This window comes from Chryseobacterium polytrichastri, assembly GCF_900142445.1.
GTDB classification, from domain to species: Bacteria; Bacteroidota; Bacteroidia; order Flavobacteriales; family Weeksellaceae; genus Chryseobacterium; species Chryseobacterium polytrichastri.
This window is the reverse complement of record NZ_FRAV01000017.1, coordinates 57672-105947: the sequence shown is the minus strand read 5'-3', so window position 1 is coordinate 105947 and position 48276 is coordinate 57672. Positions and strand designations below refer to the sequence as shown.

At 33.5% G+C, this 48276-nt stretch carries 45 protein-coding genes and 1 pseudogene (1 of these 46 cut by a window edge); 29 read left to right on the top strand and 17 right to left on the bottom strand.

Features of this window, described 5'->3' with window-relative positions; genetic code table 11:
• From BUB80_RS12110 to BUB80_RS12090, 5 genes and pseudogenes are all read right to left on the bottom strand, one after another.
• Nucleotides 1–275 (bottom strand): annotated as a pseudogene (locus tag BUB80_RS12110) (IS3 family transposase); the annotation flags it as partial.
• A complete protein-coding gene (locus BUB80_RS12105) occupies nt 272–661 on the bottom strand; it encodes a helix-turn-helix domain-containing protein (RefSeq protein ID WP_073293099.1) in 390 nt (129 codons plus the stop codon). The pseudogene BUB80_RS12110 and the gene BUB80_RS12105, both read right to left, overlap by 4 nt.
• A gap of 118 nt (nt 662–779) precedes the next feature.
• Complete coding sequence (locus BUB80_RS12100) at nt 780–1265, bottom strand: cupin domain-containing protein (RefSeq protein ID WP_071254920.1); 486 nt, start codon at nt 1263–1265, stop codon at nt 780–782.
• A 20-nt stretch (nt 1266–1285) separates the two neighbouring features.
• Nucleotides 1286–1705, bottom strand: coding sequence for a Dabb family protein (locus BUB80_RS12095; RefSeq protein ID WP_073293179.1), 420 nt, complete (start codon nt 1703–1705; stop codon nt 1286–1288).
• 11 nt (nt 1706–1716) lie between these two features.
• Nucleotides 1717–3045, bottom strand: a complete 1329-nt coding sequence (locus BUB80_RS12090; protein ID WP_139262665.1) for a hypothetical protein — start codon at nt 3043–3045, stop codon at nt 1717–1719.
• 246 nt (nt 3046–3291) lie between these two features.
• On the opposite strand from BUB80_RS12090, the gene BUB80_RS12085 reads away from it, so the two are divergent.
• Nucleotides 3292–3981 (top strand): response regulator transcription factor, encoded by a 690-nt coding sequence (locus BUB80_RS12085; protein ID WP_073293177.1) that lies wholly within the window; start codon nt 3292–3294, stop codon nt 3979–3981.
• Nucleotides 3978–5357 carry a sensor histidine kinase gene (locus BUB80_RS12080; protein ID WP_073293176.1) on the top strand — a complete coding sequence of 460 codons (1380 nt, stop codon included), beginning with the start codon at nt 3978–3980 and terminating at the stop codon, nt 5355–5357. Before BUB80_RS12085 ends, BUB80_RS12080 begins: the two co-directional genes overlap by 4 nt.
• Nucleotides 5358–5571: 214 nt before the next feature.
• Here the strand turns inward: BUB80_RS12080 and BUB80_RS12075 are convergent, their stop codons facing one another.
• Nucleotides 5572–6324, bottom strand: coding sequence for a murein L,D-transpeptidase catalytic domain family protein (locus BUB80_RS12075; protein ID WP_073293175.1), 753 nt, complete (start codon nt 6322–6324; stop codon nt 5572–5574).
• A gap of 127 nt (nt 6325–6451) precedes the next feature.
• The gene (gene msrB, locus BUB80_RS12070) at nt 6452–6895 is read right to left on the bottom strand and encodes a peptide-methionine (R)-S-oxide reductase MsrB (RefSeq protein WP_073293174.1); all 444 of its coding nucleotides are present in this window, start codon (nt 6893–6895) and stop codon (nt 6452–6454) included.
• A 241-nt stretch (nt 6896–7136) separates the two neighbouring features.
• Here msrB and BUB80_RS12065 point away from each other — a divergent pair, with 241 nt between their 5' ends.
• Together BUB80_RS12065 and BUB80_RS12060 are read left to right on the top strand one after the other, a co-directional pair.
• Nucleotides 7137–8381 carry a DUF445 domain-containing protein gene (locus BUB80_RS12065; protein ID WP_073293173.1) on the top strand — a complete coding sequence of 415 codons (1245 nt, stop codon included), beginning with the start codon at nt 7137–7139 and terminating at the stop codon, nt 8379–8381.
• Nucleotides 8382–8408: 27 nt separating this feature from the next.
• Entirely contained in the window at nt 8409–9293 is an 885-nt protein-coding gene (locus tag BUB80_RS12060) for a hypothetical protein (protein ID WP_073293172.1), read from the top strand.
• 28 nt (nt 9294–9321) lie between these two features.
• Here BUB80_RS12060 and BUB80_RS12055 read toward each other — a convergent pair whose 3' ends face one another.
• The gene (locus BUB80_RS12055) at nt 9322–10359 is read right to left on the bottom strand and encodes a quinone-dependent dihydroorotate dehydrogenase (RefSeq protein WP_073293171.1); all 1038 of its coding nucleotides are present in this window, start codon (nt 10357–10359) and stop codon (nt 9322–9324) included.
• A gap of 295 nt (nt 10360–10654) precedes the next feature.
• Complete coding sequence (locus BUB80_RS12050) at nt 10655–11350, bottom strand: pseudouridine synthase (protein WP_073293170.1); 696 nt, start codon at nt 11348–11350, stop codon at nt 10655–10657.
• Between the two features lie 351 nt (nt 11351–11701).
• On the opposite strand from BUB80_RS12050, the gene BUB80_RS12045 reads away from it, so the two are divergent.
• The 3 genes from BUB80_RS12045 (at nt 11702) to BUB80_RS12035 (ending at nt 15111) form a co-directional block, all read left to right on the top strand.
• Complete coding sequence (locus tag BUB80_RS12045) at nt 11702–11902, top strand: hypothetical protein (protein ID WP_073293169.1); 201 nt, start codon at nt 11702–11704, stop codon at nt 11900–11902.
• Between the two features lie 51 nt (nt 11903–11953).
• Nucleotides 11954–13495, top strand: a complete 1542-nt coding sequence (locus BUB80_RS12040; protein WP_073293168.1) for a glycine--tRNA ligase — start codon at nt 11954–11956, stop codon at nt 13493–13495.
• Between the two features lie 86 nt (nt 13496–13581).
• Nucleotides 13582–15111 (top strand): hypothetical protein, encoded by a 1530-nt coding sequence (locus tag BUB80_RS12035; RefSeq protein ID WP_073293167.1) that lies wholly within the window; start codon nt 13582–13584, stop codon nt 15109–15111.
• A 24-nt stretch (nt 15112–15135) separates the two neighbouring features.
• Here BUB80_RS12035 and BUB80_RS12030 read toward each other — a convergent pair whose 3' ends face one another.
• Entirely contained in the window at nt 15136–16437 is a 1302-nt protein-coding gene (locus BUB80_RS12030; protein WP_073293166.1) for a M48 family metalloprotease, read from the bottom strand.
• An 83-nt stretch (nt 16438–16520) separates the two neighbouring features.
• Between BUB80_RS12030 and BUB80_RS12025 the strand changes: the two genes are divergently transcribed.
• On the top strand, nt 16521–17666 hold the full coding sequence (locus tag BUB80_RS12025) for a serine hydrolase domain-containing protein (protein ID WP_073293165.1): 1146 nt from the start codon (nt 16521–16523) through the stop codon (nt 17664–17666).
• Between the two features lie 19 nt (nt 17667–17685).
• Here BUB80_RS12025 and BUB80_RS12020 read toward each other — a convergent pair whose 3' ends face one another.
• Nucleotides 17686–18978: a Y-family DNA polymerase gene (locus BUB80_RS12020; RefSeq protein WP_228433790.1), complete on the bottom strand. Its 1293-nt coding sequence runs from the start codon at nt 18976–18978 to the stop codon at nt 17686–17688.
• 308 nt (nt 18979–19286) lie between these two features.
• On the opposite strand from BUB80_RS12020, the gene BUB80_RS12015 reads away from it, so the two are divergent.
• The 17 genes from BUB80_RS12015 to BUB80_RS11935 all read left to right on the top strand — a co-directional run bounded on the left by BUB80_RS12015 (nt 19287) and on the right by BUB80_RS11935 (nt 36372).
• Nucleotides 19287–19787: a M15 family metallopeptidase gene (locus tag BUB80_RS12015; protein ID WP_054512271.1), complete on the top strand. Its 501-nt coding sequence runs from the start codon at nt 19287–19289 to the stop codon at nt 19785–19787.
• Between the two features lie 180 nt (nt 19788–19967).
• Nucleotides 19968–21005 carry a patatin-like phospholipase family protein gene (locus tag BUB80_RS12010; RefSeq protein ID WP_073293163.1) on the top strand — a complete coding sequence of 346 codons (1038 nt, stop codon included), beginning with the start codon at nt 19968–19970 and terminating at the stop codon, nt 21003–21005.
• A gap of 231 nt (nt 21006–21236) precedes the next feature.
• Entirely contained in the window at nt 21237–21407 is a 171-nt protein-coding gene (locus BUB80_RS23645; protein WP_175549602.1) for a hypothetical protein, read from the top strand.
• Between the two features lie 284 nt (nt 21408–21691).
• The gene (locus tag BUB80_RS23640) at nt 21692–25777 is read left to right on the top strand and encodes a hypothetical protein (RefSeq protein ID WP_073293161.1); all 4086 of its coding nucleotides are present in this window, start codon (nt 21692–21694) and stop codon (nt 25775–25777) included.
• Between the two features lie 17 nt (nt 25778–25794).
• On the top strand, nt 25795–26157 hold the full coding sequence (locus BUB80_RS11995) for a hypothetical protein (protein WP_073293160.1): 363 nt from the start codon (nt 25795–25797) through the stop codon (nt 26155–26157).
• Nucleotides 26150–28711 carry a hypothetical protein gene (locus BUB80_RS11990; RefSeq protein ID WP_073293159.1) on the top strand — a complete coding sequence of 854 codons (2562 nt, stop codon included), beginning with the start codon at nt 26150–26152 and terminating at the stop codon, nt 28709–28711. Before BUB80_RS11995 ends, BUB80_RS11990 begins: the two co-directional genes overlap by 8 nt.
• A 15-nt stretch (nt 28712–28726) precedes the next feature.
• Nucleotides 28727–29311 (top strand): hypothetical protein, encoded by a 585-nt coding sequence (locus BUB80_RS11985; protein WP_073293158.1) that lies wholly within the window; start codon nt 28727–28729, stop codon nt 29309–29311.
• A 163-nt stretch (nt 29312–29474) separates the two neighbouring features.
• Nucleotides 29475–30008: a hypothetical protein gene (locus BUB80_RS11980; protein ID WP_073293157.1), complete on the top strand. Its 534-nt coding sequence runs from the start codon at nt 29475–29477 to the stop codon at nt 30006–30008.
• 190 nt (nt 30009–30198) lie between these two features.
• Nucleotides 30199–30549 carry a hypothetical protein gene (locus BUB80_RS11975; RefSeq protein ID WP_073293156.1) on the top strand — a complete coding sequence of 117 codons (351 nt, stop codon included), beginning with the start codon at nt 30199–30201 and terminating at the stop codon, nt 30547–30549.
• A 166-nt stretch (nt 30550–30715) separates the two neighbouring features.
• Nucleotides 30716–31282, top strand: coding sequence for an REP-associated tyrosine transposase (locus tag BUB80_RS11970; RefSeq protein ID WP_073293155.1), 567 nt, complete (start codon nt 30716–30718; stop codon nt 31280–31282).
• Between the two features lie 105 nt (nt 31283–31387).
• Nucleotides 31388–32032 carry a hypothetical protein gene (locus BUB80_RS11965; protein WP_073293154.1) on the top strand — a complete coding sequence of 215 codons (645 nt, stop codon included), beginning with the start codon at nt 31388–31390 and terminating at the stop codon, nt 32030–32032.
• Nucleotides 32033–33100: 1068 nt separating this feature from the next.
• A complete protein-coding gene (locus BUB80_RS11960) occupies nt 33101–33589 on the top strand; it encodes a hypothetical protein (protein WP_073293153.1) in 489 nt (162 codons plus the stop codon).
• Between the two features lie 34 nt (nt 33590–33623).
• Nucleotides 33624–33932: a DNA/RNA non-specific endonuclease gene (locus BUB80_RS11955; protein WP_073293152.1), complete on the top strand. Its 309-nt coding sequence runs from the start codon at nt 33624–33626 to the stop codon at nt 33930–33932.
• Between the two features lie 124 nt (nt 33933–34056).
• Nucleotides 34057–34977, top strand: coding sequence for a helix-turn-helix transcriptional regulator (locus BUB80_RS11950; RefSeq protein WP_054512280.1), 921 nt, complete (start codon nt 34057–34059; stop codon nt 34975–34977).
• A gap of 131 nt (nt 34978–35108) precedes the next feature.
• Nucleotides 35109–35654: an energy transducer TonB gene (locus tag BUB80_RS11945; RefSeq protein ID WP_228433788.1), complete on the top strand. Its 546-nt coding sequence runs from the start codon at nt 35109–35111 to the stop codon at nt 35652–35654.
• A gap of 3 nt (nt 35655–35657) precedes the next feature.
• Nucleotides 35658–36089: a nucleoside deaminase gene (locus BUB80_RS11940; protein WP_073293151.1), complete on the top strand. Its 432-nt coding sequence runs from the start codon at nt 35658–35660 to the stop codon at nt 36087–36089.
• Between the two features lie 88 nt (nt 36090–36177).
• The gene (locus tag BUB80_RS11935) at nt 36178–36372 is read left to right on the top strand and encodes a hypothetical protein (RefSeq protein WP_073293150.1); all 195 of its coding nucleotides are present in this window, start codon (nt 36178–36180) and stop codon (nt 36370–36372) included.
• 66 nt (nt 36373–36438) lie between these two features.
• Here the strand turns inward: BUB80_RS11935 and BUB80_RS11930 are convergent, their stop codons facing one another.
• The 6 genes from BUB80_RS11930 to BUB80_RS11905 form a co-directional block, all read right to left on the bottom strand.
• Nucleotides 36439–36972, bottom strand: coding sequence for a GNAT family N-acetyltransferase (locus BUB80_RS11930; protein WP_073293149.1), 534 nt, complete (start codon nt 36970–36972; stop codon nt 36439–36441).
• Entirely contained in the window at nt 36973–37731 is a 759-nt protein-coding gene (locus tag BUB80_RS11925; RefSeq protein ID WP_073293148.1) for a type III pantothenate kinase, read from the bottom strand. It lies immediately after the preceding gene.
• Nucleotides 37732–37983: 252 nt separating this feature from the next.
• Complete coding sequence (locus BUB80_RS11920) at nt 37984–38205, bottom strand: hypothetical protein (RefSeq protein ID WP_073293147.1); 222 nt, start codon at nt 38203–38205, stop codon at nt 37984–37986.
• Nucleotides 38206–38221: 16 nt separating this feature from the next.
• Nucleotides 38222–40060, bottom strand: coding sequence for a M1 family metallopeptidase (locus BUB80_RS11915; RefSeq protein WP_073293146.1), 1839 nt, complete (start codon nt 40058–40060; stop codon nt 38222–38224).
• A gap of 219 nt (nt 40061–40279) precedes the next feature.
• Nucleotides 40280–40750, bottom strand: a complete 471-nt coding sequence (locus BUB80_RS11910; RefSeq protein WP_073293145.1) for a DinB family protein — start codon at nt 40748–40750, stop codon at nt 40280–40282.
• A 184-nt stretch (nt 40751–40934) separates the two neighbouring features.
• On the bottom strand, nt 40935–42623 hold the full coding sequence (locus BUB80_RS11905; RefSeq protein ID WP_073293144.1) for a DUF6909 family protein: 1689 nt from the start codon (nt 42621–42623) through the stop codon (nt 40935–40937).
• Between the two features lie 216 nt (nt 42624–42839).
• Here BUB80_RS11905 and BUB80_RS11900 point away from each other — a divergent pair, with 216 nt between their 5' ends.
• The 4 genes from BUB80_RS11900 to BUB80_RS11885 all read left to right on the top strand — a co-directional run.
• Nucleotides 42840–45035 carry a glutamine synthetase III family protein gene (locus BUB80_RS11900; RefSeq protein WP_073293143.1) on the top strand — a complete coding sequence of 732 codons (2196 nt, stop codon included), beginning with the start codon at nt 42840–42842 and terminating at the stop codon, nt 45033–45035.
• Between the two features lie 170 nt (nt 45036–45205).
• A complete protein-coding gene (locus BUB80_RS11895; RefSeq protein WP_073293142.1) occupies nt 45206–45898 on the top strand; it encodes a response regulator transcription factor in 693 nt (230 codons plus the stop codon).
• Entirely contained in the window at nt 45895–47226 is a 1332-nt protein-coding gene (locus tag BUB80_RS11890) for a sensor histidine kinase (protein WP_073293141.1), read from the top strand. Before BUB80_RS11895 ends, BUB80_RS11890 begins: the two co-directional genes overlap by 4 nt.
• 122 nt (nt 47227–47348) lie before the next feature.
• Nucleotides 47349–48276, top strand: the 5' portion of a protein-coding gene (locus BUB80_RS11885) for a TolC family protein (protein ID WP_073293140.1). Its footprint extends 464 nt past the window's final position; 928 of the gene's 1392 nt are visible here — the first part of the coding sequence; it begins with the start codon at nt 47349–47351; the stop codon falls past the right edge of the window.

The window sequence follows — 48276 nt, the reverse complement described above, 5'->3', positions numbered from 1 at the left end:
CTTGTATATCTTTTTTTAGGATAAATAAGGAGATTTTCTCTTCGCAGATAATCAAACAATGCATCTCTGCCTATTTTTATCTTTTCAAGCGTAAACTTATTTTTAAGCAAATAATACAGTTTTCTTGTTCCTATTCTGGGCTGCTCCAGACGGAATTCTTCAATGAATTGTTTTACTTTCAGTAATTCTTTTTCTCGAACACAAAGTCTTTGGCGCTGTTGATAAATGGCTTGTCTGCTTATCCCAAACAATCTGCAGATTCTTGATAAACTCAATTTTTCTTCTTGGAGTTCTCTGACTGTTTGGGGGTAAACTTTTTTCGGATCTGTGTGCCATATTGCTTGTCAGAGATATCGATCATCATATTGAGAACTCTGGTTTTCAGTTTTTCATCAGCCAATTCCTTCTCTAATCTTTTGATTTTTTCGGCGGGTGTTTCTTTCGATTGTGACATAGTATGAATAATGGGTTTACTCCAATCTAAATTACCATATTTTCTGAGCCAAACCAAAACGGTACTTCTGCCTTGAATACCATAATGTTTCTGTGCCTGTTTGTATGTAAATTCGCCCTTTTCTATGCGACTGACGATACCTAATTTAAAAGACATTGTATAATCTCGTTGTGTACGCTTTTCTCTATTCCTATCTCGTTTTTCCATAATAAGTATATTTTCTGTAAACCTATTTTAGGACGCGACATTTAAATAAAAAAAGCAGTCAAAAATTTGACTGCTTTTCCATTGTACGAAGTATATAAAACTATATTATCTCAAAAAATTAATTTGATGCTTTATCTGCAATAAAGAAATCATCTGCATCTTCAGCAATCGGCACATATAACCTCTCCCACTCTTTGCTGTGAACCATATCCCAACTGTGTCCTTTTCCTTTTAAATCTTCCGCCAAAAGAATCGTTCCTGGAGTGATCATAAAAGTAGAACCGTCTGTTACTTTAAACTTGATATTGCCTTTTAACGTAATCACATATTGCCTTCTTGGAGCAGGATGTGCATTTTTCTCCCACTCTTCTGTCTTATTACTCATCCAGAAAGTTGTGGTATTCATATGTTTTAGCGTAGGAATTTGTCCTTTTTCGAATGTACATGATCCATCAGGATTATTCACCAACCTTATTGCAGGAATAAACTCAGTTGTTTTTTCTGTACTTACGCTAACGTTTTTGTGTTTTTTGTGCTGTGCATTCATAAATCCAAAAGTGCTTAATGCCAGAACAAAGCTAATGCCTTTAACTATATTTTTCATTGTAAATTAAATTCTTTTTTTTAATTGTAAACTGTATCGTGAACCATCATTTTTTCAAAGAATGGTTTGTATTTTTTCACCAAAGCCAAATGCTCAGGGAGCTGACCGTAGGCTTCTAGTTCTTCCAGCGTATCAAATTCCATAGAAGCGTTGTACGTGAATGTGTTATCTAAAACACTTCTCGGACTTGAATTAGCAGGTTTTCCGTAACGGAGATTTTTTTGATAAGGGAGTTTTTTCAGCCCTTCAAAGAAGTTTTCAAACTCTTTTACTTCAGCTTCAGACAAATCTTTTCTGAGCCAGAACAATAAATAATGGAAGTACACTTTTTTAGTTTTTATAGGGTTAAACATAGGTAAAACAGACGCAAACATATTTCCTGAGATCAACAGCAAAGCCGAAGCCTGCATTGAGCGGAATAAAAATTTTCTTCTTTCCATTGTTTCTATTTTTAATTAAAATCAATTCTATATTTTAAAACAAACTGCCATTGTCGGTCAGAAACCACTGCATTATTATTGGCGCCTCCTGTAAAAACAGGTCTGTTTTGTGCATCAAAAGTTAATCGGGAAGACATTCCGTTCATCAATAAAGAAATTCCTGCATCATAGATAATTGCATTATCATGAAGCCCTTTTAAATCAGACAACTGCATCCCAACCGCAGGCTGAAGCTGAAGATTCTTTTTTTCTTTATTTAAATAAGGAAGCGTTCCTCCTAATTGTACATAATACGTATTTCCTGTCCCAATAACAGGCATTGCATTTCCTGCTCCGTTCAAACTCGCTTGCGTAACATCTACAGAAGTCGCAGGATTGTTTGTTCCTACATAACGAACATAATTCGGACCATAATCATTATGCATTGCCATTCCGTAAGCACTAATAGAAGTTCCTTTTTCTTTGTTTAAAGGAGCATCATAAAATAAATCAACCGCAAAACTTTTCATGTCATCATTAATCGTGTTTTTATTAACATCCTGATGCCACATTGCATTATGAATATAATCGAAACCTGCCCCCAGACTCAAAACATTCTTTTTCCCACCATACGTTCCCGAATTAAAAGGTGTTGAAATATTTTCTGTATCCAAAAATGCATATCTGAAATATCCTGAAAAGTCTTTGTGAGGCGCGTTTTTACTGAAAGAAGCTACATTTAATTTAGGATCAGCGGTTGACATTGTATAAGGATCAGCAACCACTAAACGATAGTCAAATTTCCCTAATTGCCCTTTCACATATGCTCCCAATTCTCTCACCGTATAATCTGTCGCGCCTGCATTTGAAGTAGCGTACGCAGGTAAATCATATAACAACGTATTCAATGGTCCTGTCGTAAATCTTGACAATCCTCTCCAAGTAGATCGTCCTGCTCCAAAAGCAATCTTATCACTAAATGAATACTCTGCATAAGCATCCAATAAATCAAAATAGTTGCTGGCTTTTGCGGTAACATTCACATTCGTAGTTCCGCCCTGTAAAACAAACATCAATTTCTCAGTTGGCTTATACGTCATTTTCACTCTCACTCTACGAAGTGACAAATCTGCAACATCTGATTTCGCTTCGTTATTAATCAAACTTCCCGGATTAAGCTGCGCATATCTTGCCCAAAGCTCTGCATATCCGCTAAAAGAAATATAACGTGTATGCTCATCGTTCAGATAATGGGTAAGTCCCGGATTATTAAAATCGTTCTTTTTCTGAGCTTCTACTTTCGAGTACACACTCATCATTGAAAGTAAAATGAGCCCGACTTTAAAAGATTTTTTATTCATAACATTTTCTTTTTATTAATCCTTAGTGTTGATTTCAACGGGACAAAATTACTTTTGAAAATCAAGGAACGTCGTTAGAAAACTGTTAGAAACCTTATAGAAAACTATTAAAAGAATCAATCTCTTCTTTAAAAATAAAAATATAGAATACCTTTGTATAAGATTCACAGGGCAACTGACAGTCAACCTATTGACAATATTTATTTTAATCTAAATTTTGAATAACCGTCCTGAAACAATTTTCACATGAAAGTTTTAATTATAGAAGATAATGCCCGCGTTTCTGCGCTTTTAAAACGAGGACTGGAAAGTCAGGGCTATCAGATTTACATCTCGGAAGATGCAGAAGATGCTTTGGTTATGGTAGATAAAATAATGTTTGACCTGGTGATTACCGACATTATGCTTCCCAATATGAATGGCATAGAATTAAGTAAAATCATTAAACAAAAAAATGCTGACCTTCCGATTATTATGCTGACTGCATTAGGAACCATTGACGAAAAAATTGAAGGTTTCGATGCCGGAGCAGATGATTATATGGTTAAACCCTTTGAAATAAGAGAATTGTATGCCCGAATAAAAGCCATCCTATTAAGAAAATCATCTTCACCAGCAAAAAATGAATCGTCGAATTACATTGAATATCAAAACCTTAAAGTAGATACAAAAATAAACCGTGTTTTCAGAAACGAGAAAGAAATCATTCTTACTCCGAAAGAATTTAAGCTCTTAGTTTTTCTGATGAGCAATACCGAAAGGATTTTAACCCGTGAAGAAATTGCCGAAAACGTTTGGGGCAATCATTTTGATACAGGAACGAATTATATTGATGTGTATATCGCCTATTTACGAAAGAAAATCGACAAAGATTTTGATGAAAAACTCATTCACACCAAACCCGGAGTTGGATTTATTTTTACAAGCCAGTTATGAAGATAGCCACCAGAACAGCGCTCAACTATGCGATATTAACAGCGGGAATTCTTTTCCTTTTCGCGTATGTACTCTATTTTGTTTCTGAAAAAAACAGGGAGGATGAATTCAATGATCGTTTAGGATACAAAATCACCTGGAGATCAGAATTTATTTTTGATGCTAAAATTGATGATTCCAAAATTCGCGAACTTCATGAGCGTAATAAAAAACTATTAAATGAAGCAGATATCAGTGTTTATGATTCAAATAAAAAATTGATATTCACAGATATTCAGCCTTCTTCTAAAAATCAACATTATTTAGATCAGCTCATTAAAACGAAAAAAAACAGAATTACCTGGCAAAGAGATGATCGCCAATATATGGCGTTTAAATATGAATTTAATAATGAAAATTTCTACATCATCGGAAGCGCAACAGATGTTACAGGAAAAGCGCACATTGAGGAATTCAAAAAAGATGTTATTATTATTTACATCATATCCATTGTCATCATTTTTATTATTGGTTTTTTGTTTTCTTATTATACATTAAAACCTTTAAAGGATATTATTCTCCAAATTCGTGATATTTCGGAACATAACCTCAACAAAAGATTGGTAGTTCCCAAGGCGAAAGATGAAATTTATGAGTTGACCGAAACATTTAATTCAACCTTCAATCGATTAGAGAAATCGTTTAATAATCATAAGCAATTTGTTACTACCATTTCTCATGAATTCAGGACTCCGCTTTCAACCTTAATCGCTGAACTTGAGCTTGCTAAAGAATTAAACATCACCTTAGAAGATTATAAAATCTCCATTGATAATGCTTTACAAGACGCCAACCAAGCATCGCAACTCTCATCCGCTTTGTTAGATTTTGCGCGGGCGAGTTATGATGTTTCACAGATCAGTTTTGTAGATCTCCGTTTGGATGAAGTTTTGGCAGATGCAAAAGTAGCTTTGTTGCAAAAAAATTCAGAATATAGAATTGGTATTCATTATATGGATAATCTGGCGGACAAAGATGAAAGCAATTATGATTTTCATGGAAACCCTTATTTACTGCAGATTGCCTTTTTAAATTTAATGGAAAACGCCTGCAAATATTCTTCTGATAAAAACTGTTTGGTAGAAATTGAAGTTCAAAACAACAATCTTGAAATTCGTTTTATAGATCATGGAATTGGTATTTCAGAAGCCGATCAATTAAAAATATTTGATTTATTTTATCGTGGAAATAATAAGAATTACGACAAAGGAAACGGCATCGGATTATCCATTGTTAAAAGAATTATTGAAATGCATCTGGGCAATCTTTCCTTACAATCTGAGCCATCAAAAGGAAGTACTTTTACCATACAATTTGTTTCTCGAAATAGATTATAAATTTTTATTTTAACCGCAAAAGAGGCAAAAGTATTTTTTCTTTAAGCTATTCGAAAGCACACAATATGTACAGATTTTTAAAACTTAAGTGTTCTTCTTTATGCTTTTAGATGAAACTTAAAATATCTTACGTGTCAAAATATTTTGTGACTTTTGTGGTTAAAGCGTAAGCTAGTGTAATAAAAAAGCAGTCTGATGTAGACTGCTTTTGTTCTTATGCTTTTAACCATTCTGATTTGGAAAGATAATTCTGATCGGGATAATAAATGAAAAGGCAATTTCTTCCTTTTATTGTATTAATGATTGGCTGTGTAAGATCTCTTGGAACAGCAGGACATCCCCAACTTCTTCCGATTCTCTTATGCACTGCTGCAAAATCTTCGCTCACATAATCAGCTCCGTGCATGACGATTGCTCTTTTATAAGCGGCATCATTAAAGCCTTTATCCATTCCCAGCAATCTTAAAGAATACCCGTTGTCTCCGTTATAAGTAGCATCCGTGATATAAAATCCTAAGCTGCTTTGAAGCGAACTATTGGTGTTTGAAAAGTTAGTGGCAAATTCTTCACCCGTATTCTTTCCATGTGCTACCAGTGAGTTGAATAATACTTTCTTTTCTTCTGTGTCAATCACCCAAAGTCTTTTCGTGTTAGAAGACATTGAAAAATCGCATACTGTTAATAAGTGAGCATCCTGATTAAGCAAACCAGCTTTCTTTAAATTCTCAAAACCTGTTAAAGCTTTAAAGAAAACTTCTTCGTTAAGTTCGTGCCCTACTTCAAATGTAATTGATTTGTACAATGCTTCTGACGAAGATACCGTAGTAGTCTTCTCAGATGTGGTGGTCTCTATTCTTTCAATTTTTGTGTTGATGTTTTCCTTCTTTATATTTCCTTTTTCGGGAGAAATATAAAATGAAGTAGTAACCATGTATACAACACCTAATACGCTATACAATCCTTTCATTCAATATTATGTTAAATTCAAATTAGAAGGCAAATTTATAAAAACATAATTACCAAGTAGTTAAAAACGAAAGAAGTTTAACTCAATTTAAGAAACTTTAACGTCCTGATTCTGTGAATTAAAAGGCTTATTTTTGCGTATCCGGAACAAATTCCAAGCTTACAGAATTCATGCAATAACGCAGTCCTGTAGGCTTCGGACCATCATCAAAGACGTGCCCCAAATGTGAGTCACATCGTTTGCAAAGTACCTCTACTCTTTCCATTCCATAAGCGGTATCTTTTTTATAATATACGCCTTCTTTATCTGCTTCAAAGAAACTTGGCCATCCGCAACTGCTCGAAAATTTTGAAGTAGAACGGAATAAATGATTTCCACAAACGGCGCAATAATAATCTCCGATTTCGTCGAATTCATTATATTTTCCTGTAAAAGCTCTTTCTGTTGCCGCTTCTCTCGCGATGGCATATAAGTCGGGCGCTAAGATCTTTTTCCATTCTTCATTAGAGATCTCAAGTTTAGTAGTGTCTGTTCTTGAGTAATATGGATTGTTTTTTGCTTCGTTTTCCATAAGAATTATTTAAATATTTAAATTAAACCACAAAAGGCACAAAAATTTTTAATGCTTTAATCTTTGAAGTTTAAAAATTAATAATCAAAAGTTCACAGAAGTAAGAAAATCTTAGATTTTCAAAAAACTAATGTGCTCTTAAAAGACTTTTTTAATACAGCAAAAACTTTTGTGCCTTTTGTGGTTAAAGCTTTTACTTAATATTAAATAGTTTCATACCAAATTTAGTAAATTTGAGAATATGAATGATGAAGCGAAAAGAAAACAGTTAAGAAAATATAAAGCATTTGCCACGGGACTCTTTGTGTTGATGGCCATTGTATTTATTATTACCACGATACTCCAAAAATCAAATGATTCTCATTGGATCGGTTATGTTCGTGCTTTTTCTGAAGCAGCAATGGTGGGTGCATTGGCCGATTGGTTTGCAGTAACAGCTCTTTTTAGTCATCCTCTTGGATTGCCCATTCCACATACCAATTTAATTGAAAACAGCAAAGAAAGGCTTGGAGACAACCTAGGAAGCTTTGTCGTATCTAATTTTCTTTCCCCTCAAAATATCCGTCCTTATATTCAGAAACTTAAGGTCTCAAATTTTGTTGGAGAATGGCTCACCAAAGAAAAAAACCAGGAAATTCTAATTAAAAACCTTTCCGATATTGTCTTGGATATTCTGAATAAGCTGGATGATTCTACGGTAAGCAGTTTCATCAGTAAAAAGGTTTCGGAAATGACAGATGATATTAAATTAAATAAGATCATCGGAAACGGAATTAATTATCTTTTAGACAAAAACGATCATCAAAGAATTATCACCAACCTCTCCAAACAGATCAAAGATTATATCATTGAAAATGATGAAATGATTCAAAATCGTGTAAAAGAAGGAAGCTATTCTTTTATTCCGTCTTTTGTTGACAATAAAATTGCAGATAAGATTGCCAGCGGTCTTGCAGATTTTTTCAAAGAAGTTGAAGAAGATCCTGAACATGATATCAGAGCTTTAATCACAAAAAAGATTTATGAATTTTCAACTGACTTAAAAGAAGATCCAAAATGGGAAGATGAATTTAAAGACATTAAAAACAACTTCCTGAAAAATGATAAACTAGACGAATATTCTAATGACATCTGGTTTTCCATAAAAAAAACATTGGTGAAAGAATTACAGGATAATGGATCTTCACTAAAAAATTATTTATCTAAAAACCTGAATGAGTTTTCACAAAACCTTAAAACTGACGAAAAGCTTCAAAATAAAATAGATCATTGGGTTCGTGTCACTGCTTACAAATACATTCTTAAAAACACCCATCAATTTGGAAACCTCATCAGTTCAACTGTTGGAAACTGGAAAGGTAAAGAATTGAGTGAGAAGCTGGAACTAGAGGTCGGAAAAGACCTTCAGTTTATTCGTGTCAACGGAACCTTGGTTGGCGGATTGGTTGGTTTGATTATCTACACAATTTCAAACTTCTTCCTCTAATTAACTAAGAACTATGCTCACCCAACCATGAAAAAACTTTTAACCTTCTTATTTTCTTTAAGCTTATCTTTTTTTCTCTGTCAGAAGGTTGAATTAAAGAAAGTAACAGATTCATCTCAGACTTTCAAAGGAGAAATTGCGGGAGTTCCTGTCACCATGCAACTTCATTTTGCAGGAATTCCCGACTGCAGTCTTTATCAATATTTTGTAGACGGATGGTATTATTATGATAAATACCAAAAGAAAATCCCATTGACAGGCATTTACGATTATGGAAAATTGTCTTTGTATAATTTTGGAACCAAGCAAAAGCAGCATTCTAAAAGTTTCAGAGACAGCATTACTTCCCCTCAAAAAGTAGAGAAAACTGCAGAAATCGCAGAAGCTTTACATCCTAATGAATCTATTGTTTTTGAGCAAAACGATAAAGAAAATCCTATTTTGGGTAACTTTTATTTGAATGGAAAAACTCAGCCAGCAAAATTATTCACCGGCAATGATATGATTTACCGTTATAATAATTACCTGATTTTACCCAACAATAAAAAGATCAACACTTTTGATTTTATTAATAAACATGGAGGCAATCAATTAATTTCTTACGCTTCCGGAGAAAATGGAAATCGTGTTTTGCTGTATTTTGAAGAATCATCAAATTTCAATGCGTGCGGAAGATGCGGGGCAAGTGAAGGCGAAAAAGGATATCGGGTTTTGTACTTTACCAAAGACTGGAATTACAAGAACTATGAAGAATTTCTCACAGAAAGCTGTCTTGAAAATATTTACGATACTAAAGAAACAAAATCCAAAGACAGAAAAATGTTAACTTTTAAAGTAAACAAAACAGAATCTACATCAGCTTATACTTTTATGGTTGATGTAAAAAATGCGTCTGTTAGAAAGTCAAAATAAAAAAGAGAGTGTAAAACTCTCTTTTAATTTATCTCGGTAATCTGCTTGCTCTTTTTAAAAGTTCCTTATTAATTTCGTTAATCAATTCAGGGCCTTCATAAATAAATCCTGTGTACAACTGAATTAAAGTCGCTCCTGCATCTAATTTTTCAATCGCATCTTTAGCAGAGTGAATTCCACCAACTCCGATGATTGGGAAAGCTCTGTTACTTTTATCCGAAAGATATTTGATCATTTTTGTACTTCTCTCACGAATCGGTTTTCCGCTTAAACCGCCATTTCCTATTTGTTCTAAAAATTCAGGCGAAGTTTTTAAGCCTTCTCTATTTACTGATGTGTTGGAAACTACAATTCCGTCGATTTTTGTTTCTGCAATCAATTCAATAATTTCGTCCAATTGCTGATTGTTCAAATCCGGAGCAATTTTTAGCAAGATTGGTTTTTGACTTGGTTTAGTTTGATTGATTTTCTTTACCGCTGTAATCAGCTCTCGTAAATATTCTACATCTTCCAATTTAGCATGACTTCCCACATTTGGGCAGCTTACATTCAGTACAAAATAATCTACATGAGGATGAAGACCTTCAAAACAATCCAGATAATCCTGCGTGTAATTTTCCGGGCTTGTATCTGTATTTTTTCCGATGTTTCCACCGATGATTATTTTTCCTTTATTGCCTTTCAGTTTTTCGATTGCTGCTTCCAAACCATCGTTGTTGAAACCCATTCTGTTGATGATTCCTCCGTCTTCTATCAGACGAAATAATCTTTTCTTAGGGTTTCCGGCTTGTGCTCTTGGTGTTACCGTCCCGATTTCTACAAATCCGAAACCCAAATCTCCCAGTTCGTTAAACAACACCGCATTTTTATCAAAACCGGCCGCCAACCCTACAGGATTTTTAAATTTCAATCCGAAAACTTCTCTTTCCAGACGTTTATCTTCAATAGGTTTAGGGAAAAATAATTTGGTAAGAAACCCAAAATTCTTTAGCATCGAAAAAGTAAAGTGGTGTACTTCTTCAGGATCAAATTTGAAAAGAATCGGGCGAATAAGCGATTTGTACATTGAAAAAAAGTTTTACAAAAATACTCATTTTAAAATTAATGGTTGATTAACGTATGATATTTTATGTAAAAATGTTTTATAAGTATCATCTATAAAACACAAACATCTGGTTAATCTGCAAAATCAACGAGAGATTTTTAACACAATGGTTTTATTTAACAAAGCACAGTTAAGACAATTAATATTATGAACATAGTTTTTATCCTTGTCAAGGTTTAAAACCTTGACAAGGATATTTCCTAGAGACTTTCCCCTCTAGCATAGACATTTATTAATAAATAAATGTGCGTTTAAATTAAGAATAAGAACTCAAATCGAACTTCAAAATATCTCCTATTCTTTTGAACTCATCATCTATAGTAGCATTTACTGTAATTTTTTCGTTAGAAATAGGATGATTAAAAATCAATTGATGGGCATGAAGTGTCATCTTGTTTATTTCAAATGTTTGAAGCCATAACTTATTCTGTTTGTTACAACCGTGTTTTCGACAACCTAAAATAGGATGTAAAATATGCTTAAAATGTTTTCTCAGCTGATGAAATCTTCCTGTTTCAGGAATGGCTTCAACTAAACAATATCTTGAAGTTTGATGTTTTAAAAAAGGTAAATCTATTTCTGAAGTCTGTAAACGTCGATAATAAGTAATCGCGTTTTGCTTGACTTCATTTTCATTAATCAAATCATAATCGATGGTTTCTTCTTCTTTCGCCCAACCCCGAAGAATGGCTATGTATTTCTTTTCGACTTCTCGTGATGCAAACTGATCGCTCATGAGTCTCAAGGTTTCTTTATCTAAAGTGAACAACAAGACCCCCGAAGTTTTTCGGTCAAGACGATGCACAGGATACACTTTTTGTCCAATCTGGTTTCTTAATTCCTGAATAGCATAGGTATCTGCCTCTCCGGAATAAAAAGATTTATGAACCAATAATCCGCTCGGTTTATTGATGGCAATAAGATGTTCGTCTCGATAAAGAATTTCTAACATGTGGCAAAAGTAGAAATTTCAAATCTATTCGATAAAAACCTTCGTTAAAAATTACTCTTTTGATTTTCGCAAACTTGTGTTGTTGAATAAAAACCTAACGGGTTTTGGAAACCCGTTAGGTTTGATTTTTGCGGTAAAATAGAACCTTTCGCTGATTTAGCCCTGATTGAACGGCATGTTTGAGCTCATTTTCTGAGTTTCTGCGCGGCGGCTCCGCAGCCGCGCAGAAACTCAAAAAATAGCGAGTAGAGAAAGCAGGTTCCCGGCTCCTGAAAATTTTAATTCTCATATTTTCGATTAGATCTCAATTAAATTACTTTACATTCGTAGAAACAGAAAAGTCTAAAAATTATGGTAGACTATATTAATTTTTTCAAATCACTGATAATCATCTCAATCATTACAGGTGCCCTTACCTTGGCTGCTACGGATCCTAAAAAACACAGAACAATAAGAATATTATTATTGATTATTGCAGGTATTTTATTCATTATCGGTTTAGGCGGATACTTTTTAATGTCTGTCTCGAATGTAGGTTCTTACCGATATTAATATTTTCCCAATAAAAAACATTATTTTTGTGCTTCAGACGTTAAAAATATTATGGCAAAGCAAGAAGATGTTTTCAAGAAAGTGATTTCTCACGCTAAAGAGTATGGTTTTATTTTCCCTTCAAGTGAGATCTATGACGGTTTATCCGCTGTTTATGATTATGGACAGAATGGGGCCGAACTAAAAAATAATATCAAACAATATTGGTGGAAAGCGATGGTACAGCTTAACGAAAATATTGTGGGTATTGATTCTGCAATCCTTATGCACCCAACAACTTGGAAGGCATCTGGCCACGTAGACGCTTTCAACGATCCATTGATTGACAATAAAGATTCTAAAAAACGTTTCAGAGCAGATGTTTTGGTAGAAGATTACTGTTTGAAAATTGAAGATAAAGAGAACAAAGAAATTGAAAAAGCAGCGAAAAGATTCGGTGAATCTTTTGATAAAGCTCAATTTGAAGCGACGAATCCTAAAATTTTAGAATACAGAGCAAAAAGAGAAGCTATTCTTTCAAGATTAGCAAAATCATTGGAAAATGAAGATCTTGCTGATGTAAAATCTTTAATTGAAGAATTAGAAATTGCTGATCCTGACACCGGTTCTAAAAACTGGACGGAAGTAAGACAGTTTAACCTAATGTTTGGAACTAAGTTAGGAGCTTCCGCAGATTCTGCGATGGATCTTTACTTAAGACCTGAAACTGCTCAGGGTATCTTTGTTAATTTCTTAAACGTACAGAAAACTTCACGTCACAGACTTCCTTTCGGTATTGCTCAAATTGGAAAAGCATTCAGAAATGAAATCGTTGCAAGACAGTTTATCTTCAGAATGCGTGAATTCGAACAAATGGAAATGCAATTTTTTGTAGCTCCAGGAACTGAACTTGAATTCTACGAACAATGGAAAACAAAACGTCTCAACTGGCACTTAGCGTTAGGATTAGGAAATGATAATTACAGATTCCATGATCATGAGAAATTAGCGCACTACGCAAACGCTGCAGCTGATATTGAATTTAATTTCCCATTCGGATTTAAAGAATTGGAAGGAGTTCACTCAAGAACAGATTTCGACTTAAAAGCTCACGAGAAGCATTCAGGAAGAAAACTTCAATTCTTCGATCCTGAAAGAAATGAAAACTATGTTCCTTATGTAGTAGAAACTTCTGTAGGATTAGACAGATTATTCCTTTCCATATTCTCTACTTGTTTAAAAGACGAAGTATTGGAAGACGGTTCAGAAAGAACAGTTTTATCTCTTCCACCAGCCTTAGCTCCTGTAAAAGCAGCTATTCTTCCATTAATGAAGAAAGACGGTTTAGCAGAATACGCCGAAAATATCTTCAACGATCTTAAATATGATTTCAACTTATTCTACGAAGAAAAAGATGCAATCGGAAAACGTTACAGAAGACAGGATGCGATTGGTACTCCTTACTGTATTACCATCGATCACGATTCTTTAACAGATCACACCGTAACAATAAGAGACAGAGACACGATGCAGCAGGAAAGAGTTCCGGTATCTGAACTGAGACGAATTATCGACGAGAAAACGAACTTCAGAAATTTACTTTCTAAAATATAAACTTAAAGCCTTGATTTTTTCAAGGCTTTTTTATTTTTCTTCAACTTTACGCTTAAAGTATTACTTTTGAAATTCAATTTTTAACCATGAAAAAAATATCGTTATTAATGTTTGGTCTTATCCAGACCTTTTCATATGCTCAAACACAGGATTTAGCCTCTTTAGCTTCAGGAAAAAATATCGGAATGAATGCCTTGTTTGACACAAAAGACAATCTCTATGGCTATGTATCTCTCTACTCTTATGGAAATAAAGATAAAAAAACTCAAAAGTTTGAGTATGTAATTTTAGATAAAAACCTTAATCCTGTTGCCAATAAAGAATTTGAAGCAGGACCTCTTGTTTCTAATTATGTAGGATATGTAGATTTTAAGGGTCAGATTATTCTTCGCCCTTCAGATTACCATTATATACAGGCTTTTGCAAAAGATGTAACGGCTCCTGTCTCCATGGTAATTGACCCTAAAACTAATACCGTAAAACCAAAAGTCTATTACGATTATCAGGAAGATGGTCAGTTTAAAGAAATCACCCAACCTAAAAGCTTCAAGGAAGAAAGAAAAGAGAACCGCGCAGAGAAAAAAGAAAAAGGCTACAATTACGTTTCTGCCGTTGGTGAAATTAAAGAAGGAGGTTATCTTGCCACTGAATACAATGATTATGGGAAATACATCAACAAAAACAGCCTGATTAAATTTGATGAAAATAAAAAAGAAATCTGGAGATACAGCTACAATACAAATGGTGATAAAAAAGTATTCTCAGATCTTACCGTTCTTGAAAGAGATGAAAACCGTCTGTACGGAATTTTAAGAAAGGTGAATGATGACGATAAAACGTTTTCCCTTTTGGTCATTGATATGAAAACAGGTAAAGAACTTTCCAATAAGCCAATCATAGGACTTTCGCCGGACACTATTTATAATATTGATGTCCTAAATTCAGGTAATGGAAGAATTGACAACGACAAAACTTTTGATGATAAAATTGTTTTGTTGGGTAGAAATTATGTTCCTAAAAGCGATAGAGGTTTTGCAAGATTGATGCTTGATAAAAACAATTATAATGTAGATCTCAAAACATTAAACTACAAACCGGATCTTTCCAATCATATTCCGAAACTGAGTGCAGACGGAGGGGTAGAAAACGGATATTATCTGCAGACAAAGGACGTATATTTTATGAGCGACGGAAGCGTGGGGATTCTTTCTGAAAAGTTTAAACCTGCGGGACAATACAATGCGCCTAAAACCACAGATTTAGTATATATAAATACAGATAAAGATTTCAAAGTAAAAGAAGTTCAGGTTTTTGAAAAAGAAAAGTCAAAGTGGGAAAATAGTGATTATCTTTTTTCTCAATATTTAAATGACGGTAAAGATGTTGTATTTTTCTTCCGGGATTATCAGAAAGATCAGGTAACGAAAGAGAAAAAATGGAATCTTTTCATCAATACTATTATCGATGGGAAATTCAAACAGGAAGTCGTTCCTATATCAGAAAAAGACAATTACAGTGTAACACCGTATGTTGCGAAAGAAGGCTATATTTTACTTCGAGAATATAATGAAAAGGAAAAATTTAATAAAATTCGCTTAGAAAGATTAAATTATTAAGATCAACAAGAATCCTGGCATTTGTCAGGATTCTTTATTTTGATAATAATCAGCGATATTTTTTATTTCATCCAGATTCAGATTCCACATAAAATTCAAAAACTGTTGATAACTTTCACTTTGGTTTTTGGGGTCTACCCTATCCAGATATCGGTTTAAGTTATAATTTTTTCGAGCTTCATAAATTTTAGCGAAACATTTTCCGAGCCATTTTTTATAATATTCCTCTTCTTCTCCATCCTGTAAAAACTGAAGACTTGAATAAATTCCAACCCCATAGTCTTCTGAATAATAAAAATTGGGTAACGTTTCCATTCTCGCTATTTTTTCAAGAACAGCATAAGATTCCAAAGGTTTTCCATCTGCATTTTCAACTTTCAATTCTGGAAATATTTTTTTAAGCCGATCAATTCTCAGAACAATTTCTGGATGTGACTTTAACGAATCTTTATTCAGCTTTTCTTTAAAATTATTATAATTATAAAGCGAAAAATCTTCTTTTTTCAGCCACTTCTCTTTAAACTCCTGCTTGGGAAGACCAAAATATTTTTTATACGTTTCCACTTTTAATACTCTTGGCGAAATGGTATCGAAATCTTCCAGTCTTTTTAATGTATTAACAAATTCAGTTTTCTTAAAATCACTATTTTTAAAAATCACGTAGCCCAAAGAATCGGCCTGCATTTCCTGTTTTCTATTTTCAATACCTTTTTTGTAAATTCTGTTTTTCAGCACATCAAAAGCTCTTTGATTACGGTTTTCTTTGGTTAATTTAATATTCTGAACCACTGCCCTATCCATTTGATCCTGATCAATCATATTCAGAAAAACCTTCAGCGTATGTTCCGAAATTTTGTGCCCTAACTCATGGGAAATCACTGCTGCCAGCTGATCATCATTATTTAGCCAGCTGAAAAGTCCCATATTGATCACAAAAGTTCCATCTACAAAGCAATATGCATTTGGTGTGTTATCTCTGGCAATAAGAATTTTTAAGTTTTGAGGAATTTGAGGGTTATTTTTCTTTAGTCTTTCTATTAGACTTTTTACTTTAGAATCAAATTCAGCGTTGAAAACAAAGCTTTTTCCCTTTACCTTTTTTTCAAACTCTTTGGAGAATTCTTTATAGATTTTTGATAATTCAGATCCCTTTTTTCCGGGAAAATCAGATTTACTTTTTTTGCCCAGATTTTCAGCATCCGAAGAAAAGTTTCTGAGAAAATCTTTTCTCTTTGCATAATCTGCGGTATCCATAGGTTTATATACCTGCCCGAAAGTCATTATGAAAAAGTAGAAAAATAAAAAGGAAATTAGTTTTTTTATCATATTTCACATCAAATAATCACAAAAATAAATCATTCAGTTTCATATTATCAAATTTATTTTAAATTTGTTGAAGACCAACTTACATGAAAGCACTAAAATATATCGTAGGCGGAGCCGCCGCTACAGTAGCCCTAGCCTATCTTTTTGGATATGATTATTTATTCAGTGGAATTTCTAAAACATACCTTAAAGGAAAATTAAGTGCCAACATTGATGATGGAAAACTTTTTCCAAGAAATACAATTGCCACAGGGGAACCAAAACTTTGGGACGAAGATGCGGAATACAATCAAAAAGAACTTCCTGAAAATATGATTGAAGATCTTTTACAATCTGATACCGCCGCTTTTGTAGTCATTAAAAATGGGAAAATTCTTCATGAACAATATTGGAGCGGATATAATCAGCTTTCAAAAACAAACTCATTTTCAATGGCAAAAGCAGTGACGGTGATGCTTTTGGGCAAAGCATTGGAAGAAGGTAAAATCAAAAATATTGATTCTCAATTCTCCGATTTCTATGATGAATTTAAAAACAAAGAATTCGGAAATCATGTAACCCTTAAAAATCTTGCTCACATGGAGGCAGGGCTTGATTGGGATGAAGATTACGCCAGTCCTTTTCTTCCAAACGCTAAAGCGTACTATGGAAGAGATCTCAAAAAAGCTGTTTTTTCAAGAAAATTTAAAGAAGAACCTGGGCTACGATATGAATATCAAAGTGGTTCAACGCAGTTGTTAGGTTTTGCTGTGAGAAAAGCCATCAATCAATCTTTAGCCAGTTATTTATCTGAAAAATTCTGGATTCCACTCGGAATGGAGCAAAATGCAGAATGGAGCGTTGACGACAGCGGGATGGAAAAAACGTATTGCTGTATTCATTCCAATGCAAGAGATTATGCAAAATTGGGTCAGCTATTCTTGAATAATGGAAAGGTTGACGATCTTCAATTATTAAATTTAGATTTTATTAATTTAATGAGAACTCCAACTCAAAAATCTAAAGAGATTTATGGAATGGGACTTTGGATCAATCATGATAATCCTATTCAACATTATTATTTCTTAGGACTTCAAGGTCAGTACATTATTATGATTCCTGAACATGATATGGTTATCGTAAGAACAGGAAGCTATAGCAATAATCCTAAAAATGATAGGGGAAGACCAAATCAGGTGAAGTTTTTGGTAAATGAAACGGTACAATTATTTTCAGACCACATCATCTAAACACTTCCAAACTAAAGTTTTAGTGAAACCTAAAATTAGCTTCTGGCAAAGTATTATTTTTCAAAAAAGCTTCATATTCAGGAGATAATTGTGCACGCCCAAAAGTATTTTTGCCACTCATACTTCCTAAACGAACTTTATCTTTTCCGTATTTTTTATTCATCGCATCCATTGCTCTCATTACAGGTAAATGTTTATTTTGAATATCTTCTTCAAAAAGACTGATTAATCGTTGATCCTCAGGAACAAAATCATTAACGATAACTCCAGCCCTTTTATAATGAAAGCCTTCTTTAAAAATCGCTTCAAAAAGTTCATTAACCACTCTTCCGATAATAATAGAAGAATTGGTAGGATTAGGAAGAATCTGTGTCATCGCGTTTCTATACTCCGGTAAATCTCGTCTGAAACGATTCGTCTGCACAAAAACCGTAACCATCTTACAACATGTATTCTGTTTTCTCAATCTTTCAGAACAGTACATTCCGAATGTTTCTACACGCTCTCTCACATCATCTTTTTTCACCAGCATTTCCATGAAACTTCTGGTAACAGCAATTGATTTCTTCGGAGAAGGAGCATCCAATTCAAGCTGACGAATTCCTTTTAATTCATTAATCATTCTCACCCCATGAATTCCCATCACTTTTCTCACCCACATTTCTGGTTTCTGGAGAAGGTCCCAAGCTTTGTAAACTCCACTATCATTCATTTTTGCAGTTAGCTTTCGACCAATGCCCCAAACATCTCCGATATTAAGCCACTTTAAGGCTTTTTCAATTTTTTCAGGCGTATCCATTATATAAACTCCATCAAAATTTTTCGGGAAATCTTTTACAATCCTATTGGCAACCTTACATAATGTTTTGGTTGGTGCAATTCCGATACTTACCGGAATATGGGTTTCTTTCTGAATTTTATGCTGAATTTCGAGACAATAATCATAGAGATTGATGTATTTAAAGCCTGTTAGATCAAGGAATAACTCGTCAATACTGTAAACCTCATGTTCTAAAACATAGGCCTTTGCAATATTTATTACCTGTTGACTTTTAAAATTATATAATTCAAATTTTGCTGAAAAACTTTTGACATCATATTTCTTAAAAAGCTCTTTGTACTTAAATGCAGGAGCAGCCATTGGAATCCCTAAATCTTTAGCTTCTTTACTTCGAGACACAACACAACCATCGTTGTTGGAAAGCACCACAACGGGCTTGTTTTCGAGGGAAGGATCCAATGTTCTCTCACACGAAACAAAAAAATTGTTACAATCTACTAAAGCATACATGATCAAATAATGAACATTCAATCATACAAAATTATGATTTAAAAAATAGAATATTATCCTTAATCAAAACTTTAACATTACAAATAGCCGTTTGATTTTCAACAAATTAAATATTTTAAATACGTCACGTTTTGTCGTGTTTACCCATTACTTTTGCTTTTTTTTTCTAAATTTTCTAATAATAAAAAATCCATCTTTAAAAAATAAATTTCATTGTTTTATACCGTCAATACATTAAAAGAATAATAAGATCATATTTATTCTACATACGTCATGTTTTGTCGTATCGCGCCCCTACTTTTGTTTTTTAAACGATAAAATATACAATTATGGATAAAGTGACTCTAGAAAGAATTGAAAAACTTCACCCTTTCGTAAGAGATGAAGTGAAACAAATCATTAAAGAATGCGATGAGGCCCTAACCGGAAGAGCAAAAATAAGAATTACACAAGGCCTAAGAAGCTTTGAAGAACAGGAAAAACTGTACGCCATTGGACGAATTACAACAGGAAAAAAAGTAACCAACGCTAAAGCCGGACAGAGTATTCATAATTATGGCCTTGCCGTAGATATGTGCTTAATGATTGACGGAAAAACAGCAAGCTGGGACACCGCAAAAGACTGGGATAATGATGGTGTTGCCGATTGGTACGAATGTGTGAAAATTTTCGCTAAACACGGCTGGGATTGGGGCGGAAACTGGAAAACCTTTAAAGACCTTCCCCACTTTGAGAAAAAGAGCATTCCAACCAAAAAAGGACCTATAAAAACAAGCTGGAGAACCTTGTCTAAAATGACCAGAGATAAGGCAGGATATATTATTTTATAATCTCATTTTATTTGAAATTAATTATAATACGACACGTTCTGTCGCCTCCTCCGCCTATCTTTAGTGTAGCAAAAAACAGCAGAAACAAAGAAATCTATATGCTAAAAATCAATAAAAAGCTATTGATTGTATCAAGCTAAGATTGTATGTGTCCTTTTAAAAAAAATTAAAAAATATCACATGAAAAAAACAACCATTCTTTCTTTGGACGGCGGCGGGATAAGAGGTATTATCACCTGCATTATTTTACGCTATATAGAAGAGCAGCTACAACAACATGATAAACCAAGTGCAAAGCTTGGAGATTATTTTGATTTTGTTGCAGGAAGCAGCACGGGTGCTTTGATTGCCTCTATTATTTTATGTCCTGATGAAAACCGAAAAGCAAAATATTCTATTCAAAAAGGATTAGAATTATATGCTGAAAAAGGGGGCGACATATTCCAGGTTTCCTTCTGGGAGAAATTAGTCAATCCGTTTGGCTTACTGAATGAAAAGATTTCTCAGGAAGAACTTGAAAAAAACCTCAATGATTTTTTCGGACATCTTGAGTTGAAAGAACTTATAAAACCCTGCTTAATCACCAGCTATGATATTGAAAACAGAAGGGCTAAACTTTTTAATTCTTGGAAAGCTAATTTGAGCACCGATAATTTTTACGTAAAAGATATTTGCAGAGCAACTTCAGCAGCACCAACTTATTTTAGTCCGGTTCAGATAAAATCGATGTATGGACAAATATTCAGCTTAATTGATGGCGGAATGTTTGCTAACAATCCAACCCTTTGTGCTTACGCTGAAGCTAGAAAAATTCCTTTTGCCGAAGTCTTAAAAAATCATCAGAAAGCTAATCATCCAAGCGTTAATGATATGATTATTATCTCTATTGGAACAGGAATTGAGTCCAGATCTTATTCTTTCAAGAAAATGGAAAAATCAGGAAAAATTGGCTGGGTAACTCCAATTATTGATATTTTAATGTCTGCCAATGCTGAAACCGTAGACTATCAGCTTTGCCAAATGTTTCAAACGTTAGGTCAGAGAAATCAAAAAAATTATTATCGATTAAACCCATCTTTAAAAAATGCATCTCCTTCAATGGATAACGTAAGAAGATCTAATATTGAAAGCTTAATCCAAGCCGGACTGATTTATATTGATGACAACAGAGAAACATTGAATCAAATTGTACAGAAATTGATCAAAAATAAAATATAAGTTATTTTGCTTATAAACACTCAATATAAGCTATTAAGATTATATCAAAAAAAATAAAAAAGATATTTAAACACGTCAAGTTTTGTCGCTTCTCACCCCTACCTTTGGAATATAACAAAGACACAAAATAACAATCAATAAAACCTTTAAACGCCTTTGAATTCAACATTTATAAATGCTGGACAGCAAGAAATACGTCCAAATTTTAACCCAAATCACCAAACAAAAGATATGGAAACACCAAATCACAATCCAGATATAACTTTTGATAAGGAGCTCTACACCGTTGAATGGAGCGACATCGAAAATGCAGAAATAGACTACGAGAATTATCTCGATGATATTGAGAATTTCTTCCGACAGGATTTTGAAAATGATATTCTGGAAGAAGATATCTATTAAACTCAATTTTTAAACACAACACGTTCTGTGCTGTTCGGCGTATTCCTCAAATACCAATACTACTTTACTGTCTCACAACCTTTGAATTCACCATTCACAAATGTTGAACAGCCAGAATTGTGTTTAAAAAAAATTAATGATGAATCACAATAATGATGAAAAACTAACAACTGAGGTGGAAAATTTGTCAAAAGCCACAAAAAAAACATGACTCTTATCAAAAGTAACTCTAGTAAAAAGAGCCTTTGAATCTTAACCTTTATAAAACGAAACAAAATTACAAAATGAACAATTCTGAAAATAAATCAGCTGGTTTATCAGCTGATAATACACCATCACAAACACTATTCAGGTTTGTAAGCCTAAGAAGCCCGCAACTACCTGATGAAAAAAAGGAAAACAAAAAATTCATCACAATTCCGGATGCCCTAAAAGCCGATGATTCTTTCTATAAAACTGTCGCCTCAAACACAGGCTCTAAACAAAGAATATTAAAAGAAAAGGCACAACTTTATAAACAAAACAGCAATTTCATTCCAGATGCTCAAACTCTGAAACAAGTATACACAGTAGTATATGACTATGCTTTATGGCTTGTTAAAAACAAGAGCACATGTACTTCTAATCAGTTTAATGAGAAAATAAGACAGGTAACAATCTCTCCCTCTTATACTTTTCCCAATCTTGTAAATTTATGGAATAATTTAATTTATCAGATTACCACTCAAAAAGACTTTTATGTTAAAGAAGGACTCATGCAGATTCTACTTGCAGCGCATACACTTCAGCCTAACCAATCAGCATTTAATGAAGAAGAAGTTAGGGAGCTTTTATCCGCAAGAGTTGTCATTCCTAAGGAACTAATGCTGGACACTCCTGATGTTCATCCAATTGGTATTGCATCAAAAATGGCAGAAAGAGAACCAGGAGAAACTACAGTTCCTTCTATTTACATGGTAAAACAGCAAAAGATTCAGGAAGCTCAGGCCTTAATCAATAGATATGAAGTTTTAACAAAAGAGCTCTCTCTTATTGAGACCGTATATAATAAAGAATATGCACAGGAATATAAGAGAAGTGAAGAAAAGTATAATGATTCAAATCAATCAATCATTGATGAATATTATATCCGTGTAGAAGAAGCAAGAAGAAAATACTGTGAGATTAGAAAACCTGACCAGCCTTATGATCCTGCAGATCCCTGCAACAAACCGGAAGAAATCCCTTATCCTAAAATTACCAAATTCGAATTCCCATTCCGTCCAGAAATTGAGGCAAGAACGCTTGTCAATTCACTGAAACCTAACAGCATTGATACCGTTTTATCCCTTTTAGACTATGATTTTTCAGAACCAGTCAAGGCAAAAATAGACAATGTAGGAGCCATCGATAATTTACTGGCTGGCAGAAATACTTTCTCTGAAGTAAAAGATATTATTTCAAATGCGACAGCAAGAGCCAACAAATTAATATTGGATAATATGATGGATAACTCTGAATCCTATACCAGTATTGGTGGAGTTCTCCTTCCTGTTTCCAGAGTAGAAACTATCCCTTTTACTTATCAGCTATGTCCAAAGTTTATAATGAGATACACATCTCTGGATTTATCTATTGATGTACCTGATGCTTCTTGGAATGTAGCCAGCATAAGCTATACATTCTACACTAATGCAGGACCTATTTCGGGAAATTATTTTGAAAAAAGCCGTGTTGGAAATAAGATCTTTTTAAGCAAATTATTAGCATCTGCAACCACAGATGGAGTATACATCTCTCAGACAGAGAACTTCACAATGGATGTTAAGATCACCTTTACGAATGGTAAAGTAACTGCTTTTAACCCAAGAATCATCACGATGAAGTCTTGCTATAGTTCATCTTTTGAATTTGTTAATGAAATCAAAGATCCTATTGAAGAACCTGACGATTCTTATATTCCTTCAGGATTTGGATTCAAGCAGATTGGGATTGCAGATTATCTTAAGGTAGAGCAAACCACTCATGCATATGTAGAAGGAGAAGTAGCCCACATCGAAAATGTAATGGCTCGTGAATATCGTGAAAAAGCAACAAGAAGATTAAGAAGAAGCGAAAATACAACAACAAACTCTTCAGATACTGAAAAAGAAAAGCTTACAGATACCACGACTGCTACAAGATTTGAAATGCAGACTGAGATTGCCAAGATGTTGCAAGAATCCAGAGATACCAATGTACAGGCACATTTTGATGCAAAATGGGAAATGACAGGGGGAGCCTCGTTTAGTACAGGAATTGCAGGAGGATATGCCAATCATTCTTCCAAAGAAGAAAGTACAAGACAGGCACTTACTCAGGCACAAGATGTTACAGCAAGAGCATTAGATAGAGTTGTAACAAAAGTTCATGAGGAAAGAATTGAAAAAATCATCGAAGAATTTGAAGAAAACAACAAACACGGCTTTGACAATACCAAAGGAGATAAACATGTAGTTGGTGTTTTCCGTTGGGTAGATAAACTGATGAAAAATCAGATCTATAATTATGGTAAGCGTCTGATGTTTGAATTCATGATTCCTCAGCCAGCTAAACTTCATACATTGGGCATGACCCTAGATAATTCTGCAACAAAAAGTGATCTTGTAAAACCTGAAGACCCAAGAAAAGCAAGTAATTTACCTATGGAGAATTATACTGCTTTAAACAACGATGCCACGTTAAAGCATTGGGTAAGTAAATACAATGCTGAGATTGGTGAAAAACCTTCCGAGTCTTTTGGAATTAGTAAATCATTCAGTGGACGTGATGGAAATTTCGGAGGAAAAGATGATGATAAAGTACAGATTGTCAATGGAAACGGAGAAGTCGAAATTCCAGAGGGTTATTTATTAAAAAATGTTGATTATACTTTCCAAACCTATCCACATAGCTTCAAGGGTGCGCATCAGGCTTTTATGACTATTGGAGGACAAGGCACCAATTGGATTAGTTCAATAAACAACACACAGATGAGTGGAACAACCACAACACTCAATATTAAAAATAAGCTGGAGTTTAGTTTTGCTACCGGAGAAAGTCCAATTATGCAGGGAACTTTAAAACTTAACTTAGAGCTTACTGCTGAAGCAAGAAACGCATGGTTCCAAAAAACATTTAAAGCTATCATTGACAGCTATGAGAAAGCATTAGCGATTTATGAACAAAGAATAGCAGAAGAAAAAGCTACAGGAATCCAGATTAAAGGCTCCAACCCAGGATTCTATCGTCAGATTGAGAATACGGTTCTTCGTAAAAACTGTATCTCTTATATGATTAATAGATCTGCCAATTCTACCCATGGATATGGTATGGCAGGACTTACTATAGGAAGTACTTTTATGGACTATGAAACCGATCTATCATCAAAACTTGATAAATATACTGCTTTCCTGAAATTCATGGAACAGGCTTTTGAATGGGAAAACCTTTCTTACTATCTGTATCCTTATTATTGGGCTAACAAAACAGAATGGGCTAACCTTTATCAGTCCGAAGATGTAGATCCATTATTCAGAGCATTCTTACAAAGTGGGATGGCAAGAGTGGTTGCAACCGTTCGCCCAGGATTTGAAGATGCTGTCCAATTCTATATGGCAACAGGAAAAATCTGGAATGGTGGCGAAGTCCCTGTAATTGGAGATTCACTTTACATGTCTATTGTAGACGAAATGAAGCAGCCAAAAGGAGAAAAACAAGGAAAAGCCTGGATCACGAGACTTCCTACTCCATTAAATATTCTTCAGGCAGAAAGCATCGGATTAAAAGTAGGGCACGCTTTACCTTTTACAGCTGAAGACCCTAACGAATTTGAAGTTCCAGGAGATGTTATCACTGAAAGTAACTTTGTAAAAGATAATTCTTTGATGGGAAACAAATCAAGTATTAAGCAGATCCAGTTTTCACTAAAAAATTTAGATATGGTAGGATCTTATGATACCATTGGTGATCTTGATGATGCAGGTGAATTTCCTAGAAAATACGAATGTATGGGACAAACCATTGAAGTCGTAAGAGATGCAAAATGGTCTAAAACAGATTCGCTTGTGAAACTTTATGGAACTTTGGCTGATGGACTTTCAAGAATAGATGGCATTGAAGCCTTTGCCAATACAAAGAATGGAGTTACAATCCGAGTAGACATAGATAAAATCAAAAACTTCAAATTTGTTAAACCTCCTTATTCAGAAATGTCAGATACATTAGCGTTTACTACTGATGGAATTAATTATCTGAAATTCGCTGATGACTTTTTCACAGGTTCCTCAAACAGATTGTTTGATAAAGATGACAAACTTGTTGATTCTCAGGAATACCACGAAAAACTATCTCTATCAAGATTTTTAATTTAATTCTCTAAAATATAATCATGAGCCGAGTAAAACTCGAGGCTATTTGGCAGCACGAAAAAGTGCTGCCTTATATCCTCACGACCTTAAAGGATAAGATTGATAACATAACTGCTGTGGAAAAGATATTTCTTTTCGGAAGCAGAGGCCGAGTTCCTTTTGCAGATTGGGAAACTCTGGAAGGAAAAGATTGGGATGTTTTAGTACAGGCAAAGTGTAAACTTAAAAATGCTTACGTATTAATTGATAAAGATTATTATTTGGACCTACTGGTTTTGGATGAAGAAACAATAAGAGAACATTATTCCAAAAATAAACTTGCGATGATTTTTCCTGAAAATGATCTATCATATGTAATTTCCAAAACCAAAGATAATGGCTGATTTTCAACAACTCATTGATTTTCTAAGACTTTACAGAAGGGCTGAGGAAGCTGCAAACAATGCTTTACCACCCACTGAAGTTCTTTTAACAACCTTACATGATGGTGAAGCTTATAATGTAAATAAACAGATTTTTGAAACAGATTTTAATAAATATAAACGAATTTTTAGTCTTCTGGACGGTCATCATGCTGAAGCTATTTATCTACTAAAAACTACCGGAGAACGAAAATACTATATAAAAACATCCATCGGAAAGTATTATAACCTTTTGGATGAAACAACAGAAGTTGTGCCTGATGAGTGGCTTATAGAATTTCCCATAGAATTTGCGACTAATTCATATATTTATGATACCAATAAAAATTTGGTAGTTATTTTTTCCGAAAGTTTAAAGGAGGTGAGTATTTTTCCGGACAATATCTATTATGATCCCAATGGAAAGTACATCAAAGATATAGAAAGCGATACATATAGTTATGATTATACAGATCACATCACTACTTTTGGGAAAATCATCAAAATACTCTTTGAAGATGAACAATATTTGTGGAACAATCCAGAAAAGAAAGTTCAGGTTCTGAAAGCTGAAAAAGAAGGCAGAATGAGTTTAATTCCTTTTCTCCAGATAGAATATGGACTGAAGAATTTCATACTCAAATACAGATATTATGAAAAAGGATACAGACCAAAGTTTTTTATACCCTACGATGAATGTTCTATTATATTAAAGTTCTCAAGTATCGGCGGGATACTTACTTTTTTGGACCAGACTTTATTTAGTGAAGGATTTTCTTTACAAAAAGGAGAAAATCAAAATATTCAGAGAGATTTTTTCAGAGATCAATTTATGACTCAGGTAATCCATAAAATAGAAGACAGCATTAAAAGTAAAAGTACACTTGCTTACTATGATGCTATGAAAACCCTGTTTTATTTACCGGAGTCTGTAGCCATAATGTTTAATGACAATTTCTTATGGACACTCATGGAAATGGCCATACAAAGAAATAGCCTTACAAACAAAAAAGACTTGGCAGAAGAAAATATCTTTGTAAAACTTATCAGAATTATTCTCCAAAAAGAAGGACAGGAAGTCAAACTCATGAATTGGTTCCTGGAGAATATAAAAGATGGTGATAAGAATATTACCAAATTCGAATTTATTTATGAAAGGATTAATGGAGAGAATTTCATAGAATTTGCAAAACTGATCAGCCAAGTATGGAAAAAATCAAGGTTCATTTACCCAGATACCAAAAAAAATCCTGAGTTTGCAACTACGGATGGTCTTTTATTCCTTCCATACTCTTCTGAAAAAGCTTTTGGGTTCTATTTCAGTAATGTAAGTATGTCTTTTGAAACCCATAAACAAAAGGGAAGATTACTAAAAACATTATACGATACTGGAAGAACTGAAAATGAAATGAGGCCAAGCTTGAAAACTGATAACCTTGTGTCTACACCAGTTCCGGTTATAGATCAGTTCTGGTACCATCCTTTCTATCCTATTTATCTTAAGGATATTGAGAATCAGCAAACGGAAATGAAACTTGATTCCGTTATTCCTGCCTTTATGTTGAAGGCCAACACAGAAAAGCAATTTTGGAGTAACGTTATTACTACTGCAGAGTATGCGGCAGATATTTTAACTACTGTTTCCGGAGTTGGGAATATTGGAAAATTCAGATATCTGGCGAAATTTGCATCAAAAGCGGGGAAACTCCCCTTTGTAAGTAAAGCTGGAAGAGCAGTCGCAAATATCAGAAAGGTTGTGGCAGCAACTGCAGCTGTGGTAGAAATTACCAGTGGTACAGTAAATACATTATTGAAACTTACAGGTGCAAGAGACGCCGCATGGGGTAAAGCATTATCTGAATATTTATTTTGGTTAGAATTATTATCTTTATCAGGGGAACTTAGCGTTGCAATCCATAATGGATTGAGAAAAAGCGCGAAGGAAATTCTGGAGCACGAAGATAATATCAGAAAGTCTGCAAAGAATGCGGATGAAGCTAAGGAAATAGACAATCTTATAAATCATTTAGAAGAAACCTTAGGATATAATGGGAAAAGATTTGCTAAAAAAGTGAGTATCCTAGCAGACAATGCAAGTGAAAAAATCAAACAATTCGAAGCTATGTATGCATCAGACCGAGTGGAAAACGCTCTTATTTTTAATTCAGCTACTAAAAAAGGAGATTTTTGGACTTCAAACTTAGAACATACAATTATTTTTCCGGACAGGTTTAAAAAAACGATGATAAACTCTATTATTACGCATAATCACCCACGAGGATTTGATTTAAGTATAACAGATATCAAAACATTGCTAGGGCGTAATGCTGCAGAAATAAGAGCAGTAACTCCTAGTGGTGACGTTTTTAGCATGAAAAGCTTAGGAATTAAACCCATAAAAGCACAAGATTTTTTAAAAAAAATCCAAGAAATTCAAAATAATTTTGTAGAGAAAGGAGGATCATTAGAAGATGAATTTGAAGAAATATATAACATCATTAAAAATGATGTAGAATACATACATTATATAAAATAATAAATCAATAATATTATGGACATCAATTTTAAATTAGATTTTTTTTATTACGATGAACTTTTCGTTTTAGATGGAATAGATCCCAAAACGACAGAATTAAAACCCCACATTGATAAATTCAAGTCTTTTATAACAACCAAACCATTAGATAAAGTAGTTGAACTACTTATATTTTCTTATAAAGAAAAATATGCACAGAATCACTTTTGGACAATGAATTTATTAATTGAGGATTCTTATAAGATAGAAGATAAATATCCCTCTTATCTCGATGAAAAAACTGATATCTATTTAAGCTCAAAAAAGATTAATAGAATTGATTTTGAACACCTTATATGCAAATTAAAATTTGATACGGATAAAGGATGTTGCTTTTCTGAATATATGGAGTTTTCATTTAAACAACAACAAAATATAAATAAATTTAAAGAAGCTGTAGAAAAAAGCTTAAACGGAAAACAATATCAGATAATACAATCAAATGACAACCTTACTTTTAAAGTTGAAAACTCACCAATAGCTTTAGTAGAAATAACGGGCAAAAAAGTAAAGATTACTATTAATCCCGATAAATGGATTGCTTACTACGGCTTAGGATAAAAGGACATTAGATTAAACAGAACTTTTAATCTATTGATAATCAAATATCTCATAATATATATTTTTATTAAACATTACTTATTTTTAACAAAAAAATAGCTGATACCTTTATAGATGAACTTGGGGAATTAGTAGAATATATTAAATATCAATAATCAATATTATGAAAAGAGAAAGTTTGGATTTTGAAGTCTTCTACTACATAGAGGCTATGAAAACAATAGATAACCCTATAGAAAGTATCAACGAACTTATGAAATATGACAAGGAAAAAACAGAAATAGAATTGTTTTTAAAAAGTTGTAATTTAAAAGATTTTATCCATGTCATAATTACTATTTTTAAAGATAAATATGCAAATGTAGCTTTATTGGGTGCACTTATTTCAGAAACAATAAAAAAAGAAAAAAAATCGGATGGAACATTGTATACAAAAAAATTTCAATATAGGCATGAGCTAAAATCTCTGAAGTTTAAATATAATCGAAATGATCATTTCGAATCCCTTGAATTTAATATGTCAACTCCTTTTACTCAGATTGATCAGATTATTGAAGAGTCTTTAATAGGGAAAAATCATTCAAAAAACGGAGATAAATATATATTAAATTCTGGTAGTGGAATAGAATATATTGAAGTCACTCCCTCCTTTTTTAAACTAGGAGCTAATATGAAAATATCAAAAAAATTCCATTGATAACCATAACCACCTTAGGGTGGTTTTTCTTTGCTTAGTGAAACATCAAAATGATCTCAAACTTCACAAAAATAGCAGAACAGCAATTAACACAAGAAACTAACCCTCAAATACTTTATAGCCTTTTAATTAATTATGGAAAGAAACATAATCTTTCTACAAAGGAAAAAAAGAACTAAAAGAATAAATTATGTTAACAGACCAAGAAATGCTAATAATAGCCGAACGCTATTTGAAAAGCAAAGCAGAACATTTTGGAGGATCAGATATTGAAGTAGTAATCTTGACCGAAGAGACTATCAAAAAACCGTATGGTAATATTTATGATTATCAATCCAAAGAATATATATTAACCGGAAATTTTAATAAATCTTTGGTAGGAAACTCCCAATTTTTAGTAGAAAAAAAATACGGAAGGGTAGTTGGTTTTGGCACTGCAGATAGCTTAGAAAGCTATATACAAGACTATGAAAATGAAACAATGACACCCAGTTTAGATCTTTATTGGTATCCTGATGAAGACAGATTCGATTATAAATAATCCATATGCTTTCCCAATATAAAACCACATGAATTTAATTTTAATTCGTGGGCAAAAACAGCAACTTAACTGTTGCCCCTAGCTGCCGCACGATTATATCGTGTGGCTTTTTCTTTTAAAACTTTATTCTAGATTGTATTATTTTTATCTTTATAAAAACATAAAGATGAGCCGAAATTACAAATTTCATAATCCTGAAGGATTATATTTCATAAGTTTTGCTGTAGTAGGTTGGCTAGATGTATTTATCCAAAATGAATACAAAGAAATTCTTTTAGAAAGCTTAAGGTTTTGCCAAAAGAATAAAGGATTAGAAATACATTCGTGGTGCATCATGTCAAGTCACGTACATTTAGTTTTTAGAAGTATAAACGGTCACAAACCTGAACTTCTGATTGGCGATTTGAAAAGATTTACAAGCAAAGCCATTATAAAAGCTATTAAAGAAAACCCTCAAGAAAGCAGAAAAGAATTTCTACTCAATTTCTTTCTTCAGGAAGGCTCAAAAACTTCCAATGTGAAACAATATCAATTTTGGAGACATGATAATAAACCTATTGAGTTGTGGAGCAATCGTGTAATCAATCAAAAAATAAATTATGTACACCAAAATCCGGTTGAAGCAGGTTTAGTTTTCCGTGCGGAAGATTACAGATACAGCAGCGCAATAGATTATTCAGATGAGAAAGGGCTTTTGGATGATATTGTGATTTTTAGAATATTTGATTTATAGGATCACTAACCACACGAAAGGATTCGTGCGGCAGCGAGGGAAAAGTTAAATTTGAACAATGGAAGGCTGAAACAGAAAAAGCATATCCTGAATTAAAAAAATAATATGAAAAGTTTTTGTTCAATATTATGCATATTTTTTTATGCATTATTACTTTCACAGAATAATAAATTACAACAATATCGAAATTCATATTGTTTAAAAAATTGCTCAAAATACAAAAAGGAACAAAAATGGATTACTGACAAAAACCCTCCTCCTGCTCCACAAAGAGGAGTTTATCCAGTTTTTAAGCAAGCTTTTTCCATTCCCTTAAATGTTAGGAAAACTATTTATCCTTTTGATAATTATGATACTATGTATGTTGTATCTCCAAATTTTGTGACTGAAACTAATGAACCTAGAAACTATCTTGAAAATAAGTTCCACAATAAAACAAGAATTATTACTTCCGCTGAATTAGATAAGCTTTCTGACATTTTATTTAATTACTATTTATTTAACGATATCTATAGAACAGGTTTTACTTCAAATGAAAGCTATAAATGCATTCAAGATAGCTTTCCAAGTATTATTTTATTATTTATGAGAAAGGGTAAGTTTGAAAAATATATTGCTTTTCCCGATAAAGGAAAAGATAGATATAATTTTACAGATAATGAATATAGTAACTTTGATATGTCTAAAGACAAAGAAAAAAAAATTTTAGAACTGTTTAAGCACGACATTACACCATACAAATGTAATTAACTCAAAATAAAGCACATCTATTAGACTAAATAATATTACCACCTGTTTTTCTTAAAAACATTTCATCGAAAAGGAATATTTTTTTATTGATACTCTTTGAGACTTTTTAAGCCACAGTAGATATGGCTTATTTTTTCAAAAAAAAATATTATAATGATGCTCAAAAACATCTTGCTGTATAACCACATATATTAGGAAGATGAAATTTACTCTCAAATAGCAGAAATAAGGTAAAATAATAATTTAGAAATACTGACCTTATTCTTTAACTATCCACTATTTTAAAAACAAAAACCGCTTTAATTGGTGATTTATTTTTTTTGCAAAGAATGTTGAAAAATCACTAATACCTCTTAAAACAGCATTAGAAAGCACAGAAAAAAGAATGGGAATAACAGCTAATCAATCAGAAACGTTAGAAAATTTTATGGATTATTCACAGCAGACAATTCAGCCATCACCTGAAGAGCTTAAAAATTAAAAAAAAATGGAATTAAAGAAAATAAATATAGAAGTCATCTTTACTTAGAGCCTGTTTAAATTTCTAAATTTAATTTTTTGCATCACATTCAAATCTTTATCTAAATTATATTCTTTAAGGTTTTTTTTTGATTTAAAAGACAATGTACTGATGACCTGTTTTTCTAACGCAAAGCTTTAGCTTCATTATGTATGTTTTCAGGGAGCAAAGGATAGGAATCAACTTTGTTGATTCGTCGAAGCGTATGGATAAGCATACTGCTTCATCAGCGACGAAGTCGCATGACTTTGCTCACTTAGAATAAAGCAAAATTATTCATCAACTTTGCGTTAATCTTTTTAATCAAAAAATAATTTCAAACATCATCTATTGAGTATTGTTGATGAAAATAAACAACTGAGAACTAGATGTATAAAAATTATTGAGTAAAATCTAAACAGGCTCTTAATTAAACTTTTATTTTTTATTTGAAATAAACTCTATAAATAACTTATAGCTTTAACAGCAACTTAACTATTGCGGTTTTTATTTTTAAAAAAGAATTAAAGCTAAAATAATGTATATTACTATCTACAAAAGAGAAAGTTTTGGAAATTGAGTATTTAAAAAAATATGAGTTTTATAAACAAAATGGGGCAAGTAAAAGGATTTCTGCATTCGGTCCACCTGTTGGTTTAACGGAAACAGAAATCAAGCAGTTGGAACTGGAAATGAATAATGGAAATTCTTTTCCTAAAGTATATAAAGAATTCCTCAATATTGGTGGTGAGTTCAGCTGTATCTCATTAAATCATGTCGGGAAAAATGCAGGAAAACTTGTCATAAAATATAAAGAAGCACTTCGGACAAGAAACGTTGACATTGTTCGTCCAATTGCAATACTCAATACTTTTGAAGGTCAGTGCGGAGTTTTTATTTTTCTTGATAATGAAGACAATTCTCAACCTTGGAATTTTTCTATTCACAAAGATTATGACAACGATGAAGGAGAAATTATATGGAAGTCTCCTTTTAAAACATTGGCGGATATGATTGATGAACTAGTCTACATCTCAGAAAATAATCTTTCTGTTTAATAAATCCGAAAGTGAAAACTTAATATTAGTCATCATGAAACAGACAGAAGATCAGATAAAAAAAACTATAGCAAAGGTTTATAAAGATTTAAAATTAGATCATAATCATCAGTATCCTATACAATTAAATTTTTGGAAGAAAGAAGATCAGGATAATAGATTCAATATGGATTACTGGGCTGGATCGTATGACTACTCAAAAGGATTTCCACCTAATGAAATGTATGGAAATTACATCATCGCTATAAATGATAAGGATGGAAAACCATTATCTGCCTTAATTTTCCCTGAAGAATTGAGGATTAATTTAGATAAAAATGGAAATTATGTTTTTGATAAATAGATAATGAGAAGAAAAAAATCTACGCTTTTTTGTTTTTCAATCATCCAACAAATTTATTACAAAAAATAAAACACGACACGTTTTGTCGTATTAAGCACATATATTTGTCTTACAAAACTTTACTATGAAGAAAGACTTTTACCTGACAAGATATGCTTTAATTATAAAAAGATTAGAAAGTTCTCCGGCAACGTACTCGCAGCTGGAGGACTATCTTTTAAACTCTTTTGAATTTCAGGATGCGGATATTAAGAGTTACTCTATCCGTACCTTGCAGAGGGATATTCGTGAGATTTTAGGTCTTTTTAATCTTTCCATTCATAACAAAAAGAAGGGTGACAATCGGTATTATATTGAGAGTCGTCCGATTATGGAAGTGGATGAATACAATCAAAAATTATTAGAATCTTTTCAGGTAAGTAATGCGCTGAATCTTCATCCGGATTTCTCCAATTTCATTTTTTTCGAGTCCAGAAAACCAACCGGAGTAGAACATTTTTATGACCTTTTCTTTGCCATTCGTAATAAAAGAGTGGTCACATTTGAACATTACAATTACAAAAATAAGTTGATGACTTCCCGAAAAGTTCATCCGCTGGCGTTAAAAGAATCCAAAGACAGATGGTATCTTATTGCCATCGACACCAAAGACAAAGCACTGAAATCTTTTGGTTTAGACAGAATCAATTATCTGGATGTTGATAAAAATAAATTTCGTGAAAAGCACAATTTTAATTTCAGAGAACATTTTAAAAATGCTTTCGGAGTGATGAATTTATCTGAGCAAAAGCCTCAAAAAATTGTTCTTAAATGTACTAAACATCAGGGAGAATACATCAAAAGTTTTCCGTTGCATCAGTCACAAAAAGAAACAAAAGAAACCCTTGAGGAAACATTCTTTGAGTTTTTCTTACATCCCACTTACGACTTTATGCAGGAAATTTTATCGTACGGAAAAGAGGTTACCGTTCTAGAACCTAAAACATTAGTTGATGATATAAGAACCCATCTTCAAGAGTCTTTAAACAGCTATTCTGAACTGTAAAAGAATCATCAGATTTCATATTTTTTGATTACTTTTACATGAATATGTCAGGATTGAAAGCTTTATTTCTTTGTTTGTTTTGTCTCATTTCTTCTTTTTGTTTTTCACAACAGACAGAAGACTTTAAGCTCGTGAAAAATTATTACAACAACCATCGAAGTATGTTGGGGACTGAGTTTAAGAAAAAATTTAATGCTGAGCCCAATACATTCAATAAATCTGCTATAAAAAATGACTTCCTGTTCTTCATGAAGAAAATGGACAGTATTGAAAATGTAGCATTGATTGGAGCTTTATTAAAAGTAAAGAACATAGAAGATCTTGCCAAAATTCAAAAGAAAAACATTCAAACACAAGATTCATCTGAACTTATTTCAACAACAGATAAAACGGCAGCCTATCCCGGCGGAGTGGATGCTTTAAGAAAGGAAGTCGTGGATCTTTTTTATTCGGAAGGTGTTTACTCAGAAGTAAAAACCATCAAAACCAATGTTGCTTTTATTGTGGAAAAAGACGGGAGTATAAGCAATGTTAAAGCACAAGGTGATAATTTTACGTTCAACAGACAGGCCGAGATCGCCTTATATTCTATTCCCTCAAAATTTTCTCCAGCAACCATTAACGGAGATGCCGTAAGATTTCGTTTTAAACTTCCGCTTACTTTAAATATTGAATAATATATGTTTACCGACGAATATTACATGAAAATGGCTCTTCAGGAAGCCGAAGCAGCACTAGAAAAAGATGAGGTTCCTATCGGTTGTATTGTGGTTTCTAATAATCGAGTAATTGCAAGAGCCCACAATCTTACCGAAACCTTGAATGACGTTACTGCTCATGCCGAAATGCAGGCGATAACCTCAGCTGCTAATTTCCTAGGTGGAAAATATTTAAAGAACTGTACGTTATATGTGACGTTAGAACCTTGCGTGATGTGTTCGGGAGCTCTTTCCTGGTCGCAAATTTCAAAAGTTGTCATTGGTGCCCGAGATGAACAAAGAGGATTTATCAACAAACACCTTTCTCTTCATCCAAAAACTGAAATGGTTGTTGGCGTTATGGAAAACGAATGTTCCACTATCGTTAAACAGTTTTTTAAATCTAAAAGATAAACTATTTACACCTTTCATCAAGATTAATAGAATTTTTCTCATCATATTGAATAAATAATTATATTTGAATACAACAAATTAAAACAATATGAGAAAATTATCAAGAAAAGAAACCGCAAAAATCAATGGTGGATTAATGCCGGGTCAATGTTTATATACTGATCCTAATACAGGTAAAAAAATAATCGGCTGTAGATTGCAACCCGTTCCGGATTGTTGTGGAGGATGGGTATATCCAATTCCAGGGCACGACTGCGTATCTTGTACTACTGGTGATCTTTAAAAAATTAAACAGCCTTTTTTAAGGCTGTTTTTATTTATATTCTCCTGAAAAACAATATCATGTGAATTAATCCTTATTCCTAAAAACAGAATACAACGGAATATCAAAGTATTCCCCGTTCTTCTTTAGATGCTGTTTCAGCAAAGCTTCTTTTTCCATTCCTATTTTTTCCAATACTTTTCCTGATGCCGGATTGTGTAGAAAATGCGTGGCGTAGATTTTATTTAAGTGTAATTCATTAAATCCAAAATCCAAAATAGCTTTTGCCGCTTCCGTAATATAACCTTTATTCCAAAACGAAGCACCCAGCCAATACCCCAATTCTGCTTTATCATCTCCTCTATCGTGAAGTCCGATGGCACCCATAATTTCATGATCTTTATTTCGGATTGCAAAAGTGTACCCCAATTTATTTTCAAATGCCTGCTGAGAATTATTCAACCAGAACTGAGCATCCTCTTCTGTATAAGGAGAAGGAATATTGGAAGTAAGATCAGAAAAAATTTTCGACTGAAGATATTCAACAACCAAAGGAAGGTCTTCCACCTTCAATTGAGAGAGAATAAGTCTTTCGGTTTCTATTCTTGGAAATTCATTCATTTATAAATCTTTTCCTAAAAAGTATAATCCTTTCAGTGTATGAAGTCTGTCTGTGATATGGATCTTGGTTGTCAAAGGTTTGTAGACATGCGAAACACCACCCGTTGCAATCACAAAACAATCGTCATTTACCTCATCATTAATTCGGTCGATAAACCCTTCTACCATTCCTAAAAATCCGTACACCATTCCGCTTTGCATACATGTTACCGTATCCAATCCTAAAACAGACTTTGGTTTTTTTAATTCAATTTCAGGAAGCTGAGCGGTTTGACTGATTAAAGAGTTTAAAGAAGTAACAATTCCCGGAGCGATAATTACACCTAAGGTTTCTCCGGTTTCCGTTACACAACTTGCGGTAAGAGCCGTTCCGAAATCTATAATAATTTTCTTTCTGTCCGGATACAAATTGTGAGCAGCCACGAGATTGGCATAAATATCCGTTCCCATTTGTTTAGATTTCGCCTGAACGCCAGAGGGCGTACTTCTGTCAACAATTACAGGCTGAATACCGTGGATCTTTTTTATCGCCGAACTCACCACCTTGGTCAATTGGGGAACCACCGATCCAATAATGACTTTACTAATATCTTTGGGATCTATTTTGTAGGTCTGATACAACATCAACATTTGAACATAAAGCTCATCCGTCGTTCTATAAGGCTTTGTATTAATGACCCATGAAATATCACAATTGTCATCATCAAAAAGACCAAACCTCACATTGCTGTTTCCTACATTGATTACGATAGAATTCATTTAAATCTTTATTTCTTTTAGCATAAAAAATCACTGTAAAAGTAAAGTTTTTACACAAAAAAAGCTTCATTAACTCCAATATTCTTTGATTAAAAAAAAGAATATTTCTTAATTTATATTTTCAAACAGATAAAATCACACTTAAGAGAAATACAAACACACTTATTAGCTATAGATAAACAGCTACTGTTTCTTGTTTTTCAATGATGACAGATTACGATAGATTTGATCATCAAATTATAACACATCCATCTAAAACAAAATCATTATGAAAAATTTAAAGAAACTCTCAAGAAGCGGATTAAAATCCATACAAGGAGGAAATGTAAATTGTCCTATACCCGGAATCAGCGTACCAGCAATATGTCCAGGAAGTAAATGTCCAGCAAATCCTTGTGCCACCTTAAACTGTATAATACCTCCGGCGTGTGCTCCACATAATGGATAAATAAAAAAAGGAGGAACTTTTCTCAAAATTCCTCCTTTTTAATTATTTTACTTCAACAAAGTTGTCTGCCATATTCACATCAGCAATTCTCTGACTGAAATCTATTCCCAGAACAGATAGCTGAGACTTCGTGTAAGGAATTGTTAACGTATATTCTTTTTGTGTCCAAGGCCAATACTCTAGTGTCTTAAAATCACCGTACGCATCTTTTGATTTCCAAGTATGGGTAAGATTGGTTGGAATCTGATATGTAACAATTTTCTTATCCTTGGTCATTACACTAAAATCAATCGGCATTGGAACTTGTCCGTTATTGATTAAAGTAATTGTTGTAGACTTGGCATCGTATTTTACATCCTTAATTCCGTAATCTATCGTTTTTGTAGTGTTGATCCAATAATGATGGAACCATTTCAGATCCATTCCTGAAACTTTCTGAGCGATATGCAGAAAATCTCTGTCTGTAGGATGTTTCATGCTCCATTGATCATAATATTGTTTCAATGTTTCTGCAAGATTTTGCTCCCCCATGATATAGCCTAATTCAACCAAATACAATTCTCCTTTCACATATGTAGAATAAGTATAAGAAGTTCCGTTATCGTGGTGGTCACCTAGCCAAACTGCAGGCTCTTCAATCTTTTTTTGAATGAATTTTCTGTAAGCATCCAATCTTTCAACAAAAGGATTCGGCAAGTCTTCAGGGAATAGCTGGTGCATGGTGTACCCTTCCGCATAACTTGTAAATCCTTCATCCATCCATGGACGCATCGATTCGTTGGTCGCCAACATTTGCTGATACCAAGAGTGTGCCCCTTCATGAGCCATTAATCCCATTAAATCCTTAATACTTTTAGCTTCACCCAAGATCATGGTACACATTCCATACTCCATTCCGCCATCTCCACCTTGGATAAATGCATAGGTTGGATATACATATTTCCCAAAGTGATTATTCATGATCTGGAAATATTTTGTAAGATAAGCCGGAGCTTCTTCCCAAACTTTTGTTTTGTCATTGTTTTGATAGACCAAGAAAACTTTTGGCCCTTCCGGTACCTCAAAACTTTTTACCACATAATCTCTGTCGGCACTCCATGCAAAATCCAGCATATTTTTAGCCGTCCATCTCCAGGTTGCTTTTTTATCTTTTTCGGTTTTAATCTTTGCATTGGTATCATACCCTTTTACTTCAGTCGGGTTTTCAAGAATTCCACCCGCTCCTACTACATAATCTTTATTGATTTTAATGGTCACATCAAAATCCGAGAATGGCGCATGAAACTCTCTTCCCAAATAATCGAAAGTAGCCCATCCGTCATAATCATATTCTGAAATTTTAGGATACCATTGCGTCATGGTCATATCAACGCCCTCTTTATTGTTTCTACCGCTTCTTCTGATTTGCTGAGGAATTACAGCATCCCATTCCATTGTGAAATTGGTGGTTGAATTTGGTTTGATCGGTTCTGCTAAATACACCTTCATGATTGTTTCCTGAATTTCAAACTTCAGGTTTTTCCCATTTTGTTTGATCCAGTGAATATTTTGAGCCCCTTCTTCATTTTTCGGAATAGAAGCTAATGTTGAAATACCGTTTTTCTGCAATCTTGAATCTCCGTTCTTACCTTGACTCGCCACTCTTTGATCCATCATTGAATTGGGTTTAAAAGCATTCCAGTATAAATGGAAATACACCACGTTCAATTCATCCGGAGAGTTATTGGTATATTCTAAAGTTTGATTTCCCTGATACGTAAATTTTTCTGCATTAACATCAATATCCATCTTGTACTTCGCAGCCTGCTGATAGTAAGGCGTCTGCTGTGCCTGAAATTGAGAAATGATAAATGCAAATAGGATTGCAACCGATTTTTTCATTTAAAATTTAATTTTTTTAAAGGTAAGTAATTTAAATAAGACCTAAAAAATGGAGTTATGCTGAGGTTTTATTTCGTTTGATATGGTTTTAGATTAATTTCAATTGGGTTTGTTAAATATTTAAACACTAATATCACAAATGAATTCACAATTTTAAACACAAATAATATTCGTGTTATTCGTGAAAAAATTAGTGTTATCCGTGTTTAAGAATAAAATTCATATATCTTTCAAAAGCTTTTTAATCAAAGTAATCTGCCCCAAATGATAATAAGAATGTTCAATCATCCCATCAATATTTCTAAGATAAGTTCCGTATTTTTCATCAACAAAAACTTCATCCATTTTAGAGTTAGGCATTTGTTCTAATAATGTTGCAAACTTTTCAGAATCAGTCCATAATTGATTTAATAATTCGTCCCATTTTTCCTGAGATTCAATTGGAGGAAGGTCGAAACTGTATTTATCTTTAATCTCAAGATCGCCACCTTCAAATACATTGATAAGTCCTGCAATATAATAATGAATATGAAAAGTAAGCATTGCAATTGTATTCAAAGAACTCACTTTTGTGGTTGCCTCCTCCCAAGTTACATCTTTAAGCTGATCTTTAAAATTGGTATTTGCGATCCAGAAACCATCAAGCAAAACTTCCCTAAATCTTTTTGATAATTGTGAAACTGAACTCATGATTTTTAATTTTTTTAAAGATAAAGTTTTCTTAAACACTAATAACACAAATGAAAAAACACAATTTTTAAACACAAATAAAATTCGTGATATTCGTGAAAAAAATTAGCGTTATTTGTGTTTAAAGAAAACAAAAAACCTCAAATGCAGAACACTTGAGGTTATATTTAATTTAGAATCAAAATTATTTTTTAGCAGGTAATTTTTTACCACTTTCCAATATCTTTTCTAAAATTTTCAAGGTAATCAGATACGTTGGTTTTACTCCTGTAAGTCCTAATCCACCTGAAGACAATGTACTTCCCGTTTCCAAAGGATTATCCGAAGCATAATAAGCGTAACAAACAAAAAGGTCTGGTGCAATATGATGTCTGATTTTAGACGCCACCTGAATTGCTTTTTGATAATGCGCTCCTTCCATTTCTAATCCGATTGCCTTCCATGAAGTATGCATGAAATACGATAAAATATCTCTGTTTTGAAGTGACGTTCCTAAAACGGTAATCATCGTTCCTTCAAAAGCTTTTAATTCGTCATCTTTAAAATCATCCAGTTTCAAAGCATTTTCAAAAGGATAGTTATCTGCCGTTCCTTCAAAAATATGGGAAGTAGGAATCATAATATCTCCTTTTGCGCCTTCTAAAATTCCGGCTTTTCCCATAATGGAAACAGATTTCACCTTCATCATATATACTTCTCCTTTATGCTCGAAAGGTCTCAGCAATTCATCCATTACTTCAAAAGCCTGTTCACCGAATGCATAATCGAAAACCATGATTACATCGTCTCCGCCATATTTAATATGACCGAACGGTGTATTTTTAAGGTCTGTTTTGCTTAGGTCGATGATCTGAACGTCGATATTACTTCCGCTTTTGTCATCAATATAAATTAAACCTTGTTCTAATGCATATTTAGAAACCTTATCACGAAGCTCTTTCTTGTCGGAAATATCTCCGTACATTTTATAGTCTACTTCTTTGTGATCTTTTTTCTTTAGTGCATCATTTCCGTACAACATATTTTTCACAGAGTGCATATTCGCAGAAATAATATGTAGCGGACGCATGTGAAGATTGTTTTCAAATAAAACCTCTTTCACTTTATGAGCCCATTTTTCACCAAAGTAATGGTGACCTACTCTTTCCTTTAATATAGCACTGAAATGAATTTCTCTTTCTCTGCTTTGCTTAGCATCTTCTAAACTTACTTTTCCTAAGTTGTAAATGATCTTAAACAAACGGTCAGGATTGTTATCGTCTCCGAAAGTATTGTAAGCTCTTAACGTTTCATCGAAAGTTCTTCCTATTAAAGAAGATAAATGAATAAGAGCAACCTCTTTCTCCTTTCTTGTGAATTGTTTTTCGCCTTTTACTACTTCTTCAATAATTTTAAAAGCTCTTGTCGGCTTCCAGTTTTCATCTTGGATGAAAGCCAGATTACGGATTTTATCTGCTTCTATAAATAAGAAGGTTAAGTGGGTAAGAATGTCATAAATTTCAGAACGCCCCAAAAGAACTTCAATATTCATCTGGTGTTCGTCTATTCTATAACAGTTTCTTCTTCTCTTTTTAGGTACAATTGGTTCGAAACTTCCTTTATCAAAACCTTCATCAGATGTCAAATGAATAAAAGCACATTCTTCAATTCCCTCCGGAAGTCTGTCTAAAACATACATCAAACCATCTAGCTCCAATTTGTTTGGAACATTCATGGTACCATAAATCTCAGGATTGATTGTTTTCAACAAACTTCTAATACTTTCTCCAGAAACACCTGCCGGCTTGAAAAATCCTCTATAAAATAAATGTCTCATAGAGATGTATAATCTTTCAATAGCTTCTGTTGTTTCTCTTGCTCTAGAATTTGTCATAAAATAAATTTCACACAAATATACAAAATCTCCCTTCAAGTTATTTTAACTATCTTTTAATAAACTACTTAACATAATACCCAATTTTAGGGGCTTGAAAATTAAATTCTTGTTTGATTTTTAGTGAATTTTTCACAACACCCCTAAAAAATACAGGGCAAAAACATTTTGAATTCATTTTTTTTGTAAATTTGCCCCACAAAATACACCCTTAATATGTCAACTTTAAGATTTAAAGCATTAGAAACATTACCATTCAAGGACTTTAGAAAAGATAATTCGGTAGAAATTCCTGCGAAATTGTCAGAATTATTTTGTGAAAATGTATTCTCTGAAAACACAATGAGAGAATATTTAACAAAAGAAGCATTCCAGTCTATCATGGATGCTATTAAGAAAGGAAGTAAAATCCAGAGATTAATTGCAGATCAGGTAGCCGTGGCTATGAAAGATTGGGCAATGAGCAAAGGAGTAACTCACTATACACACTGGTTTCAGCCTTTAACAGGAACAACTGCAGAAAAGCACGATTCTTTCTTCACACCAATTGAAGGTGGAAGAGCCATCGAAAGATTCAGTGGAAACCTATTAATCCAGCAAGAACCTGATGCATCTTCTTTCCCGAACGGAGGAATCAGAAATACGTTTGAAGCTAGAGGATATACCGCTTGGGATCCTACATCTCCTGCTTTCATTATGGGAACTACGCTTTGTATTCCTTCAATCTTCATCTCTTATACAGGAGAAACGTTAGATTACAAAGCACCTCTTTTAAGAGCGTTGAACGCTGTAGATGAAGCTGCAACAAACGTAATGCAGTATTTCGACAAAAACGTAACAAAAGTAACTCCTACTTTAGGTTGGGAGCAAGAATATTTCTTAGTTGATTCTGCATTATACCAATCTCGTCCAGACTTGGTATTAACAGGAAAAACTTTATTAGGACACTCTCCTGCAAAAGGACAGCAGCTAGATGACCATTATTTCGGTTCTATTCCTACAAGGGTAATGAACTTCATGAAAGAATTGGAAATCGAATGTATGAAATTGGGAATTCCAGTTACTACAAGACACAACGAAGTAGCTCCAAACCAATTTGAGCTGGCTCCAATGTTTGAGGAAGTAAACGTTGCTGTAGACCACAACTCTTTGTTGATGGATGTGATGGCAAGAATTGCTCACAGACACCATTTCCATATTTTATTCCACGAAAAGCCATTCGCAGGGGTAAACGGAAGTGGAAAACACAACAACTGGTCTTTAGCTACTGATACAGGTGAAAACCTATTAAGCCCGGGAAAAAACCCTAAGAAAAACTTACAGTTCTTAACATTCTTCGTTAATGCAATTAAAGCAGTTCATGAATATGCTGATCTTTTAAGAGCAAGTATTGCTTCTGCAAGCAATGACCACAGATTAGGGGCTAACGAAGCTCCACCTGCAATTATTTCTGTATTCATCGGAAGTCAGTTGTTCAGAGTGTTGGAAGAATTGGAAAAAGTAACAGAAGGCAAACTTTCTCCGGACGAAAAAACAGATTTAAAACTAAATGTAGTTGGAAAAATTCCTGAAATTTTGTTGGATAATACCGATAGAAACAGAACTTCTCCATTTGCATTTACAGGAAATAAATTTGAAATTAGAGCGGTAGGTTCTTCTGCAAACTGTGCAGAATCTATGACTGTAATGAACACAATTGCTGCAAAACAATTAAATGACTTCAAAAAAGAAGTTGACGCATTAATTGAAACTGGTCTTAAAAAAGACGAAGCAATTTTCAATGTTTTGAGAGAATACATCAAGCAATGTAAAAACATTATGTTTGAAGGTGACGGATATTCTGAAGACTGGGCTATAGAAGCTGAAAAAAGAGGATTGAACAACTGGAAAACTACTCCTGAAGCATTGAAGCAGGAAATGAACCAGAAGTTTGTAGATCTTTATGAAGAAATAGGAATTTTCAACCACAGAGAGGTTGAAGCAAGAAATGAAATCAAATTAGAAAAATATTCTACTGTGATTGATATTGAAGCAAGAGTTTTAAGTGATATCGCAAGAAACCACATTATTCCTTCGGCTTTAAATTATCAAAACAGATTAATTGAAAACGTAAAAGGTCTTAAGGATATTTTTGAAGACAAAGAATTCAAAAAATTAGCAAAAGAACAAATAAGTTTAATTACTCAGATTTCTGAAAACATTTCTAAAATTAAATTAGGTGTTGAGGATCTTATGAAAGCAAGAGAAGCTGCAAAAGCAACGCCTGACAGTCAAAAGCAAGCAGAAACGTACTGCAAAAATGTAATTCCATTATTTGATCCGATCAGAGAAGCTTCTGATGATCTTGAAATGATGGTTGATGATGAGCTTTGGCCAATGACGAAATATAGAGAAATGTTATTTACAAGATAACATCTGTAAAGTTCCATATTAGTTAAACTCCTCGGTTTTTTCCGGGGAGTTTTTTTTGTTTCATATTTTTATAATCAATGTACTTAAAATCAAAAACCTCAACTCATTAGAATCAAGAATTTACACAACTTCAAGATTCATATAAGATTTACATTTAACTTTGCATCCTTATGAAAATCTTACTCATCGAAGACAACAGAGAGCTTGCCCAAAGTATTACGTACTACCTTGGAGAAGAGCATTATATCTGTGAATGTGCTTATAGTTACAAAGATGCATTGGAGCGGTTAAGTTTCAATAGCTATGATTGTATATTATTAGATATCATGTTGCCCGATGGGAATGGTTTACAGCTTTTAAATTATATCAAAAAAGAAAAAATAAACAGCGGTGTACTTATCATTTCAGCCAAAGATGCATTAGATGACAAAATCTCCGGTCTCGAAAAAGGAGCCGACGACTACATTACAAAACCATTTCATTTACCGGAACTGCATGCCCGGTTAAGAGCAATCTATAGAAGAAAAAAAATGGATGGCTATAATGATGTAAAATTTAATGAGATTGTATTGAACACCGATACTTATGAAGTCTTCATTAAAAATAACAGATTGGAAGTAACTCAAAAGGAGTTTGAACTGTTATTATACTTTCTGGTCAACAAAAACAGAGTCTTATCTAAGCAATCTATCGCCAATCATCTATGGGGAGATTATACAGACAATTTAGCTAATTTTGATTTTGTTTATCAGCATGTGAAAAACCTCAGAAAAAAAATAGCGACCGCCGGAGGTAATGATTATGTGGAAACAATTTATGGATTAGGCTATAAGTTCAACGGATTAAAATATACAGATTTATGAATTTACTGAATAAAATATCGGTTTGGTTTATTGCCATTGTATTGTTGGTAACGCCCATCAGTATGTATATTTCTTATATCAGCATCAAAAAACGATTAGACAATGTAGAAATCGAAAGGCTGAAAGCAGTCAATACCTACGTTGCCGCTCAGCTCAAAAAAGGAGAAACTCCTGAAAAAACATCGCAGGGATTACCTATTTCTATTCGTCAAGTTAAGAATAGCATCCTGCCTTCCAACAATCCTGAGGTCATTCACACCTGCCTTGATGACAAAAGAGCAATACGCAATGAATGTAAAATACAGATCAACTCTTTCATAACAACCGATAACAAAGTTTATAAAATCTCATCCTACAGCTACATTACCTCAACCGATGAGATCATGAAAGGCATGTTGAATGCTTTATTCTTAAAAATAATACTCATTACCGTTATTGTATTTGTAACCGCAAGAATTTTATCACGTTATATCCTCAGACCTTTTCACCATGCGATTGATGGTATTTATCAATTCAATATTCAGAAAAAAGAACGGCTGGAACTCTTGCCCACAAGCACCAACGAATTTAAAAAACTTAATGAGTTTCTCCAGTTAATGACCGACAAAGCCATTGAAGACTATGCTTCTGTAAAAGAATTCAGTGAAAATGCGTCTCATGAAGTACAGACACCCCTAGCTGTTATTCAAAGTAAGATTGAATTGTTAGCAGAAACAGAAATCAATGGTCAACAGGCTGCATTATTGACAGACATTCAGAACTCTATCGATAAGCTGAGTAGGATTAACCGATCTCTTATTCTTTTGACAAAGCTGAACAATCATGAATTCATCACCAATGAAGAGCTGAGGTTCTGCCGAGTGGAAAAAGAAACCATCAACGCTTATTCAGATCATCTGATCCTTAAAAACATAAACCTCAACCGAACCTGCGAAAGAGATGTGTATGTAAAAATTCACCCTACTTTGGCTGAAATTCTCCTTAACAATCTTTTGTCTAATGCAATCCGTCATAATCTTAAAAATGGGAATATTGAAATTGTACTGACCAAAAAATTCTTCAGAATTTGCAATACCGGTCTTCCTCCTGACATTCCTACCCAAGAGCTTTTTAAAAGGTTTAAAAAAAGTAATCAATGCAATGAAAGCATAGGATTGGGATTATCAATCGTCAAACAGATTTGTGAGGTTAATGCATTTCCTATTCATTATGACTTTGCAGATGGCTGGCACAGCATTACTATCTATTTTCACACTACAGAAAATCATCAGTTTTTCATCCCGACAAAAGCTTTTAATGAAACCGTTTTAGCAATGGAAAATGCATAGATTATTAATTCGAAAAGAAAACTATTCTTCGCAAAATTGATACTATTGTAATCTATTAATTTAAACTTCAAGATTGCTTCAAAATGTATTTTTTACTTTGACCAAAGAAAAAAATATACTAGATGCTTTTAAGAGCTTTTATCCTAACGATATCCTCTATTTTTGTTAGCAGCCAAGTGAATGCGCAGGAAGTACTCTCCTTACAATCCGCCCTTGAAACTGCTGTTCATAATTATGGAACTATCAAAGCAAAGGAATCCTACCGACTATCTTCTCAGGAATCTGTAGAACTGGCAAAACGTCAGGCTTTACCTAATCTTAATTTCAGTGTTCAACAGGACTACGGAACCGTCAACGGACAAAACGGACCCTTATATGGATTTGGCGGATACGGAGTGGCCTCATCAGGACTTCCTCTCCCTGAACAAAACTGGAACGCTTCATTTGGAGCCTTATATTTAGCCAATGTCAACTGGGAGTTTTTCTCTTTCGGTAAAGCCAAACAGAGAGTAAAAGTAGCCGAATTCAAAACGCAGAGAGATTCTAAAGATCTTTCTGATGAAATCTTTCAGCACAAAGTAAAAGTAGCCGCTGCTTACATCAATGTTCTTGCTGCTAAAAAATTAAAACTGTCCTACGAAAGAAATGTGGGAAGAACAGATACCATCAGAAGAATTGTTGAGGTTAAAGAAAGAAACGGCCTTGTTCCAGGGGTAGACCTTTCTCTTGCTAAAGCAGATTATGCCAATGCAATGATCACCTACATCAAATCAAAAGACAATGAACAGGAACAGGAAAATAAACTCGCTCAACTCTTGGGGATTCCTTCTCAAAAATTTTTATTAGACAGTACTATTTTGAAGAGAACACCAACAGAATTTCCTTCAGAGACAGCCTCTGAAATAAAAAACCATCCCGTTCTTTCATTTTATAAAAGTCGTATTGAAGTAAGTGAACAGGAAAAACAATTGCTGAAAACTCAATATTATCCGTCCTTTTCAATGATTGGAATTATACAAAGCAGAGCTTCAGGATTCGGAAACGGATATG

Excerpts from the sequence above, each read along its gene's own strand:
- BUB80_RS12105 (WP_073293099.1), bottom strand. The coding sequence starts at position 661 with ATGGAAAAACGAGATAGGAATAGAGAAAAGCGTACACAACGAGATTAT.
- BUB80_RS12100 (WP_071254920.1), bottom strand. The coding sequence starts at position 1,265 with ATGAAAAATATAGTTAAAGGCATTAGCTTTGTTCTGGCATTAAGCACT.
- BUB80_RS12095 (WP_073293179.1), bottom strand. The coding sequence starts at position 1,705 with ATGGAAAGAAGAAAATTTTTATTCCGCTCAATGCAGGCTTCGGCTTTG.
- BUB80_RS12090 (WP_139262665.1), bottom strand. The coding sequence starts at position 3,045 with ATGAATAAAAAATCTTTTAAAGTCGGGCTCATTTTACTTTCAATGATG.
- BUB80_RS12085 (WP_073293177.1), top strand. The coding sequence starts at position 3,292 with ATGAAAGTTTTAATTATAGAAGATAATGCCCGCGTTTCTGCGCTTTTA.
- BUB80_RS12080 (WP_073293176.1), top strand. The coding sequence starts at position 3,978 with ATGAAGATAGCCACCAGAACAGCGCTCAACTATGCGATATTAACAGCG.
- BUB80_RS12075 (WP_073293175.1), bottom strand. The coding sequence starts at position 6,324 with ATGAAAGGATTGTATAGCGTATTAGGTGTTGTATACATGGTTACTACT.
- msrB (WP_073293174.1), bottom strand. The coding sequence starts at position 6,895 with ATGGAAAACGAAGCAAAAAACAATCCATATTACTCAAGAACAGACACT.
- BUB80_RS12065 (WP_073293173.1), top strand. The coding sequence starts at position 7,137 with ATGAATGATGAAGCGAAAAGAAAACAGTTAAGAAAATATAAAGCATTT.
- BUB80_RS12060 (WP_073293172.1), top strand. The coding sequence starts at position 8,409 with ATGAAAAAACTTTTAACCTTCTTATTTTCTTTAAGCTTATCTTTTTTT.
- BUB80_RS12055 (WP_073293171.1), bottom strand. The coding sequence starts at position 10,359 with ATGTACAAATCGCTTATTCGCCCGATTCTTTTCAAATTTGATCCTGAA.
- BUB80_RS12050 (WP_073293170.1), bottom strand. The coding sequence starts at position 11,350 with ATGTTAGAAATTCTTTATCGAGACGAACATCTTATTGCCATCAATAAA.
- BUB80_RS12045 (WP_073293169.1), top strand. The coding sequence starts at position 11,702 with ATGGTAGACTATATTAATTTTTTCAAATCACTGATAATCATCTCAATC.
- BUB80_RS12040 (WP_073293168.1), top strand. The coding sequence starts at position 11,954 with ATGGCAAAGCAAGAAGATGTTTTCAAGAAAGTGATTTCTCACGCTAAA.
- BUB80_RS12035 (WP_073293167.1), top strand. The coding sequence starts at position 13,582 with ATGAAAAAAATATCGTTATTAATGTTTGGTCTTATCCAGACCTTTTCA.
- BUB80_RS12030 (WP_073293166.1), bottom strand. The coding sequence starts at position 16,437 with ATGATAAAAAAACTAATTTCCTTTTTATTTTTCTACTTTTTCATAATG.
- BUB80_RS12025 (WP_073293165.1), top strand. The coding sequence starts at position 16,521 with ATGAAAGCACTAAAATATATCGTAGGCGGAGCCGCCGCTACAGTAGCC.
- BUB80_RS12015 (WP_054512271.1), top strand. The coding sequence starts at position 19,287 with ATGGATAAAGTGACTCTAGAAAGAATTGAAAAACTTCACCCTTTCGTA.
- BUB80_RS12010 (WP_073293163.1), top strand. The coding sequence starts at position 19,968 with ATGAAAAAAACAACCATTCTTTCTTTGGACGGCGGCGGGATAAGAGGT.
- BUB80_RS23645 (WP_175549602.1), top strand. The coding sequence starts at position 21,237 with ATGGAAACACCAAATCACAATCCAGATATAACTTTTGATAAGGAGCTC.
- BUB80_RS23640 (WP_073293161.1), top strand. The coding sequence starts at position 21,692 with ATGAACAATTCTGAAAATAAATCAGCTGGTTTATCAGCTGATAATACA.
- BUB80_RS11995 (WP_073293160.1), top strand. The coding sequence starts at position 25,795 with ATGAGCCGAGTAAAACTCGAGGCTATTTGGCAGCACGAAAAAGTGCTG.
- BUB80_RS11990 (WP_073293159.1), top strand. The coding sequence starts at position 26,150 with ATGGCTGATTTTCAACAACTCATTGATTTTCTAAGACTTTACAGAAGG.
- BUB80_RS11985 (WP_073293158.1), top strand. The coding sequence starts at position 28,727 with ATGGACATCAATTTTAAATTAGATTTTTTTTATTACGATGAACTTTTC.
- BUB80_RS11980 (WP_073293157.1), top strand. The coding sequence starts at position 29,475 with ATGAAAAGAGAAAGTTTGGATTTTGAAGTCTTCTACTACATAGAGGCT.
- BUB80_RS11975 (WP_073293156.1), top strand. The coding sequence starts at position 30,199 with ATGTTAACAGACCAAGAAATGCTAATAATAGCCGAACGCTATTTGAAA.
- BUB80_RS11970 (WP_073293155.1), top strand. The coding sequence starts at position 30,716 with ATGAGCCGAAATTACAAATTTCATAATCCTGAAGGATTATATTTCATA.
- BUB80_RS11965 (WP_073293154.1), top strand. The coding sequence starts at position 31,388 with ATGAAAAGTTTTTGTTCAATATTATGCATATTTTTTTATGCATTATTA.
- BUB80_RS11955 (WP_073293152.1), top strand. The coding sequence starts at position 33,624 with ATGAAACAGACAGAAGATCAGATAAAAAAAACTATAGCAAAGGTTTAT.
- BUB80_RS11950 (WP_054512280.1), top strand. The coding sequence starts at position 34,057 with ATGAAGAAAGACTTTTACCTGACAAGATATGCTTTAATTATAAAAAGA.
- BUB80_RS11940 (WP_073293151.1), top strand. The coding sequence starts at position 35,658 with ATGTTTACCGACGAATATTACATGAAAATGGCTCTTCAGGAAGCCGAA.
- BUB80_RS11935 (WP_073293150.1), top strand. The coding sequence starts at position 36,178 with ATGAGAAAATTATCAAGAAAAGAAACCGCAAAAATCAATGGTGGATTA.
- BUB80_RS11930 (WP_073293149.1), bottom strand. The coding sequence starts at position 36,972 with ATGAATGAATTTCCAAGAATAGAAACCGAAAGACTTATTCTCTCTCAA.
- BUB80_RS11925 (WP_073293148.1), bottom strand. The coding sequence starts at position 37,731 with ATGAATTCTATCGTAATCAATGTAGGAAACAGCAATGTGAGGTTTGGT.
- BUB80_RS11915 (WP_073293146.1), bottom strand. The coding sequence starts at position 40,060 with ATGAAAAAATCGGTTGCAATCCTATTTGCATTTATCATTTCTCAATTT.
- BUB80_RS11910 (WP_073293145.1), bottom strand. The coding sequence starts at position 40,750 with ATGAGTTCAGTTTCACAATTATCAAAAAGATTTAGGGAAGTTTTGCTT.
- BUB80_RS11905 (WP_073293144.1), bottom strand. The coding sequence starts at position 42,623 with ATGACAAATTCTAGAGCAAGAGAAACAACAGAAGCTATTGAAAGATTA.
- BUB80_RS11900 (WP_073293143.1), top strand. The coding sequence starts at position 42,840 with ATGTCAACTTTAAGATTTAAAGCATTAGAAACATTACCATTCAAGGAC.
- BUB80_RS11895 (WP_073293142.1), top strand. The coding sequence starts at position 45,206 with ATGAAAATCTTACTCATCGAAGACAACAGAGAGCTTGCCCAAAGTATT.
- BUB80_RS11890 (WP_073293141.1), top strand. The coding sequence starts at position 45,895 with ATGAATTTACTGAATAAAATATCGGTTTGGTTTATTGCCATTGTATTG.